General features: G+C 73.9%; 50 protein-coding genes (1 of these 50 only partly in view). 34 read left to right on the top strand and 16 right to left on the bottom strand.

The annotated features are described in order from the left end of the window. Nucleotides 1–1,224, bottom strand: partial view of an amidohydrolase gene (locus ACGFZP_RS33000; protein WP_392939976.1) — the 5' portion only. Its footprint begins 474 nt before the window's first position; the window shows 1,224 of its 1,698 coding nt (coding positions 1–1,224); its start codon is at nt 1,222–1,224; the stop codon falls past the left edge of the window. A 127-nt stretch (nt 1,225–1,351) separates the two neighbouring features. Here ACGFZP_RS33000 and ACGFZP_RS32995 point away from each other — a divergent pair, with 127 nt between their 5' ends. Together ACGFZP_RS32995 and ACGFZP_RS32990 are read left to right on the top strand one after the other, a co-directional pair. Then, nucleotides 1,352–2,047 carry a TetR/AcrR family transcriptional regulator gene (locus ACGFZP_RS32995; protein WP_392939975.1) on the top strand — a complete coding sequence of 232 codons (696 nt, stop codon included), beginning with the start codon at nt 1,352–1,354 and terminating at the stop codon, nt 2,045–2,047. 279 nt (nt 2,048–2,326) lie between these two features. After that, nucleotides 2,327–4,066 carry a flavin monoamine oxidase family protein gene (locus tag ACGFZP_RS32990; protein ID WP_392939974.1) on the top strand — a complete coding sequence of 580 codons (1,740 nt, stop codon included), beginning with the start codon at nt 2,327–2,329 and terminating at the stop codon, nt 4,064–4,066. A gap of 189 nt (nt 4,067–4,255) precedes the next feature. Here the strand turns inward: ACGFZP_RS32990 and ACGFZP_RS32985 are convergent, their stop codons facing one another. Then, complete coding sequence (locus ACGFZP_RS32985; protein WP_392939973.1) at nt 4,256–4,900, bottom strand: 4'-phosphopantetheinyl transferase family protein; 645 nt, start codon at nt 4,898–4,900, stop codon at nt 4,256–4,258. 211 nt (nt 4,901–5,111) lie between these two features. On the opposite strand from ACGFZP_RS32985, the gene ACGFZP_RS32980 reads away from it, so the two are divergent. From ACGFZP_RS32980 to ACGFZP_RS32900, 17 genes are all read left to right on the top strand, one after another. Then, nucleotides 5,112–6,917, top strand: coding sequence for an amino acid adenylation domain-containing protein (locus ACGFZP_RS32980; RefSeq protein WP_392939972.1), 1,806 nt, complete (start codon nt 5,112–5,114; stop codon nt 6,915–6,917). Between the two features lie 119 nt (nt 6,918–7,036). Then, nucleotides 7,037–7,378 (top strand): acyl carrier protein, encoded by a 342-nt coding sequence (locus tag ACGFZP_RS32975; RefSeq protein WP_392939970.1) that lies wholly within the window; start codon nt 7,037–7,039, stop codon nt 7,376–7,378. Further along, the gene (locus tag ACGFZP_RS32970; protein ID WP_392939968.1) at nt 7,375–10,911 is read left to right on the top strand and encodes a thioester reductase domain-containing protein; all 3,537 of its coding nucleotides are present in this window, start codon (nt 7,375–7,377) and stop codon (nt 10,909–10,911) included. The genes ACGFZP_RS32975 and ACGFZP_RS32970 overlap by 4 nt, the downstream gene beginning before the upstream one ends. Continuing rightward, nucleotides 10,908–11,771: a 3-hydroxyacyl-CoA dehydrogenase family protein gene (locus ACGFZP_RS32965; RefSeq protein WP_392939966.1), complete on the top strand. Its 864-nt coding sequence runs from the start codon at nt 10,908–10,910 to the stop codon at nt 11,769–11,771. The genes ACGFZP_RS32970 and ACGFZP_RS32965 overlap by 4 nt, the downstream gene beginning before the upstream one ends. Before the next feature lie 23 nt (nt 11,772–11,794). Continuing rightward, a complete protein-coding gene (locus ACGFZP_RS32960; RefSeq protein ID WP_392939964.1) occupies nt 11,795–12,052 on the top strand; it encodes an acyl carrier protein in 258 nt (85 codons plus the stop codon). After that, the gene (locus ACGFZP_RS32955; RefSeq protein WP_392939962.1) at nt 12,049–13,158 is read left to right on the top strand and encodes an acyl-CoA dehydrogenase family protein; all 1,110 of its coding nucleotides are present in this window, start codon (nt 12,049–12,051) and stop codon (nt 13,156–13,158) included. The genes ACGFZP_RS32960 and ACGFZP_RS32955 overlap by 4 nt, the downstream gene beginning before the upstream one ends. Continuing rightward, nucleotides 13,155–14,135, top strand: coding sequence for a 3-oxoacyl-ACP synthase (locus ACGFZP_RS32950; protein WP_392939960.1), 981 nt, complete (start codon nt 13,155–13,157; stop codon nt 14,133–14,135). Before ACGFZP_RS32955 ends, ACGFZP_RS32950 begins: the two co-directional genes overlap by 4 nt. Then, complete coding sequence (locus tag ACGFZP_RS32945; protein WP_392939958.1) at nt 14,123–15,202, top strand: HAD-IIIC family phosphatase; 1,080 nt, start codon at nt 14,123–14,125, stop codon at nt 15,200–15,202. Before ACGFZP_RS32950 ends, ACGFZP_RS32945 begins: the two co-directional genes overlap by 13 nt. Continuing rightward, complete coding sequence (locus ACGFZP_RS32940) at nt 15,199–16,767, top strand: amino acid adenylation domain-containing protein (protein ID WP_392939956.1); 1,569 nt, start codon at nt 15,199–15,201, stop codon at nt 16,765–16,767. Before ACGFZP_RS32945 ends, ACGFZP_RS32940 begins: the two co-directional genes overlap by 4 nt. 139 nt (nt 16,768–16,906) lie before the next feature. Further along, nucleotides 16,907–18,157, top strand: coding sequence for an MFS transporter (locus ACGFZP_RS32935; RefSeq protein WP_392939955.1), 1,251 nt, complete (start codon nt 16,907–16,909; stop codon nt 18,155–18,157). Continuing rightward, entirely contained in the window at nt 18,157–19,224 is a 1,068-nt protein-coding gene (locus ACGFZP_RS32930) for a MupA/Atu3671 family FMN-dependent luciferase-like monooxygenase (protein WP_392939953.1), read from the top strand. The genes ACGFZP_RS32935 and ACGFZP_RS32930 overlap by 1 nt, the downstream gene beginning before the upstream one ends. Next, a complete protein-coding gene (locus ACGFZP_RS32925; protein WP_392939951.1) occupies nt 19,221–20,177 on the top strand; it encodes a 3-oxoacyl-ACP synthase III family protein in 957 nt (318 codons plus the stop codon). The genes ACGFZP_RS32930 and ACGFZP_RS32925 overlap by 4 nt, the downstream gene beginning before the upstream one ends. An 82-nt stretch (nt 20,178–20,259) precedes the next feature. After that, on the top strand, nt 20,260–21,084 hold the full coding sequence (locus tag ACGFZP_RS32920; RefSeq protein ID WP_392939950.1) for a hypothetical protein: 825 nt from the start codon (nt 20,260–20,262) through the stop codon (nt 21,082–21,084). Beyond that, complete coding sequence (locus tag ACGFZP_RS32915) at nt 21,081–23,810, top strand: aldehyde dehydrogenase family protein (RefSeq protein ID WP_392939948.1); 2,730 nt, start codon at nt 21,081–21,083, stop codon at nt 23,808–23,810. The genes ACGFZP_RS32920 and ACGFZP_RS32915 overlap by 4 nt, the downstream gene beginning before the upstream one ends. After that, nucleotides 23,810–25,573: a thiamine pyrophosphate-binding protein gene (locus ACGFZP_RS32910; protein ID WP_392939946.1), complete on the top strand. Its 1,764-nt coding sequence runs from the start codon at nt 23,810–23,812 to the stop codon at nt 25,571–25,573. Before ACGFZP_RS32915 ends, ACGFZP_RS32910 begins: the two co-directional genes overlap by 1 nt. A 14-nt stretch (nt 25,574–25,587) precedes the next feature. Continuing rightward, nucleotides 25,588–30,195, top strand: coding sequence for an amino acid adenylation domain-containing protein (locus ACGFZP_RS32905; RefSeq protein WP_392939944.1), 4,608 nt, complete (start codon nt 25,588–25,590; stop codon nt 30,193–30,195). Continuing rightward, nucleotides 30,192–30,440, top strand: a complete 249-nt coding sequence (locus ACGFZP_RS32900) for an acyl carrier protein (protein ID WP_387948876.1) — start codon at nt 30,192–30,194, stop codon at nt 30,438–30,440. The genes ACGFZP_RS32905 and ACGFZP_RS32900 overlap by 4 nt, the downstream gene beginning before the upstream one ends. 75 nt (nt 30,441–30,515) lie before the next feature. Here the strand turns inward: ACGFZP_RS32900 and ACGFZP_RS32895 are convergent, their stop codons facing one another. The 8 genes from ACGFZP_RS32895 to ACGFZP_RS32860 form a co-directional block, all read right to left on the bottom strand. Beyond that, on the bottom strand, nt 30,516–30,908 hold the full coding sequence (locus ACGFZP_RS32895; protein ID WP_387948875.1) for a RidA family protein: 393 nt from the start codon (nt 30,906–30,908) through the stop codon (nt 30,516–30,518). After that, nucleotides 30,908–31,774 carry an NAD(P)-dependent oxidoreductase gene (locus tag ACGFZP_RS32890; protein WP_392939942.1) on the bottom strand — a complete coding sequence of 289 codons (867 nt, stop codon included), beginning with the start codon at nt 31,772–31,774 and terminating at the stop codon, nt 30,908–30,910. Before ACGFZP_RS32890 ends, ACGFZP_RS32895 begins: the two co-directional genes overlap by 1 nt. 195 nt (nt 31,775–31,969) lie before the next feature. After that, nucleotides 31,970–33,181, bottom strand: a complete 1,212-nt coding sequence (locus ACGFZP_RS32885; protein WP_392939940.1) for an MFS transporter — start codon at nt 33,179–33,181, stop codon at nt 31,970–31,972. Between the two features lie 109 nt (nt 33,182–33,290). Beyond that, nucleotides 33,291–34,775 (bottom strand): FAD-dependent oxidoreductase, encoded by a 1,485-nt coding sequence (locus ACGFZP_RS32880; protein WP_392939938.1) that lies wholly within the window; start codon nt 34,773–34,775, stop codon nt 33,291–33,293. Continuing rightward, nucleotides 34,772–35,176: a hypothetical protein gene (locus tag ACGFZP_RS32875; protein WP_392939936.1), complete on the bottom strand. Its 405-nt coding sequence runs from the start codon at nt 35,174–35,176 to the stop codon at nt 34,772–34,774. Before ACGFZP_RS32875 ends, ACGFZP_RS32880 begins: the two co-directional genes overlap by 4 nt. Continuing rightward, on the bottom strand, nt 35,176–36,594 hold the full coding sequence (locus tag ACGFZP_RS32870; protein WP_392939935.1) for an aspartate aminotransferase family protein: 1,419 nt from the start codon (nt 36,592–36,594) through the stop codon (nt 35,176–35,178). The genes ACGFZP_RS32875 and ACGFZP_RS32870 overlap by 1 nt, the downstream gene beginning before the upstream one ends. Then, nucleotides 36,587–37,984, bottom strand: a complete 1,398-nt coding sequence (locus tag ACGFZP_RS32865; protein WP_392939933.1) for an NAD(P)/FAD-dependent oxidoreductase — start codon at nt 37,982–37,984, stop codon at nt 36,587–36,589. Before ACGFZP_RS32865 ends, ACGFZP_RS32870 begins: the two co-directional genes overlap by 8 nt. 65 nt (nt 37,985–38,049) lie before the next feature. Further along, entirely contained in the window at nt 38,050–39,030 is a 981-nt protein-coding gene (locus ACGFZP_RS32860; protein ID WP_392939932.1) for a glycosyltransferase family 2 protein, read from the bottom strand. 645 nt (nt 39,031–39,675) lie between these two features. Between ACGFZP_RS32860 and ACGFZP_RS32855 the strand changes: the two genes are divergently transcribed. After that, complete coding sequence (locus tag ACGFZP_RS32855; RefSeq protein ID WP_392939930.1) at nt 39,676–40,113, top strand: VOC family protein; 438 nt, start codon at nt 39,676–39,678, stop codon at nt 40,111–40,113. An 85-nt stretch (nt 40,114–40,198) separates the two neighbouring features. On the opposite strand, the gene ACGFZP_RS32850 is transcribed toward ACGFZP_RS32855, so the two are convergent. Next, the gene (locus ACGFZP_RS32850) at nt 40,199–40,846 is read right to left on the bottom strand and encodes an NADPH-dependent F420 reductase (protein WP_392939928.1); all 648 of its coding nucleotides are present in this window, start codon (nt 40,844–40,846) and stop codon (nt 40,199–40,201) included. A 122-nt stretch (nt 40,847–40,968) separates the two neighbouring features. Between ACGFZP_RS32850 and ACGFZP_RS32845 the strand changes: the two genes are divergently transcribed. Both ACGFZP_RS32845 and ACGFZP_RS32840 read left to right on the top strand, forming a co-directional pair. Continuing rightward, the gene (locus tag ACGFZP_RS32845; protein WP_392939927.1) at nt 40,969–41,376 is read left to right on the top strand and encodes a winged helix-turn-helix transcriptional regulator; all 408 of its coding nucleotides are present in this window, start codon (nt 40,969–40,971) and stop codon (nt 41,374–41,376) included. A gap of 167 nt (nt 41,377–41,543) precedes the next feature. After that, nucleotides 41,544–42,245 carry a helix-turn-helix domain-containing protein gene (locus ACGFZP_RS32840; protein WP_392939926.1) on the top strand — a complete coding sequence of 234 codons (702 nt, stop codon included), beginning with the start codon at nt 41,544–41,546 and terminating at the stop codon, nt 42,243–42,245. A gap of 57 nt (nt 42,246–42,302) precedes the next feature. Here ACGFZP_RS32840 and ACGFZP_RS32835 read toward each other — a convergent pair whose 3' ends face one another. Next, nucleotides 42,303–42,491 (bottom strand): hypothetical protein, encoded by a 189-nt coding sequence (locus ACGFZP_RS32835; protein ID WP_392939924.1) that lies wholly within the window; start codon nt 42,489–42,491, stop codon nt 42,303–42,305. A 182-nt stretch (nt 42,492–42,673) separates the two neighbouring features. On the opposite strand from ACGFZP_RS32835, the gene ACGFZP_RS32830 reads away from it, so the two are divergent. Then, a complete protein-coding gene (locus tag ACGFZP_RS32830) occupies nt 42,674–42,850 on the top strand; it encodes a hypothetical protein (protein WP_392939922.1) in 177 nt (58 codons plus the stop codon). A gap of 226 nt (nt 42,851–43,076) precedes the next feature. After that, nucleotides 43,077–44,096, top strand: a complete 1,020-nt coding sequence (locus tag ACGFZP_RS32825) for an LLM class flavin-dependent oxidoreductase (RefSeq protein WP_392939920.1) — start codon at nt 43,077–43,079, stop codon at nt 44,094–44,096. 266 nt (nt 44,097–44,362) lie between these two features. Here ACGFZP_RS32825 and ACGFZP_RS32820 read toward each other — a convergent pair whose 3' ends face one another. Beyond that, the gene (locus tag ACGFZP_RS32820; protein WP_392939919.1) at nt 44,363–44,854 is read right to left on the bottom strand and encodes an FBP domain-containing protein; all 492 of its coding nucleotides are present in this window, start codon (nt 44,852–44,854) and stop codon (nt 44,363–44,365) included. A gap of 72 nt (nt 44,855–44,926) precedes the next feature. Between ACGFZP_RS32820 and ACGFZP_RS32815 the strand changes: the two genes are divergently transcribed. The 3 genes from ACGFZP_RS32815 (at nt 44,927) to ACGFZP_RS32805 (ending at nt 47,586) form a co-directional block, all read left to right on the top strand. After that, nucleotides 44,927–45,496: a TetR/AcrR family transcriptional regulator gene (locus ACGFZP_RS32815; RefSeq protein ID WP_392939917.1), complete on the top strand. Its 570-nt coding sequence runs from the start codon at nt 44,927–44,929 to the stop codon at nt 45,494–45,496. A 120-nt stretch (nt 45,497–45,616) separates the two neighbouring features. Then, the gene (locus tag ACGFZP_RS32810) at nt 45,617–46,855 is read left to right on the top strand and encodes a phosphatidylserine decarboxylase family protein (RefSeq protein ID WP_392939915.1); all 1,239 of its coding nucleotides are present in this window, start codon (nt 45,617–45,619) and stop codon (nt 46,853–46,855) included. 155 nt (nt 46,856–47,010) lie between these two features. Continuing rightward, a complete protein-coding gene (locus tag ACGFZP_RS32805) occupies nt 47,011–47,586 on the top strand; it encodes a dihydrofolate reductase family protein (RefSeq protein WP_392939914.1) in 576 nt (191 codons plus the stop codon). Between the two features lie 46 nt (nt 47,587–47,632). Here ACGFZP_RS32805 and ACGFZP_RS32800 read toward each other — a convergent pair whose 3' ends face one another. Beyond that, nucleotides 47,633–47,851 (bottom strand): hypothetical protein, encoded by a 219-nt coding sequence (locus ACGFZP_RS32800; RefSeq protein ID WP_392939912.1) that lies wholly within the window; start codon nt 47,849–47,851, stop codon nt 47,633–47,635. 72 nt (nt 47,852–47,923) lie between these two features. Beyond that, on the bottom strand, nt 47,924–48,337 hold the full coding sequence (locus tag ACGFZP_RS32795) for a Fur family transcriptional regulator (protein WP_392939910.1): 414 nt from the start codon (nt 48,335–48,337) through the stop codon (nt 47,924–47,926). A gap of 418 nt (nt 48,338–48,755) precedes the next feature. On the opposite strand from ACGFZP_RS32795, the gene katG reads away from it, so the two are divergent. The 6 genes from katG to ACGFZP_RS32765 all read left to right on the top strand — a co-directional run bounded on the left by katG (nt 48,756) and on the right by ACGFZP_RS32765 (nt 55,177). Beyond that, nucleotides 48,756–50,987 (top strand): catalase/peroxidase HPI, encoded by a 2,232-nt coding sequence (gene katG, locus ACGFZP_RS32790; RefSeq protein WP_392939908.1) that lies wholly within the window; start codon nt 48,756–48,758, stop codon nt 50,985–50,987. Nucleotides 50,988–51,380: 393 nt separating this feature from the next. Beyond that, nucleotides 51,381–51,620 carry a hypothetical protein gene (locus tag ACGFZP_RS32785; protein ID WP_392939906.1) on the top strand — a complete coding sequence of 80 codons (240 nt, stop codon included), beginning with the start codon at nt 51,381–51,383 and terminating at the stop codon, nt 51,618–51,620. 77 nt (nt 51,621–51,697) lie between these two features. Beyond that, nucleotides 51,698–52,270 carry a hypothetical protein gene (locus ACGFZP_RS32780; RefSeq protein ID WP_392939904.1) on the top strand — a complete coding sequence of 191 codons (573 nt, stop codon included), beginning with the start codon at nt 51,698–51,700 and terminating at the stop codon, nt 52,268–52,270. Beyond that, nucleotides 52,267–54,180 (top strand): ABC transporter ATP-binding protein, encoded by a 1,914-nt coding sequence (locus tag ACGFZP_RS32775; RefSeq protein WP_392939902.1) that lies wholly within the window; start codon nt 52,267–52,269, stop codon nt 54,178–54,180. Before ACGFZP_RS32780 ends, ACGFZP_RS32775 begins: the two co-directional genes overlap by 4 nt. Continuing rightward, complete coding sequence (locus ACGFZP_RS32770; protein ID WP_392939900.1) at nt 54,177–54,656, top strand: S26 family signal peptidase; 480 nt, start codon at nt 54,177–54,179, stop codon at nt 54,654–54,656. Before ACGFZP_RS32775 ends, ACGFZP_RS32770 begins: the two co-directional genes overlap by 4 nt. Continuing rightward, complete coding sequence (locus ACGFZP_RS32765) at nt 54,653–55,177, top strand: MauE/DoxX family redox-associated membrane protein (RefSeq protein ID WP_392939898.1); 525 nt, start codon at nt 54,653–54,655, stop codon at nt 55,175–55,177. Before ACGFZP_RS32770 ends, ACGFZP_RS32765 begins: the two co-directional genes overlap by 4 nt. A gap of 47 nt (nt 55,178–55,224) precedes the next feature. On the opposite strand, the gene ACGFZP_RS32760 is transcribed toward ACGFZP_RS32765, so the two are convergent. After that, on the bottom strand, nt 55,225–56,049 hold the full coding sequence (locus ACGFZP_RS32760; protein ID WP_392940167.1) for a BTAD domain-containing putative transcriptional regulator: 825 nt from the start codon (nt 56,047–56,049) through the stop codon (nt 55,225–55,227). Nucleotides 56,050–56,471: 422 nt separating this feature from the next. Here ACGFZP_RS32760 and ACGFZP_RS32755 point away from each other — a divergent pair, with 422 nt between their 5' ends. Continuing rightward, nucleotides 56,472–56,855, top strand: a complete 384-nt coding sequence (locus ACGFZP_RS32755) for a hypothetical protein (RefSeq protein WP_392939896.1) — start codon at nt 56,472–56,474, stop codon at nt 56,853–56,855. Nucleotides 56,856–56,988: the final 133 nt, after the last annotated feature.

Here is a 56,988-nt window from a genome sequence, read left to right as displayed (position 1 = left end):
GATGTTGGCGGCGGCCCCCAGCTCGGCGAAGCGGGCGACGTCGTCGGGGTGGACCACCTGGAGGTGGGCCAGGTGGTGGCGGTTGTCGCCCGGGCCGTTGGCCTCCCGGGCCGCGGCCAGCGCGTCGAGCGCCTCGCGGACGGCGCGGTCGCCGAGTGCGTGGAAGTGCACCTGGAAGCCGGCCTTGTCCAGGGCGCGGACCGCCTCGGTGAGCACCTCCGGGCCGACGAAGGTGAGTCCGGAGTTCCCGGTCGGGCAGCCGCAGCGGTCCAGGTAGGGCTCCAGCATGCTGGCGGTGAAGTTCTCCGCGATGCCGTCCTGCATGATCTTCACGGTGGTGGCGCGGAACCGGCCGAGCTGCCCGCCGCGGCGCCGCTCCTCCAGCTCGGGCAGCTGCTCCAGGCCGCGTTCGCGGTCCCACCAGAGCGCGCCCACCACCCGGGCCCGCAGTGCGCCCTCCCGGGCGGCGCGCAGGTAGACCTGGTAGTTGTCGGGGTTGCCGGGGAAGGCGCCGATCATGGCGTCCTGCCAGCTCGTCACCCCGAGCGAGAACAGGTGCTGCTGGGCGACGAGCAGGCCGGCGTGCGCCTCGTCCGCCGTCGCGACGGGGACGTGCGCGGCGACCAGGTCCATCGCCCCTTCCTGCAGGGTGCCGGCCGGGCTGCCGTCGGCCTCCCGTTCGATCCGGCCGTCCGCCGGGTCGGGGGTGTCGCGGTCGACGCCGGCCAGCCGCAGCGCCGCCGAGTTGACCCAGGCGCCGTGGCCGTCGCGGTTGGTGAGCAGCACGGGCCGGTCCGGCACCACGGCGTCGAGCATCGCGCGGGTGGGGACGCCCCCGGGGAAGACGTCCATCGACCAGCCGCCGCCGCAGATCCAGCGGGCTTCGGGGTGGGCCGCGGCGTAGCCGGCGACCGCCTCCAGGTAGCCCGCCACGGTGCGCTGCGCGGACAGGTCGCAGCGCAGCATCTGGACGCCGGCCACCGCCGGGTGCACGTGGGCGTCCTGGAAACCGGGGACGAGCAGGCCGCCCGCGAGGTCGACCACCTCGGTGTCGCGGCCCACCAGCAGCCGTACCGTCGCCTCGTCGGCGACCGCGGTGATCCGGCCGTCCCGGACGGCCACCGCGGCCTCGATCGGCTCCGCCGCGGTCGCGGTGAAGACCTTGCCCCCCACGAAGACGGTGTCGGCCCGCTGCCCGTCGTTCGCCGCTTCGGCCTGTGCCATCAATGGAACCTCCCCCTCGGCGGGCGGGCCCGCTCGGCGTGTTGTTGTGGAGGAGTGAACGGCAGCGCAACACTGTTGTCAACAGTGTTGCGCCACATCGCGCACACATCGATACACTGGGGGCACCATGCAGAAGAACCACGCAACTCCCGCCCGGACCAAGCGCGTCGGCGCCCAGCTGACGCCCGAGGCGATCATCGAGGCGAGCCTGCGGATCGCCGCCAGGGGCAGCGCCGACGCCTTCACCGTCCGCCGCCTCGGCGAGGAGCTGGGCGCCGATCCGACCGCGGTCTACCGGCACTTCCGCGACAAGGACGAGCTGCTGCTCTCCGTCGCCGACCGGACCCTGGGCGAGGTGCTGGAGAGCATCCCCGACGGCCTGGACTGGAAGGGGCGGCTGCGGGCGCTGGCCGACGGCTCGCTGGCGGTCGCCCTCAAGTACCCGGCGGTCAGCTCGGCGATGGCCAGCCGGACCACCCGGCGGGCCAACGAGTTCCGGGTCGTCGAGCTGATCCTCGGGGCCGTCATGGAGGCGGGGCTGGACGGCGCCGAGGCGGCCGTGCACTACCGGATGGTCGGAGACTCGCTGCTGGCCTACGTCGGGCAGCGGGCCGCCTACCTGCTCTTCGACCCGGAGGTCCGGGCCGCCGACGAGTCCTCGTGGAGCCGCGAGTACCGGGCGGTCGACGCCCAGGGGTTCCCGAACATCACCCGGCTGGGGCCCCAGCTGGCCGAGGTGACGCACGACCAGATCTTCCACGCCCGGGTCGAGGCGCTGATCACCGCGATCGAGCAGCGGGTCGCGGTCGTCCGCGGGGCGTGACGGGGTCGGTCCCGCGGTGACCGTCGGGTGAGCGCGGGGAGATCCGGCGGCGGGGGCCGGGCGGCCCTGGGTGATCCGGGGTGGCCGGGGTCGGCGGGCGGGGATCGGGGCGGGTTTGCGCAACACTGTTGACAACAGTGATGCGCGGGCGCTTCACTCCCCAGCAACTCGAACCACGCGTCGGGCGCCATGCCGCCGCGCGAGCCTCTCCGATCCGTCGCCACCTGCCGGCCCCCCACAGTGCCGCAGGGAAGCCGTCCCCCCGAGAAGAGGCACCACATGCACCGTGAACCCGCTGCCCCGCGCTCGACCCGCTCCCCGTCCGGTTCCGGCTCCCCGTCAGGCTCCGGCTCCCCGTCCGGTTCCGGCTCCCCGTCCGGTTCCCGTCCCCCGTCCGGCTCCCCGTCCGCCGGCGGGGACCGGGCGGGCCTGCCCGATCCGCTGCGCGCGGCCTTCTCCGCCCTCGGCGAGGCACGCCGCCGCCGGATGCCCGTCGCCGAGGTGGCCGGCGAGCGGGCCGAACGCGCCGAACGCCACCTCAGCCGCCGCCGGATCCTCGGCACCGCAGGCGCCGTCGCCGCCGCCGGCCTGTCCACCGGGCTGCTCGCCCCCGCCCGGGCCGCCGCGGCCACCGCACCCCGGGTGGTGGTCATCGGGGCCGGCCTCGCCGGGCTACGCTGCGCCCACCGGCTGTGGAACCGGGCCAAGCCGGTCGCCTCGACCGTCTACGAGGCGGACACCACCCACCTCGGCGGCCGCTGCTGGTCCCTGCGCGGCTACTTCGCCGGCGGCCAGGTCTCCGAACACGGCGGATCCTTCATCAGCTCGACCGACCACGCCGTCCTCGCCCTGGCCGACAGCCTCGGCCTGCAGCGCGAGTACGCGAACGGCGGCGCGCTCGACTCCGGCGACTACGCGGCCTGGATCAACGGCACGCTGTACAACGGCGAGCAGCAGCAGGACGACTGGATCGCCGGGGCGTTCGACGCCTTCAGCGCCTCCTACCGGGCCATCGGCACCCCGCGCCACGACCACCACACGGCCGAGGCGTACCGGCTGGACCAGCTGTCCTGCCTGGACTACCTCGACGAGATCGGCCTCCCGGCGGACTCCCGGCTCGGTCAGCTGATCCAGTCCATCCAGCTGCAGTCGGGCGGCGAGCCCGGGCAGTCCTCGGCGCTGGGCATGATCGGCTTCCTCGGGTCCTCCAGCGTCTTCGGCGGCGCCGAGGGCTTCGACGAGAAGTACCACCTGGTGGGCGGCAACGACCAGTTGGTCAGCGGCATGGTCGGACAGCTGCCCGCCGGGACGGTCCGCCAGGGCCACCAGCTGGTCGCCCTGGCGCAGAACACAGACGGCGGCTACACCTGCACCTTCGACCAGTGCGGCAGCACCGTCACCGTCCGCGCCGACCACGTGGTGCTGGCGCTGCCGTTCAGCACACTGCGCAACGTCGACCTCTCGCGGGCCAACCTGTCCGCCCTGAAGCTGACCGCGATCCGGCAGCAGGGGATGGGTCAGAACGGCAAGTTGGTCACCCAGCTCTCCCGGAAGACCTGGCCCGCCCTCGGGTACAACGGCATCTCCAACACCGGACCGCTCGGCTACCAGACCGCCTGGGACGGCTCGGTCCAGCTGGGCCCGACGGGCGGACCGGCCCTGCTGGTCAACTTCCCCGGGGGCGACGGCGCCCGCGACCGGCTCACCGGTGCGGCGCACGGCCCGGCCCCGGCCGCCGACGTGAACGCCTTCCTCGCCCAGATCGAGCACCTCCACCCCGGCACCACGGCCGCCTACAACGGCCGGGCCTACGAGGACCACTGGTCGCTCGACCCGTGGCACCTGGGCGCCTACCACTACTACCGGACCGGCCAGTACACCTCCTTCGCCGGCTACGAGGCGGTCCAGGAGGGCCGGATCCACTTCGCGGGCGAGCACACCGACGTGGACAACGCGACCCTCAACGCCGCACTGGCCTCCGGGGCCCGGGCGGCCGCCGAGATCACCGCGCAGATCTGACCCGTCCCGTCCCGCCGGCACCCGGGAGGCCGGCGGGACGGGATGCGGTGCGCGCGGGCGAAATGCCGCCGGGTGCCGGTGGCCCCGGAGTTCGTGGGAGGGCCGTGTCGTTTCCGGCGCCGCCCGCCGCCCGCCGCCCGCCGCCCGCCGCCCGCCGCCCCGCCCGCCGAGGTGCGCCCGCCGCCCCGCTCACAGATGGCGGACGGTGAGCCGGTCGGCCGCCGGGCCGGGCAGGGCGCAGGCCCCGACGAGCGGCCCCCGGCGGACCGGTACCAGTCGGAATCCACTCCAACTCTCCATCGGTTCAAGGCCATTGCCGATCAGATCGGCACGGGCGAGGGTGCCCAGGCTGAGCCGGCCGACCTTGATCAGGGCCTCCTTGCGGACCCAGAGGTCGAGGAACGCCGTACCGGGATCGGGCGCCTCGCGCATCCAGCGGTACTCGGCGGGGGCGAGCGCCCGGCGGGCCAGCGCGGTGGAGTGCCGGGTCGGGGTGGTCTCGACGTCGACGCCGAGCGGGCCCGCGCCGGCCGCCGCCGCCACCCACCCGCCCCGGGTGTGGGACCAGCCGACGGCGAGGTCCGGCGCCAGCGGGACGCTCGGCCGCCCGTGCTCCGCCGGGCAGTACTCACATTCTTGACGGATCGTCACATCCTCGGGAGCGGCGCCGAGCACCTCGGCGGCGGCGATCCGGGCGAGCAGGTGCGCCGCCGTGAAGGTGTCCCGGTCGTCCCGGTCCGGGATGGCGGCGGCCCGCCGGCGCTCCGCCGGGGTGAGGGCGGCCAGGGGGTCGCGCACCCGGGCCAGTACGGCCGCCGACCTGCTGGTCAGCACCAGGGTTCGTGCACGGTCCGATGTGTGATTTCCAGTGGTCTGAACCTTCATGAATTCCCCTCTTACAGTGAATGGAATATGGAAGATCGCGTTCCGATGGCGGCTCCAGCGACTCTCGATCAATCCTTGACGCAGAGGGTGAACGGCCAGCAAGATGACATCGATCCGTGACACGCGATGAAACCGAATTCTCAAAGGCCCGGGGGGTCTGGTGTTACGTAGGGGTCTTGGAGTGGCGGATGTTGTCAGACGGTCGGTGGACTTACGCCGACACGCTCCGGCGGTGACCGACCCCCTCCTTGGGAAGAGTCTGAGTTACCGGGAACTGTGGTCCCGGTCCGGCCGGCTGGCCGCCGCCCTGGTGCGGCGGGGCGTGGCCCCGGGTGATCTGGTGGTGGTGGATTCCGCCAGGTCGACCGATCTGGTGGTGGCGATGCTCGGCATCCTCCGGGCGGGCGCGGCCTACCTCCCGCTGGACACCCGGGCGCCGGCCGGGCGGGTGGCGGAGATCCTCGACGACGTCCGGGTGAAGGTGGCGGTCTCGGACGGCCGCCCGGACAGCGTGCTCGCCGCCGTCGCACCCCACCTCGACGTGCTGGCCGCCGAGCAGCCGCCGCCCGCCGGCAAGGTGCTCCTCCCCGACGCCGGCGGTGACGACCCCGCCTACGCCCTGTTCACCTCGGGTTCGACCGGCCGCCCCAAGGGCGTCCTGGTGCCGCACCGGGCCGTGCTGCGGCTCGCGGTGGCGGCGAGGTTCTGCACCGTGGAACCCGGCGACCGGGTGGCCCAGCTCTCCAGCCCGGCCTTCGACGCCACCACCTTCGAGGTCTGGAACACCCTGGTGAACGGCGGCGAGGTGGTGCTGTTGCCGTCCGTCGCCGAGTTGGCCATGGACGAATGGGTGGCGCTGGTGCGCCGCGAGCGGATCACCGCGATGTTCCTGACCACCTCGCTCTTCCACGCCCTCGCCCGCGAGGTGCCGGACGCCTGCTCCTCGCTCGCGACCGTGGTGGTCGGCGGCGAGCAGCTGGAGCTGCCGGCCGTGCGGCGGGTGCTCGCCGCCGGGCCGCCCGGCCGCCTGGTCAACGGCTACGGCCCCACCGAGACCACCACCTTCGCCGCCTACTTCGACTGCACCGGGGAGAGCGTCGCCGGGCTGGAGCGGGTGCCGGTCGGCTACCCGCTGCAGGAGACCGAGCTGTACGTCCTGGACGAGGGGCTGCGTCCGGTGGCGGCCGGCGAGGTCGGCGAGCTGTGCGTCGGCGGGGCCGGGGTCGCGCTCGGCTACGTGGGCCGCCCCGAGCTCACCGCGGAGCGGTTCGTCGCCGACCCGGACGGCGGGCCCGGCCTGTACCGCACCGGGGACCTCGCCCGGCAGCTGCCGTCCGGCGCCCTGGAGGTGCTGGGCCGGCGCGACCGCCAGGTCAAGCTGCGCGGGTTCCGGATCGAGCTCCCGGAGATCGAGCTGGCCGCCACGGCGACCGGCCTGGTGGACGCGGCCTTCGTGGAGAAGGAGGGCGAGGGGCCGTCGGCCGTGCTGGCCGGCTACGTCCTCCCGGCGCCCGGTACCGACGCCGCCGCCCTGCCGGGGGAGCTCGCCACCCGGCTCGCGGGCCGGCTGCCCTCGTACATGCTGCCGCCGCGCTGGCAGGTCCTGGCGCGCATCCCGTTCGGCGCCACGGGCAAGGTGGACCGCGCCGCCCTGGCCTCGGCGGTGGTGGCCGCGCCGGTCGACGCCGGCCCGGCCGGCCCCCTGGAGAGCGAGCTGCTGGAACTCTGCCGGCAGGTGCTCGGCGGTCGTGCGGCGCACGCCGGCGACAACTTCCTGGACGCGGGCGGCAACTCCCTCGGCGCCACCCAGCTGGCGTCCCGCATTTCCCGGGTGTTCGGCGTCCGGGTGCGGCCGGCCGAAATCCTGCTGGCCGCCACGATGGGCGAGCTGGCCACCAGGGTGGAAAACCTCCGGACGGAAAAGGGCGGAGCGGCACGGGAATTCCCGGCCGAAAACCGCCGGTAGCCGGTTTCAAGCCACCGGTAGCCGATTTCAAACCGTCGGACCGTAAGAAGATCTCCGCCAGTCCCCTTCCCTGAATCAACGGCAGGGCGGTACAGCCCTGCCCCGCACAAGGAGAATTCGTGGATAACGGCGTTTCCACCGGCCTGTCAACGGTCGGTGAATCCGAGCTGACCGACCAGGTGCGCAAGGCGTGGGCCGAGGTGCTCGACCTGGACGACCCCGCAGAGGTCCCGCTGGACACCAACTTCCTTGAGGCAGGCGGTAGTTCGCTGCTGCTGATCATGCTCTGGGAGGAACTGCACGGGCTGACCGAGCTGCAGCTCAAGGTGTCGGACCTCTTCGAGCACAGCACGGTGCGCGGCCAGGCCAGGCTGCTGGCCGGAACCGCCACCCGGGCGCAGGCCTCGACCGGCGCCGAACAGCGCGCGAACCTGCTCGGCCGGGTGAAGCGCGCATCATGACGAGCGACACGGACATCGCGGTCGTCGGCGTCGGGTGCCGCTATCCCGACGCCTGGACGCCCCAGCAGTTCTGGCAGAACATCGACAGCGGGCGGGTGGCGATGCGCCCGCTCGCCGAGGCCGAGCTGACGGCCGCCGGATTCACCGCCGAGCAGATGCGGGCGCCCAACTTCGTCGGCACGGCGACCTCGCTCCCGGGCGTGGACCAGTTCGCCGCCGAGTTCTTCGGCTACTCCCCGCGCGACGCCGAGCTGATGGACCCGCAGCAGCGGATCTTCCTGGAGGCCGCCTGGGAGGCCCTGGAGTCCGCCGGACACCCGCCCGACGGCGACCTGGTGCTCAGCGTCTTCGCGGGCAGCGCGGCCGGCGGCTACTCGGCCGCGCTGTTCCACGCCCACGCCAACCGGCACGGCCTGCGCTCGGCCGTCGAGGACCTCGACCTCACGGTGGGCGGGCAGCCCGACTTCCTCACCTCGCGCACCGCGTACAAGTTCGGCGCCCGCGGCCCGGCGCTGAGCCTGCAGACCGGCTGCTCCTCCTCGCTGTACGCCGTGCACTACGCGACGCTCAGCCTGCTCTCCGGCGAGTGCGACATCGCGCTGGCCGGCGGCGCCACCGTCGTCGACCCCTTCCGGGGCTATCTGCACCGGCCGGACGAGGGCGTCTCCCAGGACGGCTTCTGCCGCTCCTTCTCCGCCGACTCCACCGGCACGGCCTACAGCTCCGGCATCGGCGTGGTGGTGCTGCGCCGGCTGGCCGACGCACTGGCCGACGGCGACCCGGTGCTCGCCGTCCTGCGCGGCAGCGCCGTCGGCAACGACGGGCGCGACCGGATGGGCTACGTCGCCCCGAGCCCGACCGGCATCGCCGACGTGGTGGCGACCGCGCTGCAGGTGGCCGACGTGCCGGCCGAGCTGATCCGCTACGTCGCCGCGCACGGCACCGCCACCCCGGTCGGCGACAACATCGAGCTGCTGGCGCTCACCAAGGCGTTCCGGCGGACCACCGGCAAGAGCGGGTACTGCGGGCTCGGGTCGGTGATCACCAACATCGGGCACACCGGCGCGGCCGCCGGCATCGCCAGCTTCATCAAGGCGGTGCACGTCGCGCGGACCGGCGCGATACCGCCGCACCCGCTGTTCGACCGCCCCCGCGACCCCGAGGTACTGGCCGACAGCCCGTTCTTCGTCACCACCAGCCCGCAGAGCTGCCCGGACCAGGACCGCCACGTCCTGGTGAACTCGCTCGGCGTCGGCGGCACCAACGCGGCGGCCGTGCTCGCCCCGCCGCCCGAGCCGACCAGGCCCGTGGCGCCCGCCCGGCCGGTGGCCCGGCTGGTGCTCTCCGCCCGCACCCGGGCCGAGCTGGACGAGCAGTCACGCCGGCTGGCCGACGCCCTGGAGCGCGGCGGGACGGCCGTCCCCGACGTCGAGTACACCCTGCGCACCGGCCGCCAGGCCTTCGCCGAGCGCCGCGTGGTGACCGCGCCGCCGCAGGCGCTGAGCGCCGCGCTGCGGCTGCCCCGGCCGCCGCAGACCCGCACCGCGAAGTCCGAGCCCCGGCAGGCCCTCGTGGTGCTCCCGCCGCAGGGCGGCGCGCCCGCCGAGCTGGTGCGGCGGCTGCTGGCCGCGCTGCCCGGCCACACCACGACACCGGTCGAACCGGCCGAGGGCGACTCGCCCGACCTCTTCACCCTGCTGCCCGCCGGCGGCCGACCCGGGCCGCAGCGGCACGCCGTCGACCAGGCGGCGGAGCTGGAGGAGCAGCTGGAGGAGGCGCTGACCGCCGCCTGGCTCGCCGGGGTCACGGTCGACTGGGAGGCGCACTCCCGGGGCGCCGGACGCCGGGTGCCGCTGCCGACCTACCCGTTCACCCGCAAGCGCTACTGGGCGCTCGACCGCCTCGCCCAGGACGCCCTCGCCCCCGCCCAGCCCGCTCCGGCCCAGGCGGGCCAGGCGGGCCAGTCGGCCGGCCCGGCCGGGGACGAGCTGGAGCAGCAGCTCGCCGACCTCTGGTCGCGCACCTTCGGCGTCGAACAGGTCGGCCCCGACCAGGAGTTCGCCGCCCTCGGCGGCACCTCGCTGCTCTCCGTGCAACTCGTCCTGGACATCGAGCGCGAGCACGGCGTCCTGGTCAACTTCCAGCGCGCGGGCGGCAGTCAGGCGACCGTCCGGAAGACCGCGGCGATCATCCGCGGGCTCCGGGCGGCCGGCGGCGAGCAGGTCGACGACGGCCCGCTGGACGCCGAGGACAGCGCGTTCGTCGACGCGGACCTCCAGCTCCCGCTGGTGCCGCTGGCCGCCGGCCAGGCCGCCGGGCGCGACACCCTGCTGACCGGTGCCACCGGCTACCTGGGCGCCTTCCTGCTGCACGAGCTGCTGCGGGTCACCGAGGGCACGGTCTACTGCCTGGTGCGGGCCGCGGACGAGGAGGCCGGTGGGCGCCGACTGGCCGAGGCCGCCGCCCGGCTCGGGCTGCCCGCGCCGGACCCCGAGCGGGTGCGGGTCGTCCCGGGCGACCTGCGCCGCGTCGGCGAGGCCCTGGCCGCCTACCGGGACGGCGAGTTGGCCACCCGGGTGCGCCAGGTGTTCCACTGCGCCGCCAAGGTGGTGTTCACCGAGCCCTACAAGGTGCTGCGCCAGGACAACGTGCTGCCGACGGTGGAACTGCTCAACTGGATGCGCGGACACGCCATCCGAGACTTCAGCTTCGTCTCCTCGCTGGTGGCCACCGCCCCGCTCGACGGCGGCCGGGTCCTGGAGACCAGGGACCAGCCGCTGGATCCGGAGCTCGACGCCTACGGCATCGGCAAGTGGGTCTGCGAGCGGCTGCTGGAGCGCGCGGACGCCGACGGCATGCGGGTCCGGGTGTTCCGGCCCGGCCTGATCATGGCCGCCGCCGAGTCCGGGGCCTGCAACGACAAGGACCTGATCTGGCTGACCCTGGCCAGCGGACTCGCGGTCGGCGCACACCCGACCGACGACCGGCTGCACCCGGTGGCCCCGGTGGACCTGGTGGCCCGCGCGGTGGTCGAACTCGGCCTGGCGCAGAACTCGGTGGGCCGCGCCTACCACCTGGTGGACGACCGCTCGGTGAGCCTGCGCGGGCTGTTCGAGCAGCTCGCCGAGGCGGGCGTGCCGACCAGGCCGCTGCCCTACCCGCAGTGGCAGCAGCTGGTCGCCGACGAGGCCCGGCGCACCGGAAGCTCCGCGCTGGCCGCCACAGCCCTGCTGGAACTGGAGGGCCACGAGTACCCGGTGGACGGCATCGCCGCCCGCAACTGGACGCCCTGGCTGCGCCGGCACCGGCTGACCCCGGCCGTCAGCGGCGAGCAGCTGCGCCGCGCGCTGGCCTTCCTCGCCGAGCGCAACCCCGACCTCGGGTCGCTGCTGGCCGGCCTGTCCGCGGCGGCACCGGAGCCGGCAGGACGGACCGGGGCCGCCGTACCGGACCAGGACGCACGGGACCAGGACGCACGGGACCAGGACGCACGGGACCAGGCCGCACGAGACGAGGAGGACGAGACGCCATGACGGAAGCGAAGAGCACGGGCCCGCGGATCGCGGTGCTGGGCGCCGGCGTGATGGGCACCGGGATCGCCACGCTGGCCGTCGGCCACGGGCTGCCGGTCACCCTGGTGGACGTGGACCCGGACGTGGTGGCGCAGGCGCCCGGCAAGGTCCGCGCCCAGCTGCGGCTGGCGCAGCTGACCGGCCGGCTGGCGCGCGACCGCACCCCCGGCGAGCTGACCGCCACCACCGAGCTCGCGGCGATCGCCGAGGCCACCGTGGTCATCGAGGCGGTCACCGAACTCGCCGACCTGAAGAGCGAGGTGCTGCGCGCGGCGGCCGCCGTGGTGGCCCCGGGCACGCTGCTGGTGTCCAACACCTCCGCGGTGCCGATCGACGAGCAGGCGGCCGCGCTGGAGCGGCCGCAGGACCTGGTCGGCATCCACTTCATGAACCCGCCGTACATGATCCGCACCGTCGAGGTGATCCGCGGCCCGCGCAGCGGGGACGCGGCGGTCGCCGCCACCCTGGACCTGCTGGCGGCGCTGGACCGCGACGGCGTGGTGGTCGGCGACGGCCCGGGCTTCGTGATCAACCGGATCCTCCAGCGCATGATCAACGAGGCGGCCCGGATCGTCGAGGACGGCATCGCCACCCCCGAGCAGGTCGACGCGCTGTTCACCGGCTGCCTCGGCCACACCACCGGCCCGCTGGCGACCGGCGACCTGATCGGCCTGGACAACGTCGCGGACTCCCTGCGGGTCCTCGCCGAGCGCACCGGCGACGCCGGCTACCAGCCCTGCGACCTGCTGCTGAAGAAGGTCGCCGACGGCCACTGGGGCCGCAAGAACGGCCAGGGCTTCCACTCCTACGCAGCCAACTAGCCAGCCAGGAAAGGTCGATACCCATGACTGTCGAAGCCGATCGGAGCGTCGAGGGCGCCATCACCGCCTTCGTCCAGGACCGCACCAAGACCGAACTCGCCGCGGACGCCGACCTGTTCGCCACCGGCCTGGTCTCCTCCCTGTTCGCGATGGAGCTGCTCGTCCACCTGGAGCAGACCTTCGCCGTCACCGTGGACGGCCCGGACCTCAAGCTCGACAACTTCCGTACCGTGGACGCGATGGCGGCCCTGGTGCGCCGACTCAAGGGCGGGGACCGGTGAGAGCGGAGTCGGACGACGCCCGCGCCCTGGTCACCCGGCTGGTGGGCGACCAGGCCGACGACTGGGACCGCGCCGGGCGGATCCCGGCCGAGGTGGTCAAGGAGCTGGCCGTCGCCGGGCTGCTCGCCGCGCAGATCCCGCCCGAGTACGGCGGCCAGGGCTTCAGCAGCGCCGTGAACGGCGAGTTCACCGCGCACGTCGGCACCCACTGCTCCTCGCTGCGCTCGCTGCTGACCTCGCACGGCATGGCGGCGTGGACGGTCCAGCGGATGGGCAGCGCCGAACAGCGCGCGACCTGGCTGCCCAGGCTGGCCGGCGGCTCGCTGTGCGCGGTCGCCTTCAGCGAGCCCGGAGCCGGCAGCGACCTGTCGGCGATGACCACCACCATCCGCCCGGACGGTGACGGCGTGGTGGTGGACGGCGGCAAGACCTGGATCACCGCCGCCGCCTACGCCGACCTGGTGCTGGTGTTCGGGCGCCACGGCGACGGCGCGGCCGCGGTCCTGGTGCCCGCCGACGCACCGGGCGTGCGGATCCGCCCGGTGCCCGAGCCGATGGGCTGCCGCGCCGCCGGGCACTGCGAGGTGGCCCTGGACGGCGTCCGGGTGGACGCCGCCAACCTGCTGGGCGGGGCCGGCCTGCCGGTGGACTTCCTGGTCACCCCGGCGCTCTCGTTCGGGCGGCTGTCGGTGGCCTGGGGCTGCGTCGGGATCCTCCGCGCCTGCCTCACCGCCGCCACCCGGCACGCCCGCGGCCGCCGGCAGTTCGGCCGCCCGATCGCCGAACACCAGCTGGTGGCCCGGCACCTGGCCGAACTGGTGGTGGCGGAGCAGGCCGCCGCCCGGTACTGCGAGCACGCCTCGCGGCTGTGGGACGAGGGCTCGCCCGAGCTGGTCAACGCGACGGTGCTGGCCAAGCACCTCGCCGCGGGCGGCGCCGCGGCCGGCGCCGCCACCGCCGTCCAGGTACTGGGCTCGGCCGGGGCCCGGGACGGCTCCGTGGTGGCGCGGGCGTACCGCGACGCGAAACTCATGCAGATCATCGAGGGCAGCGACGAGATCTGTCAGCTGCTGCTCGCCAAGCACGCGGAAGCGGTGTGGTCATGACGCAGGCCCAGGACGACGGCATCGGCATCGGCGCGGTGCACTGCGTCCTGCCCGAGACCCTGGTGCCGGTCGGCGAGCTGCCGGAGTCCGCGGCGCTGGACCACGACCAGGCCGAGTTCGCGGCCGGCAGCGGGGTGCGCACCGTCGGAGTGATCGAGACGAGCGCCGCGGAGCTCGCGGCCCGCGCCTGCCGCGAGCTGCTCGCCGAGGGGTCCGGCGCGGTGCCGGACACCTTCGTCCTGGTGGCCCCGCGCGCGCCGGAGGTGCTGCTGAGCTCGGACGCGGCCCGGGTGCAGGCCGAGGCCAAGCTGGAGGGCGCCTTCGCCTTCACCCTGGACGGTCTGGGCTGCACCGGCTCCAGCTCGGCCTGGGCGCTCGCCCGGGACCTCCTGGTCGCCGACCCGGCCCGGGAGAGCGTGCTGATCGCGCACGCCAGCCGCCCCGCGGCGCTGGACCGGGTGCGCTACCCGGTCACCGTGATCGGCGACGGCGCCTACGCGATGACGATGGTGCGCGGCGGCCGGCCGAGGCTGCGGGCCCACCGGCAGGCCACCGACGGCACCTTCCACGACCTGTTCGAGATCGACTACCGCAGCGTGCCCTGGTACGAGTGGCGCGAGGTCTGCACGTCCCCGGACCGGTACCGCTTCGAGCTGGCGCTGCACAGCCGCAACCGGCTCGCCTCGCTGGTCGAGCAGGTCCTGGCGGACGCCGGGATCGGCAAGGAGCGGATCGCCGCCACGCTGATGCAGAACGTCGCGGCGAGCGCCTACCGGTTCTACGAGACGCTGCTCGGCCTGCCCGTCCACCCGGTCTGCGGGGAGCACCTGGCGGCGTACGGACACCTGGGTGCGATGGATGTGGTGCTCAACCTTCAGGCGCTGCTGGCGCGCCGTGAGCTGACCGAGGGGGATCTGGTGCTCGTCCTGAACAACAGTCCGGTGGCGGCCTGGGCGGTGACCCTGTGGGAGGTGTGAAGTGCCTGGTCTGGGACCTGGACAACACGCTCTGGCAGGGCACCCTGCTGGAGGACGGCGAGGTGCGGTTCGCCGAGGAGCTGCGCGCCGTCGTCCTTGAGCTGGACGCCCGGGGCATCCTGCAGTCCGTCGCCAGCAAGAACGACCACGACCTGGCCTGGGCGCAGTTGGAGAAGCTCGGCCTCGCCGAGTACCTGGTGGTGCCGCAGATCGGCTGGGGGCCGAAGTCGGACTCGATCCGGCGGATCGCCGAGGAGCTGAACTTCGCCGTCTCCACCATCGCCTTCATCGACGACCAGCCGGCCGAGCGCGCCGAGGTGGCCTTCCACCTGCCGCAGGTGCGCTGCTACGAGGCCGAACAGGCCCTGGAGCTCACGGGGCTGGCGGAGTTCACGCCCGCGCAGGTGACCGCGGACTCGGCCCGGCGCCGGCCGATGTACCAGGAGAACGCCCGCCGGGAGGCGGCCCGCGGAGAGTACACCGGGCCCGACGAGGAGTTCCTGCGCTCGCTCGCGATCGAGATGACGATCGTGCGGGCCACCGGGGAGCAGCTCGCCCGGGTGGAGGAACTCACCCTGCGCACCAGCCAGATGAACGCCACCGGGGTGCACTACGGACAGGACGCGCTGGCCGCGCTGCTGGCCGACCCGGGGCACGAGGTGCTGGTGGTCACCATGGCGGACCGCTTCGGCGAGCACGGAGCGGTGGGCATCGTGCTGCTGGAGAAGCACCCGGGGGTGTGGCGGCTGAAGCTGCTGGCCACCTCGTGCCGGGTGGTGTCGTTCGGCGCCGGGGCGGTGCTGCTGCGCTGGTTGACCGACCAGGCCGCGGCCGCCTCGGTCCACCTGGCGGCGGACTTCCGGCGCACCGACCGCAACCGGATCATGGAGGTGGCGTACCGCTTCGCCGGCTTCGAGGACGTGGCCTGCGACTGCCTGGCCGCACTGCCGGAACCGGACGCCGAGGGCGTCCAGCGGCTGCACATCGAGCCGGCGGCGCAACCGGAGCCGACCACCATGCGGCTGCACGCCCCGCAGCTGTCCCGGGCCGGACGGGAGGCGTCGTGACGGCACTGCCGGCGGAGCGCGGGCGCACGCTGTACGAGTGGTTCGAGCGGTCCGCGCAGCGCACCCCCGACGCGGTCGCGGTGCACCTCGGCGGCGTGGACGTGTCCTACGGGGAGCTTCACGGGTACGCCGAGGCGCTGGCCGGGCGGATCCTGCGGGAGTGCGACGGCCCGCCGCGCCGGGTGGCCCTGCTGGCCAACCGCAGCCTGGTGGCCTTCGCCGGCTACCTGGCGGTGCTGCGGCTCGGCGCGGCCGTCGTCCCGCTCAACCCGTCGTTCCCGCAGGTCCGCAACCAGCGGGTCTGTGAACTGGCCCAGGTGGACCTGGTGCTGGCCGACGAGACCGGCCTCGGCGGCCGGCCCTGGCCGACCGGGCTGCCGGTCCCGCTGCTGAACCTGTTCGACAGTGAACTCGACACCAAGACCGACGAGTTGCCGCCGTACCGGGGCCGCCCGGAGGACGTCGCCTACATCCTGTTCACCTCGGGCTCCACCGGTACCCCCAAGGGGGTGCCGGTGCGGCACCGGAACGCCTCGCCCTACGTGGCGTACAACGTGGACCGCTACCGGGTCGGTCCGGGCTGCCGGACGTCGCACACCTTCGACCTCACCTTCGACCCCTCGGTGTTCGACCTGTTCGTCACCTGGGGCGGCGGCGCGACCCTGGTCGTCCCCGGCCCGACCGACCTGCTGACGCCGGTGGACTACCTGGTCGCCAACCGGATCACGCACTGGTTCTCGGTGCCGTCCGTGGTGTCGGTCAGCGCGGAGCTGGGCAACCTGCCGGCCGGCGCCGTCGAGGGGCTGCGCTACAGCGTCTTCATCGGTGAGCCGCTCTCCTACCGGCAGGCCCTGCGCTGGAAGCAGGCGGCGCCGGACACCGTGATCGAGAACGTCTACGGGCCGACCGAACTCGCCGTCGCCTGCACCTCCCACCGGCTGCCGGCCGACCCCGCCGACTGGCCCGACACCTCCAACGACTCGGTGCCGATCGGCCCGCTATACGGGTTCCTGGAGTACCTGCTGCTGGACGAGCAGGGCCGGCCGGGCGACGAGGGCGAGCTGTGCGTCCGCGGCGCACAGCGCTTCGACGGCTACCTGGACCAGGCCGACAACGCCGGCCGCTTCCTCTCCCACGAGCAGGGCCGCACCACCGGGTACGACGGCACCGGCCCGCTGACCGAGGCGCACTACTACCGCACCGGCGACCGGGTGCGCTTCGAGCCGGCCGGCCTGGTGCACCTCGGCCGGCTGGACAACCAGCTGAAGATCCGCGGCTACCGGGTCGAACTCGGGGAGATCGAGGCGGTCCTGTGCCGCCACCCCGAGGTGCTCCAGGCGGTCGTGGTGCCGGTACGGCCGGGCGAGGACTCCGGCGCGGGCCGGCAGATCGAGCTGGTCGGCTACTACACCGGCGCCGAGCAGGAGCCGCGCGAGCTGGTGCGGTGGCTGCGCAAACGGCTGCCCATGCACATGGTGCCGCGGCGCTTCCACCGGCTCGACGCCCTGCCGCTGAACCCGAACGGCAAGACCGACCGCGGCGCGCTGCGCGACCTCACCACCTAGGGCCTGTCTTCGAACCCCCGCCTGCGGGGCGACGCCGGGGGCTTGAAGACAGGCCCCAGGGCTGAGACGGCTCGACCCGCCCCGGCCCGCCCGCTTCCCCCCGCACCCGCACCCGTAGAGAACTGAGAGCTGAGAACGAATGGCCTCCCTGAAAGAGCTGATCCCCCCGGCGGGCCCGATCCGGGTGCTCTGCCTGAGCCATGTGTCGAAGACGGCGGCGCACGGCATCCTGATGTCCGTCGCGGTCCTCTACTTCACCCGCACCGTGCACATCGAGGCCGACCGGGTGGGCCTGGCGCTGAGCGTCGGCGCGGTGGTCGGCATGCTGGCCGCCGTCCCGGCGGGGCGGCTGGCGGACGCGGTGGGGCCGCGCAACACCACGGTGGTGCTGCTCTGCCTGATGGGCGTGTTCGTCTGCGGCTACCCGCTGGTCGGGGACTTCACCGGGCTGCTGGCGATCAGCGCGCTGGTGCTGGCCGTCGAGTCGTCGGTGGACGCCTCGGTCGGCGCGCTGATCGCCGGGCTGATCCCGGCCGACGAGCGGGTGACCGCCGTCTCGTACATGCGGGCGGCGGCCAACCTCAGCGTGGCGATCGGTGCCGCGGCCGGCGCGATCGGCCTCTACCTGGACACCCACACCGCCTACCTGACCCTGCTGTTCGGCGCCGGCGCGCTGTTCGTGGCCGCCGGGGTCGCGTACCTGTCGGTGCCGCGGGTCGAGCCGGCCCCGGCCGAGGAGGCCGAGGGCCCGATCTGGCCGGTGCTGCGGGACGCGCCGTTCGCGGCGGTGGCACTCACCAACAGCGTCCTGATCATGAACTCCGGGGTGCTGATCGTCGCACTGCCGATCTGGATCTCGGAGCACACCGACGCGCCGGCCTGGCTCTTCCCGCTGGTCGTGATCATCAACGCCGCCTCGGTGGTCTTCTTCCAGGTCCGGGTCAGCAAGGGCACCGAGGACGTGCCGGGCGGCGCCCGGGCGATGCGGATCTCGGGCTTCCTGCTGGCCGGCTGCTGCGCCCTGTTCGCCCTGGCCAGCGGCCGCTCGGCCTGGCTGGCGGTGCTGGTGCTGGTGCTCGGCGCGATGGTCCACGTGGTCGGCGAGATGCTGCACGCGGCCGGCTCCTGGTCGCTCAGCTTCGGCCTGGCCCCCGACCACGCCCAGGGCCAGTACCAGGGCATGTTCGCCATGTCGACGCAGCTCGGCTCGATGATCACCCCGGTGCTGGCCACCGTCCTGCTCACCCGCTTCGGCGCCTCCGGGTGGCTGGTGTTCGCCGTGCTGTTCGCGGTGACCGGCGCCCTGGTGCCGAGCGCCGCCCGCTGGGCCCAGCGCACCCGCAAGCCGGCCGCCGTCGCGGTCGCCGAAGGCCAGGGAGGAATCGCCTGATGGACCTGAGTCTGTTCTACTTCGCCGACGACAGCCGCGAGAACGGCACCGACCGCTACCAACTCCTGCTGGACGGTGCCCGGTTCGCGGACGAGAACGGCTTCACCGCGGTCTGGACGCCCGAACGGCACTTCCACCCGTTCGGCGGCCTGTACCCGAACCCGGCGGTCACCGGCGCCGCACTGGCGGCCGTCACCCGCACCATCGGGATCCGGGCCGGCAGCGTGGTCGCCCCGCTGCACCACCCGGTGCGGATCGCCGAGGAGTGGTCGGTGGTCGACAACATCTCCGGCGGCCGGGTGGGCCTGTCCTTCGCCTCCGGCTGGCACGCGACGGACTTCGCGCTGCGCCCGGAGAACTACGCGGACCGCCGCCGGGTGACGGTGGAGTACATCGAGCAGGTCCGCGCCCTGTGGCGGGGCGAGCCGATGCGCACCCTGGACGGCGTCGGCAACGACTGCGAACTGACCGTCCACCCGCGGCCCGTCCAGCCGGAGCTGCCGGTCTGGCTGACCAGCGCTGGCGGGGTGGAGACCTTCCGCAACGCCGGGCGGGCCGGAGCCGGCGTGCTGACCCACCTGCTCGGCCAGGAGCCCGCCCAGCTCGCCGAGCGGATCGCCGCCTACCGGGAGGCCTACGCCGAGCGGCCCGGCGCCGACGGCGGCCGCGGCCACGTGGTGCTGATGGTGCACGCCTTCGTCGGCGAGGACGAGGACGAGGTGCGCGAGCTGGTGCGCGAACCGCTCAACCGGTACCTGCGCAGCTCGCTCGGGCTGCTGCTGGGCGCCCAGGTGGACGGCAAGCGGAAGATCGACCCGGCGAAACTCTCCGAGCAGGACACCGAGTTCATCGTCAACCGCTCCTTCGAGCGCTACTACGAGCACGGCGGACTGCTCGGCACCGTCGGCAAACTCCGCTCCGTCGCCGCCGAGTTCGCGGACCTGGGAGTCGACGAGATGGCCTGCCTGATCGACTTCGGCCTGCCGGGCGCCACCGTGCTCGGCGCCCTGCCGCACCTCGCCAAGCTGCGCCAGGAGATCCAGGACATCCAGGGGGTGGCCCGGTGACCGGGATCCTCGCCTTCGAGACCGGCCTGCCGGCCGGGCGGATGGACGTCAAGCGGATGCACGCCGAGTCCGGGCTGCCGCTGGAGGACATCCTCGGCTGGACGCACTGCAGCGAGATCCCGGTGTTCGGCGAGGACGAGACGGCCTGGGAGCTGCTGAGCACCGCCGCGCGCCGGGTGCTGGAGCGCACCGGCGTGGCACCCGAGCGGATCGGCCAGGTCATCGTGGCCGGATCCGGCGAGTGGGACCACCCGGCCTGGTCGCCCTCCGCGACGATCGCCCACGAGCTGGGCATCACCGGGGCGCAGTGCTTCGAGGTGGTCAACTTCTGCAACTCCCCGGCGACCGCCCTGCAGATCGCCGCGGACACCGTCGCCGCCGGACGGGTCACCCACTCGCTGGTGCTGCTCGGTGAGCGGCTGAGCCGAAGCGTCGACTACGCCGACCCGGAGTCGGTCGCACTGTTCAACACCGGGGACTCCGTGGTGGCCGTCCTGGTCGGCACCGAGGACCCGCAGTTCGAGCTGGTGCACTCGCGGATCCGCACCGACCCGAGCTGGCACGGCCACTACGTCGGCGAGTACGAGTACGACCGGGTGGTGGTCCGCCGCCGCGCGCGCCGGCTCAACCTGCCGCAGACCTACGTGAAGAACTACCGGGCGCTCGCCGAACAGACCCTCACCGCGCTCGGCCGCGGCGTCGAGGACGTCGGCTGGTTCCTGATGAACCACATGGACAAGCGGGTGCACGAGCGGGTGCTGACCTCGCTCGGCATCCCCGCCGAGCGCAGCGTCTTCAACTACCACCGGCTGGGCCACATGGGCGGCGGCGACACCTTCCTCGCCCTGGCCGACCTCCAGGCCGAACAGCGGCTGCGCAGCGGCGACCTGGTGCTGCTGGCGACCAGCGGCACCGGCTTCAGCTGGGGCGTCACCGCCCTGGTCCACCGGTGAACCGCCCCGACCAGACCTCCCGACGAATCACCGACGACCCACCGACGATGCATCGACCCGGCATCAGATCCGAGGAGCAACAGTGGTCCTGAACGGGATCTTCGACGACAAGTTCCACGCGGCCGTCGAGCCGCTGCGGGTGGCGGGAGCGGGCACCGAGGCCGCCGGCCCGTGGCTGGCCGCGCTGGTCGGCCTGGTCCGGCCGCGCAACGTGCTGGAGGTCGGCATGGGCTACACCACGCCGTACCTGGCCGCCGCGCTGGCCTCCGCCGCCGAGCAGACCCGCCTGGAGTCCGCCGCACTGGCCGCCAAGAGCCGCCGGGCGCTGGCCGGCGACGGCCTCGGCGACGACTGGCTGTTCGCCGAACCGCCACTCGCCGCACCCGACTTCCACCTGGCCGGCTACCAGCCCCGGATGGTCGCCGTCGACAACCTCTCCATCGAGGGCTCGTCGGCGGGCCGGGTCACCGAGGTGCTCCGCCAACTCGGCCTCGACCACCTGGTGTCGGTCGCCAACTGCGACCTCACCGAGGCCGACGACCACCTGCCCGCGGACTTCACCCCGATCGACCTGGCCTGGGTGGACGCCTACGAGTGCCTGTACTTCTTCGACCACTACTGGGAGCGGATCAACCCCGACGGCGGCCTGCTCGCCATGCACTACCTGATGACCTACCCCGAGGGGGAGGCGGTGCTGCGCTACTTCCGCGGCTACCAGCAGGCCCACCCGGGCGAGTTGGAGATCGTCAACCTGCTCGAACCGCACAAGCTCATGCAGAACAGCGTGACCCTGCTGCGCCGCACCAGCGGCGCCGGCGGCCGCGAGCGGCTGGGCAAGGCAGGCCACGTCCGGTACTCCGATGCGCTCACCGACGACGCACGCACCCACGCAGGGACAGGCGAATGACGGCGACACAGGACGGCGGCTCCGGCCGGCTGATCGGCACGACCTTCTCGCACGGGCGCGACGAGGTGGAGCGGCTGGCGCTGCGCACCGCCGCCCGCCTGCGGGACCGGGGCGTGCGCTCCGGCGACCGGGTGATGCTCAAGGCGGAGAACAGCGTCGAGACGGTGGCCGCGTTCCTCGCGCTGCTGCACCTGGACACCTCCGTCAGCCTGCTGGACAACCAGCTCACCGCCGCCGACGTCGAACGCGGCGCCCGGCTGACCGGCGCCCGCTGGCTGCTCGGCCAGCGCGAGGAGACGGCCGGCGAGGAGGTGGTCTGCCTGCGGCTGGCGGACCTCGTCCAGGGCGCGCCCGACGCTGCCCGGGCCGAGGACGTCCAGACCGGCGAGCGGCTGGACTTCGAGGCCTGGTCACGCCGGGCCGACGCGCTGATCACCTGGTCCTCCGGCTCCACCGGCGACCCCAAGGCGGTGGTGCGCCGCGGCCGGGCCCTGTTCGACAACCTGTCGGCCACCGCCGACCGGATGGGCTACCGCAGCGACGACGTCCTGCTGCCGCTGCTGCCGTTCACCCACTTCTACGGCCTCACCCTGCTGATGCTCTGGTGGCGCCTCGGCTGCTCGCTGGCGCTCACCACGGCCGGGCGGCTGGACCGCGCGCTGCACGTGGCCCGCGAGGCCGGCGTGACCGTCGTCGACGCCACACCCGCCACCTACCACAGCATCCTGCGGGTCACCGGGCGCCACCCGGAGCTGCGCGAGGGCCTCGCCGGGGTCCGGATGTGGTGCGTCGGCGGCGCACCGCTGTCCGAGACGCTCGCCGACGACTTCCGCGCCGCCTTCGGGCTGCCCCTGCTGGACGGCTACGGGAGCAGCGAGGCCGGCAACATCGCGCTGGCCCCGTCCGACGGCGCGGTCGGCTGCGGCCGCCCGCTGGACGGCGTGCAGGTCAGCGTGGTCGACCCGGACGGCGCCGCCGTCCCGGCCGGCGGGATCGGGCGCATCCTGGTGCGCACCCCCGCCCTGATGGAGGGCTACCTGCTCGCCGACGGCACCGTCGCCGGCGCCGAGGAGCCGTTCTACGCCACCGGCGACCTCGGCTACCTCGACGCCGCCGGACACCTCTTCGTGGTGGGCCGGGCCAACGCCGTGCACCGCTTCGGACACACCCTCTACCCGAGCGCCATCGAGGCCCGCGCGCAGGCCTGCGGCGCCCCGGTGAAGGTGCTCGCCTTCGACGACGCCCGGCGCGGAGCCCAGCTGGTCTTCGTGGTGGCCGACCCGGACGGCGGCACGCCCCGCAGGTGGCAGGAGGCGATCAACGCCCTGCTGCCCGGGTACGAGCAGCCCAACCGGGTGCTGGTGGTCGACGAGTTCCCGCTGAAGTCCACCGGCAAGCCCGACCTCGCGGGGCTGCGCCAGTTCGCCCTGGCGCGGCTGGCCGAGGAGCCCGCCGGGCCCGCCGCCGACCCGGCCGCGCACCCCGTCTCCGACCCGGCCGAGCCGCAGGCCACCGCGCTGGACGGCGACGGCGACGGCATACCGTTCCCCGAGCGGGTGGCGGCGCTGCGGCGCACGCTGGACTTCCTGCGCGAGCAGCCGGACGCCGTCCTCCAGGTCCTCACCTCGATGGCCACCCACCGCTCGGTGGAGCTCGAACTGGAGGCGGCGCTCGCCACCCTGGACGGCGCCCTGGCCGAGGTCACCGGCAACCGGCCGCAGGCGGTCGAGCGGATGGCCGTCTTCATGCCGTCCAACGTGCTGCTCTACTCCTACGTGATGTACGCCCTGGTGCCCTCGCTGTACGTCCGCGACGTCACCCTGCGCCCGTCCAGCAAGGTCGCCGCGCAGACCCGCCGGCTGCACGAGCTGCTGGCCCCCGTGCACGGCCTGCCGATCGAGCTGAGCGACCTCTCCCAGCGCAAGTTCGTCGAGGGGCCGTGCGCCCTCGCCGGGCTGCTGGTCTTCACCGGCACGTACGCCAACGCCGAGCGGGTCCGGGCCGCCCTGGGCCGGGAGCAGGTGTTCGTCTTCTTCGGCCAGGGGGTCAACCCCTTCGTGCTCGGCCCGGACGCCGACGTCGAGCTGGCCGTCGAGGACGCGATCCGGATCCGGCTGCACAACTCCGGCCAGGACTGCTTCGCCCCCGACGTGCTGCTGGTGCCCCGCGAACTGCGGGACTCCTTCGTCGCGGGCCTGTGCAAGCGCCTGTCGGAACTGCGGTTCGGCGAGAACGCCGACCCGGACGCCGACTACGGCCCGCTGTACTACCAGGACGCCCTGGCCGACTCGGTCGAGTACCTCCAGCGCAACCGGCACGCCATCGTCCACGGCGGCACCGCCGACTTCCGCACCGGCCGGCTCGACCCGACGGTCTTCGTCCGCGACCTGGCGGACGGCCCCGCGATCAGCGAGTTCTTCTCCCCGATGTTCAACGTCGTCGGCTACCCGGACCGCGAGACGCTGCGCCGCGAGCTCGGCTCGCCGTTCATGAGCGAGCGCGCGATGGGGGCGATGGCCTACGGCCTGGACGAGGAGCTGCGGGAGCTGCTGGCCGGCAAGCACTCGGTGGCGGTCGACCGCACCCTGCTGGACATCGACGACGGGAACCGGCCGTTCGGCGGCCGCGGCATGATGGCGAACTACGTCAGCTTCAACGGGACTCGCACCGCCGAGCCGCTGCTGCTGTCGAAGGTCGTCTCCGACTACTTCGGGCGAGGCGAGTGATGACAGAGCAGCACCTGACCCAGGAGCCGGCCCAGACCGGACCGTCCGACCAGGCCTCCGAGCAGGCCTCCCACCGGACGCCCTGGCACGCGGTCGCCGACTGGCTGCGCTTCCACGAGCGGCGGACCGTCTTCGGACTGCCGGGCGACGACCTCGGCCTGCTGGAGGCACTGGAGGACGCGGACACCCGACTGGTGCTCTGCCGCGACCAGCGCAACGCGGTGTTCATGACCACCGGGTACGCGCTGGCCTCCGGCGGCTTCGGGGTCTGCGTCGTCGGCAAGGGCCCGGCGCTCACCAACACCCTCACCGGCCTGCTGGAGGCCCGCACCGGCGGCGTGCCGCTGGTCCTGATCGCCGGCGGCACCGGCGCCGACCGGCGCGGCTCCGGGGCCTTCCAGGAGCTCGACCAACTCGCCCTGGTCCAGCCGCTGGTGAGCTGGGCGCACCGGGTGGACGACCCGGCCCGGCTGCCGGCCGCGCTCGACAAGGCCGCCGCGCTCGCCGCGGCCGGCGTGCCCGGGCCGGTCTACCTGGAGATCCCGGACCACCTGCTGGAGCAGGCGGTGCCGCACGACCGCCCGTGGGCCGCGGTCCCGGTCCGGCTGCCGAGCGCGGCCCCGGCCGACGACGCCGGGTACGCCGTCCTGGCGGCCGCCCGGCGGCCCGTCCTGCTGGTCGGCGGCGGCATGCGCGGCCGCAACGAGGACCGCGTCCTGGAACGGCTGGCCGAGCGCACCGGCGCCGCGGTCTTCGCCACCGCCTCGGGGCGCGGCGCCTTCGACGAGCACCACCCCGCCTTCGCCGGCCTGGCCGGCCTCTACACCCCGCAGGCCGCCCGCGAGCTGTGGCAGAGCGCCGACGCGGTGGTCGCCCTCGGCTCCCGGCTGGAGGAGACCGCCACCTACCCGCTCGGCTTCGCCCCGGCCGGCGTCCCCGTCGTCCAGGTCAACACCGACCCGGCCGGCCTCTCCCACGAGTTCGCCGGGCCCCGGCTGGTCGGCGACGCGCCCAGTACGGCGGCCGGCTGGCTGGCACAGCTGGAGCAGGCCGGCGCGGCCCCCGACGACGGCCGGCAGGCCGCGATCGCCGCGGTCCGCGAGCGGGTCAGGGAGGCCGCCGGAGCCAGGCTCGCCGCCGCGGCCGCCGCCGGCCGGCTCACCGTGGCGCAGGTCCTCGCCGAGCTGGACGAGGCCGTCGGCCCGGACCGCATCCTCGTCCAGGAGAACGGCCTGCAGGACATGTGGTCCTACTTCCACCCGTACTGGGTGTGCGGCCCCACCGCCGGCTCCATCGTGCCCTCCGAGCAGACCAGCCTCGGCTTCGGCGCCTCGGCCGCGGGCGGCGCCGCCCTCGCCGCACCCGGCCGCACGGTGGTCGCGCTGGTCGGCGACGGCGCGTTCGCCATGGTGGCCAACGACCTGCGCACCCTCGCCCGGGAGGGCGCCCCGGTGCTCTACGTGGTGCTGCGCAACGGCGGGTACGGCTGGCTCCAGCGCCAGCTCGACGAACGCGGCACCCCCAGCCGGTTCCGCTTCACGCACGACGCCGAGCGCCTGCACGTCCCCGACCTCGACGGGGTCCACCACCTGCCGGTCGAGCCGGGCGCCCCGGTCGCCGAGCTGCGCGAGGCGCTGCGGCAGGCGGTGGCGGTGCACGGCAAGGGCGGGATCGCGGTACTGGAGGTCGCCGTGGAGCTCGGCGACGTCTCGGACGAGATCGTCGAGCTGTCCCACGAGTCGGCCCCGGCCATCTCCTACTAGGCCGGAGGACCACCGTGAGCCTGTCCCACGACCACAGCCCGCCGGACCATCCGGGGGCCGACCCCTTCGGGCCGGTCCGCCACGGCCTGCGCAGCGCACCGCTCTCCGCCGCCCAGGAGCGGCTCTGGTTCATCGACGCCGCCGCCCACGGCTCGGTGACCTACAACGTGCCGCTGCTGATGCGCTGGCACGAGCCGGTGGACGTCCCGGCGCTGCGCACCGCGCTGGCCGCCGTCGTCACCCGGCACGAGGTGCTGCGGACCACCTACCGGGTGGCCGACGGCCGCCCCGTCCAGGAGGTGCGCGACCCCGGGCCGGTCGAGCTCGCCGTCGTCGACCTGTCCGGCGAGCCGGAGCCGCTGCGCCGACTCGACGAGCAGGCCGCCGCGGCGGCCCGGCAGCCCCTCGACCTGGCCGAGCGGCCACCGCTCGCCTGCACCGTCTGGCAGGGCCTGCCCGGCGGTGACGCGGTGCTGCTCACCATCCACCACATCGCCGTCGACGGCTGGTCGCTCGGCGTGCTCTTCGAGGACCTCGCCGCCGGCTACGAGGCCGCGCTCGCCGGGCGGGATCCAGAGCTCCCCGAACTCCCCATCCAGTACACGGACTTCGCGATCTGGGACGGCCAGGAGCTGGCCGGCGAGGAGGCCCGCGAACTGCTGGCCGAACGGGCCGGGCAGCTGTCCGCCGTCCCCTCCGGACTCGCCCTGGCCGGCCGGGCCCCGGCCACCCCGAGGGAGGGCGACCGCCCGGGCGCCGAGCACGTCTTCGAGCTGCCCGCCGAGCTCTGGGCGGCCGTCGGCGGCCTCGCCCACGACCTGCGGGTCACCCCGTTCGTGGTGGTGTTCGCCGCGTTCCAGGCGGTCGTCCAGCGCTGGTCCGGCCGGGACGCCTTCCTGCTCGGCGTGGTCGCCGCCGACCGGCCCGAACAGTCCCTCGAGGACCTGGTCGGCTTCTTCGTCAACACCGTCCCGCAGCGCTGCACGGTGAACCCCGAGGAGTCCTTCGCCGACCTCTGCTCGGCGGTGCGCACCGAGGCCTTCGACAGCCTCGGCTACCAGCGCATCCCGTTCGACCGGCTCACCGCGGCCCTGCCCGACACCCCGCGCGGCGCCCTGGTGAACATCGGCTTCGCCCTGCAGAACTACCCCGTGCCCCGCTACTCCCGGCCGCCGCGCTGGGAGCGGGCGCAGCTCCTGCCCACCGGCGCCGCCAAGTTCGACCTGCTGTTCATCCTCGACGAGACCCCGGCCGGGGTCACCGGCACCATCGAGTACGACACCGACTGCTACCCGCCCGCGCTGGCCGCCCGGCTGGCCGAGGGGTTCCGGGCGCTGCTCTCGGCCGCCGTCGAGGCGCCGCAGCAGACCCTCGCCCGGCTGCCCGTCACCGAGCGGGCGCCCGGCGCGCTGCCGGCCTGCGTCGTCCCCGGCGAGCGGCGCGACCTGGTGGGCCGCCACCTCGGCGGCGTCGACCCGGAGCACGCGACGGTGCTGGACGCCATCGCGGCGCGGATCGCCGCCGCGGACCAAGCCGCCCCGGCGGTCACCTGCGACGGGGCGGACCTCGGCTGGGGCGAGCTGGACGCCTGGTCCTGGGCCGTCGCGGCCGCCCTGCGCGAGCTCGGCATCGGCCCCGGCGACCACGTGCCCGTCGTCGCCACCCGCGGCGGCGCCCTGGTGGCCGGCTGGCTCGGCGTCCTGCGCAGCGGCGCCGCCTACGCCCCGATCGGGCTGGACACCCCGCCCGACCGCCTGGCGCACATCATCGGCCGGCTCGACGCCAAGGCCGTCGTGGTGGACGACGCCGGCGCCGACCTGACCGGCTCGCCCGGCCCCGCGCTGCTCCGCCTGGAGCCGCTGCGCGGCACGAGCGCGCCGGCCGTCCCACCGCGGCTGACCGGGCGGGACACCGCGATGGTCATCCACACCTCCGGCAGCACCGGCCGGCCCAAGGGCGTCCTGGTCTCCCACCAGGGCCTGCTGAACACCGTCCTGTGGTGGATCGAGGACGAGGGCCTGGGCCCGGACGGCCGGCTGCTCTGCACCTGCGCCACCTCCTTCGACGTCGCCAACTTCGACGTGATCCGCTCGCTGGCGGCCGGCGCGCTGCTGGTCCTCGCCGACGACCGGCAGCGGCGCGACCCGGGCGCCCTCGCCGAGCTGGTCCGCGGACCGCTCGGGATCACCTCCACGTCCATGACGCCGAGCATGGCGCGGGCCGCCCTCGACACCGACGCCGGCGGGCCGACCACGCTGCGGACCGCCTACTTCGCCGGGGAGGCCGTCACCCGGCAGCTCGCCGCGGCCTGCACGGAGAAGTGGGGGGCCGAGGTCCGCAACGCCTACGGGCCCACCGAGGCGTCCTGCCTGAGCACCTGCGGCACGGTGGACCTCGCCGACGAGCGGCCGCCGATCGGCGTCCCGCTGCCCAACACCCGCGCCTACCTCCTCGGCCCGCACCGCGAGGAGCTGCCCGTCGGCGTTCCCGGCGAGCTGTACGTGGCCGGCGTCGGCCTCGCCCTCGGCTACCTGGGCCGGCCCGACCTCACCGAACAGGCCTTCCTGCCGGACCCGTTCGGCACCGGTCCGGACGACCGGATGTACCGCACCGGCGACCGGGTGGCACTGCGGCCGGACGGCCGGCTCGACTACATCGGCCGGGTCGACGACCAGGTGAAGATCCTCGGCAACCGGATCGAGCCGGGGGAGGTCCGCCGCCTGCTGGAGGAGCACCCCCGGGTGCGGGCGGCCGCGGTCCTGGCGGTCGGCGAGCCCAAGCGGCTGGTCGGCTACCTGGAGCTGCACGACGGCGGTGAACCGCCCACCCGGGACGAGGTGGTGGCCCCGCTGCGGCGCTGGCTGCCCGCGGCGGTGCTGCCCGCCGAGGTGTACGCGGTGGCCAAACTGCCGTTCACCCAGAACGACAAGCTGAACACCGCGGCGCTCGCCACGCTGCCCGCCGTGCTGCTGCCGGAGGGGCGGGCCGTCCGGGCGGAGCTCGGCCCGGACGAGCGGCGCGCCGCCCGGCTGATCGCCGGGATCCTCTCCGAGGCGACCGGCCGGGTGTTCGCGCCCGACACCGGGTTCGCGCCGGACACCGACTTCTTCGGCCTCGGAGGGCACTCGCTGCTGGCGGTCCGGCTGCTCGCGGCGGCCGAGGCGGAGGCGGGGGCGCCGGTCGCGCTGCGCGACTTCCTGGCCGAGCCGACGGTCGCCGGACTGGGCCGGCTGCTGGCGGTCGCCGGCCGGTCGGCTGCTTCCGAAGGGTCCGACGGGTCCGCCGGGTCCGCCGGGTCCGCCGCCGAGCCGGGCCGGTCCGCTCCCGTGCCGAGCGCCGCGGAGGGGGGTGTGGCGACCTCCGTCCAGCAGCGGCTCTGGTTCATCGACCGGCTGCCGGGCGTCCGCAGCGCCTATCTGCTGCCCACCGTGATGGAGTTGACCGGACCGGTGGACCGGGTGGCGCTGGCCGGGGCGCTGGCGGCGGTGCTCGGCCGACACCCGGCCCTGCGCGCCCGGTTCATCCTCGACCGGAAGCTGCGGAAGGTGGTCTACTCCACGGCGGGCTCCCCGCCGGAGGTCACCGTCACCGACGCGGGCGACTGGCCGCCCGAGGCCCTGGCCGAGCACATCGGCGAGGTCTGCTGGACGCCCTTCGACCTGGCCGTCGAGGCACCCGCCCGGGCCGAGGTGATCGCGGTCGGCGAGCGGACGGTCGTGGTGTTCGCGGCCCACCACATCGTCCTGGACGGCTGGTCGCTGGGCCTGCTGCTGGAACAGCTCGGGCAGGAGTACCGGGGGCCGGGGGCCGCGGCCGTGGCCGCCGCCGGGGCGACCGGCTCCGACCGGTCCGGCGCGGCCGAGGCGTCCCCCGACTCGCTCGCCGCGGTGGTCGCCCGGCTGACGGGCGCGCCGACCGACGCGGTCCTGCCGCACGACCGGCCGCGCGGGGCCGCCCAGGGCTCCCTCGCGGGCCTGCGCAGCGCCCGGCTCCCGGCGGAGACGACCGCACGGCTGCGGGCCCTCGCCGCCGAGACGGGCGCGACCACGTTCATGCTCACCGCCGCGGTGCTCGCCACCGCACTGGCTCGCGGCGGCGGACAGCGGGACTTCCTGTTCGCCTTCCCCTGGGCGGGCCGTGAGGCCGGAGACGCCGAAACCGTCGGGATGTTCGTCAACACCCTCGTCCTGCGGGTGGACCTGCGCGACGAGCCCGACCGGCGGGAGCTGCTCGCTCGGATCAAGGCCGAGGCGACGGTCTGCTACCGCAACGCCGACGTGCCCTTCGACGAGCTGGTCGCGGCCCTGCACCCGGACCGCGACCTCAGCCGCCCGGCGCTGACCCCCGTCTACCTGGCGGCCACCGACGCCCCCACCCGGCCGGGGGACTTCGGCCCGGGGGTGGCGGCCCGGCTGCTGCCGCTGGAGCCCCTGCACAGCAAGTACGAGCTCGAACTCACCGCCACCGACCACGCGTCGGACCTCGAGTTCACGCTCACCTATCTGGAGAACCTGTTCGACGCCGCCACCGCCGAGCGCCTGCTGGACGCGGTGGTGGCCGCCGCCACCGACCTGGCGGCCGGCCCGGACGCCGACCGCCCGCACCGAGGGGATTCACGATGACCAAGAACGACGTGCTCACGGCCCTGGCCGAGGCCTTCCACGAGGTCGGCAACGTCGACGCCGCCGCCGTCCGGCCGGAGGCGTCCCTCTTCACCGACCTCAACATCGACTCGATGGTGATCGCCGAGGCGCTGATCCTGCTGGAGCAGCGGTTCGGCCTGGAGGTGGGCGACGAGTTCGCCGACGGCCTCTCCACCGTGGACGACCTGGCCGAGCACGTGCTGGCCAACAGCGCCCGCGTCTGAGGCCGCGCGCCCGAACGGCCCCGGGCCTCCCGCCCTTCCGGTGGGAGGTCCGGGGCCGTTGCGTGCCCGTGCCTTCTAGACGATCGCCAGGGCCTCGACCTCGATCAGGAAGTCCTCCCGGACCAGGGCGGACACCTGGACGGTCGCGCTGGCCGGCGGCCGGCTCAGGTCGAGGAACTCGTCACTGCCGGCGTAGACCTCGGGAAGCCGGCTGAGGTCGGTGACATAACAGGTGATCTTGAGGACGTTGTCGAAGGTCGCGCCCTCCGCCGCCAGCGCCGAGCGGAGGTTGGTGAAGACCTGCCGGGTCTGCGCCTCCATGTCGCCGGGGCCGACCAGTTCGCCCTTCTCGTCCAGCGCGACCTGGCCCGCCGTCACCACGATCCGGCCGGTGCCGGAGACGACGTGGCTGTACCCGTTCGCGGTCTTGAGGCCGGGGACCTCCTGGTGGTGGCGCAGCTCGGTCATCAGATCCCCCTGCTCTGCAGAATGTGGGTGACCGCCGCGGACATGTTGAGCGCGCCGTGGCCGGCCCGCTCCGCCTCGGCGAACCAGTCGGACACCGCGGCGAGCACCGGCAGCGGCGCGCCCGAGGTTCGGGCGGCGGCGTCGACCAGGGCCGCGTCCTTGGCCGCCAGCGTGAGCGAGAAGGACGGCCGGTGCTCGCCCGCCTCGATCACCGGCCGCCAGCCGTCGGACAGTTCACCGAGGTAGGTCCGCGAGAGCACGTCGAAGGTGGTGTCCCGGGACAGGCCCAGGCCGCCGCCCAGCGCCAGCGACTCGCCGAGCAGCGTGGCCATCGCGATCAGCGCGGAGTTCGCGACCAGCTTGGCCGCCGTCCCGGCGCCGACCCCGCCGACCCGGTGGACCTCGCCGAACACCGACAGCAGCGCCGACAGGCGCTCCACCGCCTCGTCGTCACCGCCGGTCAGCACGGTCAGCGTGCCGCTCTCGACCTGCGGGATGCTGCCCATGACCGGCGCGTCGAGCAGCGCCACCCCCGCCGGGACCTGCGCCGCCAGCCGGGCGGTGGCCTCGGGCGACACGGTGGACATCTGCACGACCGTCCGGCCGGGCACGCAGCCGCTCAGCACGCCGTCGGGCCCCTCGGTGGCCTCGGCCAGCGCGTCCGGGTCGGAGACCATCACGATGGTGACGTCGGCCTCCTGAGCCGCCTGCGCCGGGGTGGCCACGGCCTTCGCCCCGGCCTCGACCAGCGGCGCGGCGCGGTCGGCGGAGCGGTTCCAGACGAAGGTCTGGTAGCCGGCGTCCACTAATCGGCGCGCCATCCGGCTTCCCATGACTCCCAGGCCGACAACTGAAACGGTGAGCATCCTGCGATGCCTCCTCGCGGTTCTTGGGGACTCGGGGCCGCCGTTCGGTCCGTTACGGAGAGTCCGTTCCTCACGCTAGCAGAGTCAACTTGACCAGGTGGCACGGCAGATGATTGCCCGAAAAGCGGCCCTGCCGGGGCAGGCGCCCCTCCGGACCGGGACCGGGCAGGGACCGGGCCGGAGGGGCCCCGCGGGTCAGTCGGCGGGCCGCGCCGACCGGGTGGCGCGGGTCAGCCACCAGGTGGCCGCGAGGCAGACGGCGGCGAGCACGAAGAGCACCGCCGGGACCATCCGCACCTCGAAGAGCTCGATGGCCCGGCCCAGCACCGGCCCGGCCGCCACCCCGCCCACCATCGAGGCGGCGATGACCAGCGCGCCGGCCCGCTGCGCCGCCGGCACGGCGCGCTTGAGCCAGGGCAGCCCGGTGGGGAAGATCGGCGCGATGAACAGGCCGACGCCGGCATAGGCGTAGGGGGCCGCACCGGGCAGCACCGCCGCCAGCAGGCACACCGACATGCCCGCGCAACTGACCGCGATGATGACCGGCTCCGACCAGCGCAGCGTCAGCGGCGCCACCAGGAAGCGGCCCAGCGTGAGCATCAGCCAGTAGACCGAGGTCGCCGAGGCGGCCACTGTGGTGCCGTAGCCCACCGCCTCCAGATGGGTCGGCTCCCAGCCGCCGACGCCCGCCTCCACCCCGACGTGCAGGACGTACAGCAGCACGAACACGCCGAGCAGCGAGGCGGTCCGGCTCGACACCCCGGCGGCGGGGGCGTCGGCGCCGGGTGCGTCGGCGGGGCGGCCGCCCTGGTCCGGGGTCCGGTCGCGGACGCCGCCGAGCGGGAGCAGCAGCAGGGCGGCCAGGACGGCGAAGACGACGAAGACGGCCGGGTAGCGGTCGGCGCCCAGCGCGCCGATCAGTGCCGGGCCGATGATCGCACCGATGCCGAAGTGGGCGTTGAGGATGTTCAGCATGGCGGGGCTGCGCCGCCCGAAACCGGTGGCGAAGAGCTGGTTCAGCCCGTAGTCGATGCCGCCGAAGCCGAAGCCGGTGACCAGCGCGCCGAGGAGGGCGAGCGGCCAGTTCGGCGCCAGCGCGAAGGCCGTGCCGCCGACGGCCATGAGGGCGTAGGAGACGCCCAGCAGAGCCCGGTTGCCGATCCGCCCGTAGGCCCGGTCGAAGGCGAGGACGCCGGTGACGCCGCCGATGAAGTGGGCGCTCAGGGCGAGTCCGGCACCGGAGGGGGACAGCCCGAACTCCTCCCGCAGGGCCGGGAGGGCCGGCCCGTACAGCGACTGCAGCGCGCCGATCAGGACGAACCCGACGCAGGAGGCGACGATCGCCGGTGTGCTGAACCAGCGGTCGGCGCTCCCGGTCTTGGCCGACCGGGCGGACAGGGTGTGCATAGGTCTCTCTCCGGGTGGGTGAGGCGGGTGAGGCGGGTGAGGCGGGTAAGGCGGGTAAGGCGGGTGAGGTGGGCGGGGAAGGGGAACGGACGGGGGCCCCGGCGGGCCGTCAGGGGTTCAGGAACCGGGAGGCGATCTCGTGGGCGAAGGCCATGATCGTGCCCTGCGGACTGATCCCGGTGACGCCGGGGAGCACGCTGGCATCGCTGACGTGGAGGTTGCGGAAGCCGTGCGGCCGCCCGTGCTCGTCGCACACGCCGCCGCGGTCCGGCCGGCCCATCCGGCAGGACGCCATCCCGTGGACGGAGACCAGCTCCCAGTCCGCGGGGCGGACGCCGGCGCAGAAGGACTCGACGTCGGCCGCCGTGCGCAGCGGGCCCGCCGCGGCGACCGGCGGGACGAGTTCGACGGCGCCGGCGGCCAGCAGCAGCCGTGCGGTGTCCCCGAACGCCGTGCGGAGCGCGGTGTGGTCCTCCGCGGTCATGCCGTGCCGCAGCAGGGTGCCGCCGAGCGGCAGCGCGGTGACCCGGGCCCTGCCGCGCAGCCGCACCTGGGTGGTGTAGACGGCCGACCGGTCGAGCTGGTCGAGGATCCCCTCGACCAGCTGCGGGGGGTGTCCGGCGAGCGCCGCGGCGAGGCTTCCGGGGGTCAGGTTGGACGGCATGACGAGGACGCCGCGATCGGTGAACTCGTGGACCTGGGCGGTGAAGATCGTCCCGTTGGTCGCCGCGACGGGGTCGGCGAAGCGGGCGACGGTCCGCAGGTTGACGTGCAGGCCGAGCTCGCGGCCGGAGCGGTCCGGGTGGATCCCGCTGCGCTGCAGCAGGGCCGGGGTGCCGATGGGGCCGGCCGCGACGAACACCGCCCGGGCCCGGTGGAACGCGCGCCGGCCCTGCTCGTCCACGGTCAGGACGCCCTGGACGTCCCGTCCGTCGTGCCGGATCCGCAGCGCCCGCGTCCCCGGGAGGATCCGCGCACCGAGGCCTTCGGCCTGCGGGAGGTAGGTCAGGGCCGTGCTCTGCTTGGCCCCGCTGGTGCAGCCCGTGGTGCAGCGGTTGCGCCGCAGGCAGCCGTGCAGCGCCCGCTCGGGGTACTGCCAGCGCCACCCGAGGCGGTCGGCTCCGGCGGCGAGGAGGACGGAGTCGCGGTCCCCTCCGTCAGGGGTCTGCGGTCCGACCCGGAGGCGTTCGACGATCCGGCGCAGGTGCGGGGCGAGGTCCGCGGCCCGGTAGCCGTCGACGCCGTGGACGGCGGCCCAGCGGCTCAGCAGGGCGGCGGAGGGCTGCCACAGGAGCCCGCCGTTGACGACGGTCGTCCCGCCGACGCAGCGGCCCTCGCCGTAGGCGATGGTGGGCCGCCCGAAGATCGGGGTCAGGCCGCCCTGGCGGTAGAGCCGGCGCATGTTCTCGGCGGGTGCCGCGGCGCCGAGCTCCTCGGTGGCGACGCGCGGGCCCTCCTCGATCACGTGCACCTGGTGTCCGGCCGTCGCGAGGTCCAGGGCGACGGCGCTGCCGCCGGCGCCGGAGCCGATGACCAGGACGTCGCAGTCGCGGGTCGGCGTGCCGCGGCGGGCGCGCGGCCAGGGCGCCGTCACCGGGCCGCCGCCTGGGGGGCCGGGCCGTCCAGCGCGCCGTACAGGGCGAGCGCGGTGCTCGCCCGCAGCACCTGGGCCACTCCGGGGAGCCGGCCGAGGCGGGCCATCGCCACCCGGTCGGCCGCGGCGGGGGCCCGGTGCACGCTGTGTCCGCCCGCGCAGCGGAACAGCGCGGGAATCGCGCGCAGCACCGCGCAGTAGCCGAGCCGGTACGGCAGCGGGAGGGTGGCGATGGTGCCCTGGACGTGGCGCTCGGCGGCGCCGGCCGCACCGGTGGCGCGCAGGCAGGCGTAGTGGCGCTGCCAGTAGGCCGGCAGGCCGCTGGCGCGCACGGCGCCGGATCGGGTGCGGTCGGTCGGGTGGATCGGTCGCAGCAGCCGGAGGAGTCTCAGCAGTCGCATCAGCTGCTCACCTTCTCCTTGACGAAGCCCGCCAGCAGCCGGCCGGCGCCCTGGTCGAGGACCTCGCCCAGGGCGGACAGGAAGACGTCGACGTCCTTGGGCTCGGCCACCAGGGGCGGCGAGGCGATCAGGGCGATCTCCCGGTTGGACCCGAAGAAGGTCAGCACGCCGTGGTCCCGGTAGAGGGCGGCGACCACCGCGGCGGTGAGCAGCTTGGGCACCGCCTGCGGGTCCTTCGCGAAGCCGCCGGGCAGGGCCGCCCGGATCCGGTCCGGGATCCTCGGCCCGCTGCGCAGGAAGAGTCCGTGCAGGGCGCCGCGGCCCCGGGTGCCGGTCACCAGGCGGGGGTGGCGCGCGGCCAGGTCGGCCAGTCCGGCGCCCAGTCTGGCCCCGAGCTCCCGGGCCCGGCCGGGGAAGTCCTCGTCCACGGCGACGGCCACGGCCTCCAGGGCGGTGGCGGTCTCCTCGCCGAAGCCGTAGTAGGTGGTGCTGTGCAGGGTGGCGTCGGCGAGGTTGTCGTACGCCCGCCGGAAGACCGCCTCGCGGGCGGTGTACGCGGAGATCGAGGCCTTGCCGCCGCCGAAGGACTTGGACATGGCGAGGACGTCGGGGACGAGGTCCGGGTGGCGCATGAAGTGGAACAGCTCCCCGGTCTTGCCCCAGCCGGTGTAGACCTCGTCGAAGATCAGCACGATGTCCAGCTCGGTGCAGATCCGGCGGAGCTCGTACAGGAACCGCGCCGAGCACTCGCGCAGGCTGGAGGCGCTGAAGGGCTCCAGGACCACCGCGTAGACGTCGCTGGTGCCGTCGGATCCGCGGTGGCGCTCCAGCGCGGCGGTGAGGGAGTCCAGGTCGTCGTAGGCGAAGGAGTCGGTGCCGGGGATCTCCGGAAAGGGGAAGTGGATCTCGGGGGAGGCGGTCAGGCTGCCGGCCCCGAGGAGCTTCCCGTGGAAGGCGATGTCGCTGTGGAGGATCGTCCCGCGGTGCCCGGCGTGGTACTTGTAGGCGAGCTTGACCGCGCCTTCCACCGCCTCCGCACCGGAGTTGGGGAAGTAGCTCACGTTCAGGTCGCCCGGGAGCAGGGCGGCGAGGTTGTGGCTGAGGGCCGCGACGTACGGGGAGAAGAAGTTCTTGTGCACCTCCATCCGCTGCTCGCGCTGGAAGCGTTCGCGGACGGCGAGGATCCGCGGGTGGTTGTGGCCGTGGTTCAGCACCCCGACGCCGCCGGTGAAGTCCAGGATCCTTCGGCCGTCGCGGAGTTGGATCCAGGCGCCCTCGGCGTGGTCCACCGTGTCCCGTCCGAAGCCGAAGGACCCGATCAGGTCCACCTGGCTGCGGCTGACGTGGGCGCGGTAGAGCTGGTGGATCCGGTCGATCTCCAGGTTGTGGCAGTCGTCGAAGGTGATCAGCTCACTCATGGTCCGCCCCGTTCTCGCCGTCCCGGGTGGGGGAAATCCCGCGGTTCAGCTGCTCGGCCATCAGCAGGGCCGCCTGGCGGCCGCCGCGCACCGCGTAGTTGGTGCCCCGGTCCTCGGGGAACACCTGGGCCATCCCGGCGAGGTAGACGCCGGGGATCCGGCTCTGCAGCGGCGGCATGGTGCGGGTGTAGCCGGGGGTGACGACCGGCTGGGCGTACTCGGCGCGCCAGACGTGGTAGCGGTCGACCCAGCCGCGGTCGAAGCCGGGGAACATCCGCCGCAGGTGCGGCAGGCTGAACTCGAAGACCTGCTCGTCCGTCATCCGGTACAGCTCGGCGTCCGCCGGCAGGTACTTGGAGAGGTAGACGATGTGGCGTCCGCCGTAGCGGGCCGGGTCGTCGAGGTTGGTGTGCTCGATGACGCCGACGTAGGGGAAGGACGGGTCGTTGACGTTCAGCCAGTAGGTGTCGGAGAGCTTGCGGTTGTTCTCCAGCACCAGGCAGACGTTGGCGAGGTAGCCGACCTGGCGGAGCTGCCGGGACAGCGCCGGGACGGCGGGGTGGGCGGCCTCGGGGTGGTCGAGGAGGCGCGCGGCCTGCTCGGGGGCGGTGGTCACCAGTACCTGGCGGGCCGGGTGCAGCCGCCCGCCGGCCGCCACCGCGGTGAGGCCGTACCCGTCGGCGTGGAGCGCCTCGGCGGTGGTGCCCGTGCGGACGTCCACCCCGAGCTCGGCCAGCCGGCGCCCGAGCGCCGTCAGCAGGGTCCTGCTGCCGCCGCGCAGGTAGTACAGCGTCTCGCTGCCGGACTTGGTGCGGCTGCCGCCGCGCAGGTGCAGCTTGGTCCACATCCAGGTCGCGCCGACCTGCCCGGCGTAGTCGCCGAACTTGCCCTCCAGCAGCGGCCGCCAGACGACGTCGTAGACGCGGCGGCCGCCGAGCGAGACGAGCCACTCCTCGGCCGTGCGGTGCTCCAGCTCCCGCCAGTTGCGCACCCGTCCGGCGCGCACGGCCAGCAGGCCGAGGCGGAGGCGGTCGGTGAACGCCAGCGGGGCGAAGCGCAGGACGTCGATCGGCTTGGAGAGCTTGAAGATCGTGTTGGCGTAGTACATGCCGGTCCGGGTGAGGTGCGGCTCCACCGCGTCGGCGATGCCCAACTCCTCGCACAGCCGCAGGATTTCGGTGTCGGAGGAGAACCAGTGGTGGTAGAAGCGCTCCAGCTCCCGGTCGCCCACGGTGAAGGAGGCGGCGAGGCCGCCGATCTCGTCCTCGGCCTCCAGGACGCGCACGCTCACCCCCTTCGCGGCGAGCTCCAGGGCGGCGGTCAGACCGGTGAAGCCGCCGCCCACCACCACCACGTCGACCGGTTTCTCCACGGCGGCCGCTTCGGGCACCTGGGTTGCCTCCGTTTCTTCCACAGACTGGTCTTGACGCTTCGTCAGGTACTCGGGTGCGGCGGTCACCGGGCCACCCCCGAGGCGATCGACGGCTGCAGCGCGGAGGCCGGGCGGGACCGCTGGATCCGCTCCCCGACGACGAAGGGCGGTCGGCCCTGTGCGTGGCGCAGGGTGGCGTTGACGTACTCCCCGAGCACCCCGATCGCGAGCGTCTGGACCCCGAGGGAGTAGGCCCAGCGGGCGGTCCGGAGGTCCCGCCGGGCCAGTGCGACCACCGTGGTGACGGCCGCCGGGAGCAGGCCGGCGGCGGCCGTCGCCCGGATCGGCAGAGCCGACCCGGAGATGATTCCGCGGCGGGAGAGTTCGAGCATCTTGCGGAGCGTGTACTTCGACGTGCCGGCGGCGCGCGGGTCGCGGCGGTACGGCACCGAGGTCTCCGGGAGGCCGGCCCAGCTGATCGTGCCGCGGAGGAAGAGCTCCTGGCCGCCGAGGCCGCCGAGCAGGTCGACCACCGACCGGTCCAGCAGCCGGAAGTCGCCCGTGTCCAGGGCCACCGGGTGGTCGGACACGCCGTTCAGCAGCCGGTAGTAGGCGAAGGCGCTGGCCCGCTTGAGGACGCCCTCCCCCTTGCGCTCGATCCGGCGAGCCGAGACCACCGACCAGCCGTCCCGCCAGCGGGCGACCAGGTCCGGGATGAGCTCGGGCGGATCCTGCAGGTCGGCGTCGATGATCACGACGGCGTCGCCGGTCGCGTCCCGGAGTCCGGCGAGGCAGGCGGCCTGGTGGCCGAAGTTGCGGCTCAGCCTGGCGGCCCGGACGTGCTCCGACCCGGCCGCGAACTCCCTGATGAGGGACCACGTGTCGTCGGTGCTGCCGTCGTCCACGTAGAGGACCTCGTACGTCACCCCGCGGCCGGGCCGCAGGGCGTGGACGAGCCGCGCGTGGGTCGCGGGCAGGACCGACTCCTCGTTGAAGCACGGCACGACGACGGTCACGAGCGATGACGCCGCGGTCCGTGGGGCCGGTTGGATGGTGGTGGGCATGCGACATCCCCCTGTGTGAACCTGTTGGAATGTGTTCGTAGCCGGGTGGCGCCACTCGGGTTGGAGGGCGGCCAGTGTGCGCGCGAACCAGCGCTGGGGCGACAACAGTTGAGGTCATGCCGGGGTGTGGAGCGGGTCTGGACTCCGTGCCGGCAGGGTTGGGGAAGTGGAGGCGATCACTCGACCACCGCAAGATTAAACAGAAAACGACGGGACCGTACAGGGCGTTTTTTTCGATCACCCGGAGCTGTCCGACGGGGGATCGACGGGAACCGGCCACCGCCGGTCGAGGCGCCCAACCGCAGGGCACGGTCGCGTGACCGCCGGCCCGCACCCCGTCCGATCCGACGTCAGGTCCGCTGGCGGTCAACGGCTCAGACCCGTCGTCGGCCGGTCGGAGAGGGCCGCCGCCGCACCCTGAACTCTTTGCAAGCAGGCTGAAAGCGGTCCTGGCCCGGAATCGTTACCGGCCGAACCAGGTCGTGTACTGGCCGAAAACCTCACCCGGATAACGGCGGTGGCGTGCTGGTAGGTGTCGGGGGGGGCTTGCGTACTCGACTGCCGCCATGGGGCAGGAGCGGGTGCCCGGCAGGGCCCACTGGGACCTGCCGGGACGGGGAGCGGCCCGGCCTCTACGATGGGCCGATGAAGTCGATCAAGCAGGTCCAAATCACCTTCGACTGCGCGGTACCGCTGCGCGTCGCCCGCTTCTGGTCCGAGGTGCTGGGGTACGTCACGCCGCCGCCTCCGGAGGGGTTTGCCACCTGGGACGACTTCGACCGCGAGCCGCCGCCCGGGTACGAGGGGCCGGCGTTCGCGGCGTGCGCCGATCCCTCGGGTGTCGGCCCGCGGCTGTTCTTCCAACGCGTTCCCGAAGGCAAGGTCGTCAAGAACCGGGTGCACCTGGACGTGCGGGTCGGCACCGGACTCGTCGGTGAGGAGCGCCTGGCCGCAATCGAGGCCGAGTGCGCACGACTGCTCCCGCTCGGCGCGGTCCGCGGGAAGCTGCTGGTCGCCGACGGCGTCAACGAGTCGTGCCTCCTGATGCAGGACGTCGAGGGCAACGAGTTCTGTCTCGACTGAGCGGGCGCTGACGCGGTACCTCCGCCGGTCGGCCGCCCACGGCACGACGCGTTCCCGGCGGCGGTCGTTTCGCCGGCCGGGACGCTCAGGCCTGCCCGCCCGCGTACGCCAGCGGCGGGAGGACGGCCTGGGCGTCCCGGCCGGCGAACCAGAGGCCGATGACCAGGGCGGTCGCCGCCTCCAGCAGTCCCGCGCGGACCAGGCCGCCGGCCGGCACCGGCTCGGCGCCGAGATCGGTGGCCAGCCGGCCGACCAGGGCGAGCGCCTCCGGGTCGTCGCCGCAGAGGGGGACGGCGAGCGGGCGGCCGTCGAAGACCGGCGGGGTGCGCCGCCAGACGCTCTCATGGCAGACGTTGAAGGCCTTCACCACGTGCGTGCCGGGTGCGGCGGCGGCGATCCGCTCGGCCATCGACGGCCCGCCGGCCGTGGTGAGGGTGAGGGTGCCGGACGCGATCGGGTTGGTGCAGTCGATCAGCACCCGCCCGGCCGGCGGGGCCGCCGCCACGACCACCCGCTCCACCTGGTCGGCCGGGACGGCGAGCAGCACCGCGTCGCCGAACCCGGCGGCCGCGGCCGGGTGTTCCACGGCCCGCGCACCCGCGCCCAGCTGCCGGGCCACGGCGGCGGCGCGGGAGGCGTCCCGGGCGCCGAACGCCACCTCGTGCCCGGCCCGGGCCCACTGCCCGCCGAGCGCCTGCGCCATGTTGCCCACTCCGATGATGCCGATCCGCACGGGAGACCTCCTACGCCGAGTCCGAGCCGACCCCGGTCGGGGCCACCTCGGGATGACTCTAGGAACGGCGATGGTTACCGATTGGTGCGTGGTGGACGGGCGAGGATGAGGGGGGACGGACCATGGCGACGGACGGTGTGGCGCAGGACGTGACGGGCGGCGGGGCGGACGGGGCCTTCCTGGCGGACTGCCGGGCCCGGATCGCCTTCGATCTGCTGGGCAACACCTGGAGCTCGGTGGTGCTCTGGGCGCTGCGCGAGGCGCCCGCGCGCCCCGGCGCCCTGCGGGTGCGGATCGGCGGCATCAGCGCCAAGGTCCTCACCGAGACGCTGCGCCGCCTGGAGTTCAACGGCCTGGTGGAGCGCCGTAGCTATCCGCAGACCCCGCCCCGGGTCGAGTACGCCCTCACGCCGCTCGGCCGCACCCTGCTGCCCACTCTGGAGGCCCTGGGGGAGTGGGGCTTCCGACACGGCGACGCGGTCCTGGAGGCCCAGGACCGGGCCCAGGGCCAGACGCAGGACCGGGGTTGACACCCCGCCACCCGGCACCGGTGATGGACCGTGTTCGTCCGTTGACTCTGCGTCATGGAATGATCGGCGGGCGGGCGGCGCCGGGCCGACCGCTGAGGACACGGTGCCCTGCCCGGGATCGACGCCTACGGCGATGACCGGGCGGAGCCCGCGAGCAAGGAGTGCAGGTGAACCGGGACCACGGCCTCGAAGCGGCCCGCCGCGCCGACCCCGCCGACGTCGCGCGCAGGATCGCCGACCGGCGCTCCCAGCTCGGCCTGACCGAGGAGGTGCTGGCGAACCAGGCGGCGATGTCCCCGAGCTACCTCCGGCACCTGCTGGAGGCCGGTCCGGCCTTCGACCCGGGCGGGTTCGTGCGGATCGCCGCCGCGCTACGGCTCGGCTACCAGGAGCTGCTCGAAGGACGCCCCGACGCCCCGCCCGGGCAGCCGGACGCCGCGCCGCGCCCGCAGCTGTTCCACCTCACCGAGGCCGAGTGCTGGGACCGGATCGGCACCCACGGCGTCGGCCGGATCGCCCTGCCCGTCGACCCGGGTCCGGCCGTCTTCCCGGTCAACTACACCGTGGACGACGGGACGATCGTCCTGCGCACAGCCGCGCAGGGCGCCGCCACGCCGGACGACGGATCGCCGGTGTCGTTCCAGGTCGACCGGATCGACGACCACCTGAGCCAGGGGTGGAGCGTCCTCGTCCTCGGCCGGGCGCGGCACGTCGGGGATCCGGACACCGTCGAGCACCTGCGGCAGCTGCCGGGTACGACGCCCTGGGCCGGCGGCAGCCACCCGCTCTGGGTGCGCATCCAGCCGGACGAGATCACCGGCCGCCGCATCGCAAGCTCCGGCACGCCGGCCGCGGCGGCCGATTCCTAGAAGGCCCTCGGCCTGGGGGTGCCGCTCAGGACACCAGCGGCTGCTCCTCCAGTTCCGTCAGCTGCACGGTGCACAGCGTGAGGCGTTCAGCAGCAGGACGCCCTGGGTGAGCATCGCCTGGAACCACTCGGGCGGCTGGACGGTGCCCTGCTTCTCCAGGAGCGCGCGGATGTCGGAGATCGGGGTCTTCTGGGGGATGCCGTACTTCCACATCGCCGCGGCCTTGATGATGCGGCGTATGCTCACGACCCGGCCTCACCGGCTGTCCTTCCAGTGGTGGAAGGTGTTGTCGAACATGGCGATGCCGGTGGCGCTCTCCGGCCGGGGTAGGGGTTCTGGCCGAAGACCACGACCTTCCACCTGTGCGGTGCGTGGGGCTTCAGGCCTGGAAGGTCAGTTCACGGACGGGGACGACCTCCGGGGCGCGGGTGTGCGCCAACCTGATGTGGACGGGCTTCACCCTGTTCAACGACCACCGGTTCGAGGACGACGGCGACCTGCGCGGCACGATCACCGCGCAGCTCGCCGACCTTGAGAGCGCACCCGCCGAGAAGCGGATACGCATCGCGCCGCCCGTGCGCCCCGCCGCCCGCTCCCGGCGCTGACCCGGCCTTCTCCCCGCGTCGTCGGGAGAGCCGGGGGGTCGGCGGCGGCCGGTCTGCTGCGGGGGTGTCACGGGGGTGTTGCCCCGGATTGCGGTTCCGATGTGCCACTTGATCGCCACCCGGCCGCGTGTGAGTGTGGGCCGGACGCCCGGTGATCGGCATCCGGGCGGTGACAGTCGATCCGCGTCACCCGGTGGCGAGTCGGTCGCGGAGAAAGGAGGACCCGGTGCCGTCGCCCTCGCAGCCCCTTCGCAAGCTGGGCTTCCTGACCATCGGACAGTTCGACCCGGCCGACCCCGCCCGGGGGCACGAGTCGACGCTGCGGCTCATCGAGCTGGGCGAGCAGCTGGGGTTCGACAGCGCCTGGGTGCGCCACCGGCACCTGCAGTACGGGATCTCCTCGCCCGTCGCCGTGCTGGCGGCGGCCTCGCAGCGCACCCGCCGCATCCAACTGGGCACCGCGGTCATCCCGTTGGGTTGGGAGAACCCACTGCGGCTGGCCGAGGACCTGGCGACCACCGACCTCCTCTCCGGTGGCCGGCTCAACCCCGGCATCAGCGTCGGACGGCCGGGGCACTACGACCGGATCGCCTCCGCGCTGTACCCCGACACCGCCGAAGCCGAGGAGTTCGGCTACCAGCGGGTGCGCCGGCTGCTGGACTTCGTCAGGGGCGAGCCGGCCACCGACTTCAGCGGCGTCGAGGGCATCGAGGTCTACTCGGACCGCGTCCAGCCCGTCGCACCCGGTCTGGCGGACCGCATCTGGTACGGCGGCGGGAGCCTGCGCTCGGCCCGGTGGGCGGGTGAGCAGGGCCTGAGCCTGCTCACCAGCAACGTGGTGCGGGCGGAGGAGTCGGAGGACTTCGCCGAGATCCAGCGCTCGCAGATCACCGCCTTCCGCGACCACCACCCCCGGGGCGGGCGGGCCCGGGTCTCCCAGGGGCTGGTGGTCATCCCCACCGACAGCGCCTCGGCGGACCAGCGGGCGAGGTACCGGGAGTACGCCCGGAGCCGGCTCCCGCGCACCGCCGCCCCGCAGGGCCCGGCGCGGATGATGTTCGCGCCGGACCTGGTCGGGACGTCCGCCGAGATCGCCGAACGGCTCTACGCCCACGCCGCGTTCCGGGAGGTCGACGAGGTGGTCTTCGCGCTGCCGTTCACCTTCGGCGAGGAGGACTACGTGCAGATCCTCACCGACATCGCCACCCGCCTCGCCCCCGTGCTCGGCTGGCGCCCGGCCGTCTGACCCACCGCTGCCGGTCCGGCGGCCGGACAGGGCCCAGGGCCTACGCCTCGTCGACCTCCAGGCCGTAGGCGACGACGGCCTGGTGCAGCCCGCCCGGGTACCCGGCGAGGGCGGGGGTGAGTCCCAGTCCCCGGCGGCGTCGCGGTCGAACCTGCCCAGACGCATCGCGGTGTTGGTCGCGGCACCGTCGGCCATGTTTCACAATCGACAACTTCGGGATTCCCGGCGTGTCCGGACGGCCGCGCAGCCGACCCGGCCAGGGCGTCTCAGTCGAGGACCTTGGCGATGAACGCGGCGACGTTCGCCCTGGTGCGCTGGATCTTCTCCTCCAGGGTGAGTGACTCGTGCAGCCGCCCCCCGGCGCCCGCGTCCTTCCTGCCCCGCACGTAGAGCGAGCAGGCCAGGTCGCTGCACATGTAGGCGCCCACGGTGTTGCCCTGCCGCCCGGCCGGTCCGGCCTTGGGCGCGACCATGAGGGAGACCCCGCCGGTGTGGCTGGTCACGCACAGCGAGCAGATGCTGCGCCGGGCCTGCCAGGCGGCGGCGCCCGGGCTGCGCAGCACGAGGCCCTGCGGGCGGCCGTCGAGCTCGACGACGAGGTAGGCCCGCTCCGGGGCCTGCGGGTCCCGCCAGCCGAGGAAGTCCAGCTCGTCCCAGGGCTGTTCGGCCAGGTCGCGGGGGATGTTCAGGCGCTTCGCCTCGCCCTTGGTGCAGTTCAGGAAGGCGGTGCGGATGTCGTGTTCGGTCAGCTGCTCCATGACACCGCAGACTAATTTGCCTAAGACCTTTAGGCAAACGCATAATGGGTGATGCCGAGCAGGAGGAGAACCATGGTTCGCGTAGGACTCACCGCGGAACGGCTGACCCGCGCCGGGGCGGAGCTGGCCGACGAGGTCGGGTTCCAGCAGGTGACCGTCTCCGAGCTGGCCCGCCGCTTCGACGTCAAGGTCGCAAGCCTCTACTCGCACGTCAGGAACTCCCAGGACCTCAAGACCCGGATCGCCCTGCTCGCGCTGGAGGAGCTCGCCGACCGCGCCGCCGAGGCGCTGGCCGGACGCGCCGGCAAGGACGCGCTGGCCGCCTTCGCCGACACCTACCGCGACTACGCCCGACAGCACCCCGGCCGCTACGCCGCCGCGCAGTTCAGGCTCGACCCCGAGACGGCGGCCGCGAGCGCCGGCGTCCGGCAGGCACAGATGACACGGGCGATCCTGCGCGGCTACGACCTCGCCGAACCGGACCAGACGCACGCCGTCCGGATGCTGGGCGGCATGGTCCACGGCTACATCGGCCTGGAGCTGGCCGGAGGCTTCGCCCACACCGCCGTCGACCCGCAGCAGTCCTGGGACTGGATCGTGGACTCCCTGGACACCCTGCTGCGCACCCGCGCCACGCACTGAACCGTCGCCCCGGTGCCGGGGGAGGGCGGTCGTCCCGCATGTCTTCGTGCACGATTGACATTTCACGTGGTACCACTGGCCGGGGATGTGTGAGTCGGACACTTCAGGATGGAGAGATCCATGAGTGACCTAGAGGCCGCCCTCGACGGCCGGTATGACAACCTGTTTGCCCGCGCGGCCGGTTACCTGCCGGAGAGCCGGCAGGCCGTCGACGAGTGGCAGGCGGACTTCCTGCTTCAACTGGCCGACGGTGAGCAGGAGTTCAGCCCAGGGGTGCGGGACCTGGAGCGGCTGATCAAGCGCGACGGGATCATCCGGATGTATGTGTGCCAGATGATCGAGGAGGTGCTGCCACCGCACCGGTACATCACGAGCGTCTCCGAGCTGCTCGCGGCCCTCAACCGGATCAGGACGACCGCGCCGCGCTACAGCCCGAACCGTGAGAAGCGGGTGTTCTTCCCGATGTCGGCGCTCTTCGTCTACATGATGATGACGCCGGCCGGTGAAGCCCTGTTCCGCATCGAGAAGTTCAACCGGGCGATCCAGAAGATCCTCAAGGAGTGGTGCGTGCACCTGGACGGCGCCGAGAGCCGCAGCGTCCTGACCGAGCAGGAGGACGGCTGGTTGTCGGCGCCCGCCGTCAAGGAGTTCGGCCTCGGGGACTACGTCACCGAGGCGGACCGGAAGAAGCCGTACTGGGGGTTCAGCTCCTTCAACGGGTTCTTCCACCGGCAGATCCTCCCGGGGAAGCGGCCTGTCGACGCCGACCCCGCCGCCATCGTGTCGGCCAACGACGGTGCCGTGTACCGGATCGCGCGGAACGTCCAGGAGACCGACGAGTTCTGGCTCAAGGGACAGCCCTACTCGCTGGCCGACATGCTGAACGGCAGCACGTACACCGCCAGGTTCCTCAACGGCGACGTCTTCCAGTCGTTCCTCGCGGGTTCGGACTACCACCGCTGGCGCTCGCCGATCGACGGCGTCGTCAGGAGTGCCGAGGTCGTCAACGGCCTGATGTTCAGCAACGCGGAGTCCGCGGGCGAGGACCCGACCGCCGGGACGTACTCGCAGGGCTACCAGGCGTCCGTCAACACCCGCGGACTGGTGTTCATCGAGAGCCCGGACACCAGGATCGGCATGGTCTGCGTCATTCCCATCGGCATCACCGAGATCTCGTCGGTGACCATCGCGGTCCAGCCCGGCAAGGCGGTCAAGAAGGGCGACGAGCTGGGCTGGTTCAGCTACGGCGGTTCCAGCATGTGTCTGGTCTTCGAGCCCGGCAAGGTCCGCTTCGCCGACGCCCTGAAGCCGGACACGAAGATCCGGGTCGGCGCGAGGATCGCGACCGTCGCCCCGTGACCACCGGCACCTGAGCTCCCGGGAACCGCCGACGTCGCGGTGCGGGCCTTCGTGCCCCCCGCGTACGTCGAGCGGCGCCACAACCGGCTTCCTGTGGCGGGCGGGCGGCGGCGGGCGGTCGTAGGGTCGAAGCCTGTTCCCGAGGAGGGCTTCCGATGCGCAGCGTGACCTACTCGATGGGCGTTTCCCTGGACGGCTACATCGTCGGGCCGAACGGCGACTTCGACTGGACGGCGCCCGACGAGGACGTCTTCCGCTTCTGGATCGACGAGATCCGGGAGGTCGGCGTCCACCTGTTGGGGCGGCGGCTGTACGAGACGATGCTGTACTGGGAGACCGCCGACCAGGACCCGTCGCTCGACGACTCGATGCGGGAGTGGGCCGCGCTCTGGAACCCGCTCCCGAAGGTGGTGTTCTCCACCACGCTGTCGACGGTGCAGGGCACTGCCCGGCTGGCCTCCGGCGGCCTGGCGGAGGAGATCGGGCGGTTGCGGGCCGAGCCGGGGGAGGGCGACATCGCGATCGGCGGCGCGACGCTCGCCGCCGAGGCGGCCGCGTCGGATCTGATCGACGAGTACCGTGCCATGGTCTACCCGGTGCTGGTCGGCGGCGGCGTTCCGTTCTTTCCCCGGCGCGAGCGCCGGGTGGATCTCGAACTCGTCGAGACCCGCGTCTTCGGCTCGGGAGTCGTCTACCTCCGCCACCGCGTGGCGCGGCACGAGGAGGGATAGGACTCCGGCAGGCCACCCGTCGGAGTCCTGCCGGAGTCCGCGGACGTCAGCCGGCTGCCTGGTACTCGCCGTTCTCGGCGCGGAAGATCTGCCTGGCCTTGCAGAGCAGCTGGAGGTCGCGGCGTACGGTGCGCGGGTCCGGGCGGGGCAGGTAGGTCTCGCGGGCCCGCTTCCAGTCCCAGGTGCCGCCCTCCCTCATCATGATGTTCAGGAGCCGCTGCCGGCGTTCGATCGCCGAGGCGGGTGGGGTTTGGTCGTCGTTCATGGGCTCATTCTCCCGCATCGCGGTGGGCCGACTCGACGCGAGGGCGGCGGGCACCGCTCGGCCGGACAGGCCCTAAGCCGTGCAGGACGGGCAGAGGCCCCGGTAGGTGACCGCGACGCCGGCGACGGTGAAGCCGAAGCGCTCCGAGGCGGGGAGGTCGGCGAGCGGGTCGCCGGTGGGGTGGACGTCGCGGATGGCGCCGCAGCCGGTGCACACCAGGTGGTGGTGGGGGTGGTGGGCGTTGGGGTCGAAGCGCCTGGCCCGCCCGTCGGTGGAGACCTCGGTGACCTCGCCGAGGGCGACCAGCTCGCCCAGCGTGTTGTAGACGGTCGCGCGCGAGATCTCGGGCAGCCGCTCCGCCGCCCGGGCGTGCACCTCGTCGGCGGTGAGGTGGACGTGCTCGCCGTCGAGGACCTCCGCGACGACCCGCCGCTGGGAGGTCATCCGCCAGTTGCGCCCGCGCAGCCGCTCCAGCAGGTCACTCATATCGGCTCACCTCACCGGGGTCATCGGGAAGACGGGGTCATCGGGAAAACGGATCGTATCAACGCACATCCGCTTCCGACCGGCGGCGGGCTTGGCGTGGTTCTTGACTTGGATTTTGTCCATCGTAGGATCGGCTCCGGCGTTAGCCTAGGGACAGGACGACTCCAGTACGGCAGGAGAGGAACAGCGTGACTGGACCACCGCCGTGCGGCCCCCGGTGCCGGGTAGGCCGGCACCGGGGTGTGCGACCGGCGGGGCTGCCGCACCGGACGCGTCCGAGGAGCACGGCTTCCCTGCCGACGAGGCCCACCAGGCCGACGCGGCCGACGATGCCGTGACCCGCCGGGGCCCCGGCCCCGGCTCTTTCACCGCCCGCAGTTCCTGAACACAGTGATCCGCCCGGCCCGGAGGGATTCCCATGTCTGAGAACCATGATGCGATCGTCACCGATGCGAAGCCGGAGGGCGGCGGTGGCTGCCCCGTCGCGCACGACCGTGCGTCGCACCCGACGCAGGGCGGCGGAAACCGCCAGTGGTGGCCGGACCGGCTCAACCTGAAGATCCTTGCCAAGAACCCCGCCGTGGCCAACCCGCTCGGCGAGGACTTCGACTACGCCGAGGGGTTCCGGAGCCTCGACCTCGCGGCCGTGAAGCGGGACCTCGCGGAGGTGCTCACCACCTCCCAGGACTGGTGGCCGGCCGACTACGGCCACTACGGCCCGTTCATGATCCGGATGGCCTGGCACAGCGCCGGCACCTACCGGATCAGCGACGGCCGCGGCGGCGCCGGGGCAGGCCAGCAGCGCTTCGCCCCGCTGGACAGCTGGCCGGACAACGCCAACCTCGACAAGGCCCGCCGCCTGCTGTGGCCGGTGAAGAAGAAGTACGGCCGCAACCTCTCCTGGGCCGACCTGATGATCCTGGCCGGCAACGTCGCCCTGGAGACGATGGGCTTCGAGACCTTCGGTTTCGGCGGCGGCCGCGCCGACGTCTGGGAGCCGGAGGAGGACGTCTACTGGGGTCCGGAGACCACCTGGCTCGACGACCAGCGCTACACCGGCGACCGCGAGCTGGAGAGCCCGCTCGGCGCCGTCCAGATGGGCCTCATCTACGTCAACCCGGAGGGCCCCAACGGCAACCCGGACCCGATCGCGGCGGCCCGCGACATCCGTGAGACGTTCCGCCGGATGGCGATGAACGACGAGGAGACGGTCGCCCTGATCGCGGGCGGCCACACCTTCGGCAAGACCCACGGCGCCGGCCCGGCGGACAGCGTCGGCCTGGACCCGGAGGCCGCCCCGATCGAGCAGCAGGGCCTGGGCTGGAAGAGCACCTTCGGCACCGGCAAGGGCGGCGACGCCATCACCAGCGGCCTCGAGGGCGCCTGGACGGCCACCCCGGTGGCCTGGGACAACACCTTCTTCGAGACCCTCTTCGGCTTCGAGTGGGAGCTGGCCAAGAGCCCCGCAGGCGCCCACCAGTGGAAGCCGAAGGAGGGCGCCGGCGCGGGCACCGTCCCGGACGCGCACGACCCGGCGAAGACCCACGCCCCGACGATGCTGACCACCGACCTCTCGCTGCGCTTCGACCCGGTCTACGAGCGGATCTCGCGGCGCTTCCTGGAGAACCCCGCGGAGTTCGCGGACGCCTTCGCCCGGGCGTGGTTCAAGCTGACCCACCGCGACATGGGCCCGGTCGTGCGCTACCTCGGCCCGGAGGTCCCGACCGAGACCCTGCTGTGGCAGGACCCGCTGCCGGCCGTCACCCACGAGCTCGTCGACGCCGCCGACATCGCCGCGCTCAAGGAGCAGATCCTCGCCTCGGGCCTGACCGTGGCCCAGCTGGCCTCCACCGCCTGGGCCTCGGCCTCGTCCTTCCGCGGCAGCGACATGCGCGGCGGCGCCAACGGCGCGCGGGTGCGCCTTGAGCCGCAGAGCGGCTGGGAGGTCAACGAGCCGGAGCAGCTGGCGACGGTGCTGAGCACCCTGGAGAGCGTCCGGAAGGCGTTCAACGGGGCGCAGTCCGGGGGCCGGCAGGTCTCGCTCGCGGACCTGATCGTGCTCGCCGGCGGCGTGGGCGTCGAGCGGGCCGCCAAGGAGGCGGGCTTCGCGGTCGAGGTCCCGTTCACGCCGGGCCGGGTGGACGCGGCGCAGGACCAGACCGACGTGGAGTCGTTCTCCGCGCTGGAGCCGGCCGCCGACGGGTTCCGCAACTACCTCGGCAAGGGCAACCGCCTGCCGGCCGAGTACCTGCTGGTCGACCGGGCCAACCTGCTGAACCTGAGCGCCCCGGAGCTGACCGTCCTCGTCGGTGGCCTGCGGGTGCTCGGCGCCAACCACCAGGGGTCGTCGCTCGGCGTCCTCACCACGGCGCCCGGCACGCTGACCAACGACTTCTTCGTCAACCTGCTCGACCTGGGCACGGTCTGGAAGGCGACCTCCGCGGACGCGAACACCTTCGAGGGCCGTGACGCGGCCACCGGCGAGGTCAAGTGGACCGGCAGCCGCGCCGACCTGGTGTTCGGCTCCAACTCCGAGCTGCGCGCCGTCGCCGAGGTCTACGCGAGCGACGACGCCAAGGAGAAGTTCGTCCGGGACTTCGTCGCCGCGTGGGTCAAGGTGATGGAGCTCGACCGCTTCGACCTGGTCTGACCGCAGCGCCGAGAGCCACGGCGCCGAGAGCCACGGCGCCGAGAGCCACGGCGCCGAGAAGCACGGCGCCGAGAAGCACGGCGCCGAGAAGCACGGCGCCGAGAAGCACGGCGCCGAGAAGCACGGCGCCGAGAAGCACGGCGCCAGAGGCATGACGCGGTGACGCCGCCGCCCACCGTGTGACGGCCCGCCCGCCATCGCCCCCGGGGACTCCCCGGAGCGGTGGCGGGCGGGCCGTTCGCATGTCCGGGAGCCGCCTGCGGGCCGTCCCGGGCGGGCACGGCCGTGCCCGGTGAGGGGCCCGCAGAGCCGATGAGGAGCCGATGGGGAGAGCCCCCGGACAGCATGGTGGAGCGACTCGATCGGACGGGTCGAACCCCACAAGGAGGTCACATGACCAGGACCCTCACGTCGTTCGGCGACCGGATGCTGGGCGCCCTGCTGAAGCAGAAGAAGGCCGGCGCCTGCGTGCCGCCGGACTACTGCGGTGTCGTCGCCTGTAACTCGCAGGGCGGCTTCTGCTCGGGCGGCTGGTGGTGGCAGCCGATGTGCAACGGCTACTACAACTGCACCGGCACCTGCAAGGGCACCGGCGGCCTCCAGTACAACAAGAAGGTCGCGTACGGCTGCTGACGACCGCAAGGGCGGGGGCCCCGGCTCGGCGGCCCCCGCCCTCCGCCGCCCTTCGAACGGCCCAGAGAGGAACCGACATGCTCACCGCCCTCATCGTCTCCACCGTCGCGCTCGGCCTTGCCATCGCGGCCAACCTCGTCCTCACCTTCGCCGTGATCCGCAGGCTGCGGACGCTGGAGGAGGGTGGTACGGGCGCCCCCGACGCCCTGCCGGCGGTCGGCACCGCCGTCGCCGGGTTCAGCGCCGTCACGACCTACGGCGAGGAGCTGACCGTGGCCGACGTGGCCGAGGGGGACGCCTTCGCCGGCTTCGTCATGGTCGGCTGCACGCCCTGCGGCACGCTGATCGAGTCCCTGGCCGGCGGCGCCGCCACCGGGGCCGCCGACCCGCTGTTCTTCGTCGTCGGCGACCCGGAGAACCCGGAGACCCGCAGGATGACCGCCGCCCTGGACGCCGTCGGCCGGGTGGCCGTCGTCGCCGAGAAGTCCTCGGCCACCGCGGCCTTCGGCCAGGTCGGCGCCTTCCCGACGCTGCTCCGGCTCAAGGACGGCGTGATCACCGCGGCCGGCCACGACCTGGCCGACGTCGTGCCCGCGACGGCGCACCGCACGGGGGCCGACCGCCCGGCTCAGGTCCGGGAAACGGTGTGACCACGACGGTCGCCGGGCGGGTGCGGACCGCGGCCGCAGCACTGCGGCTGGGCTGGCGGGCCTCGCCCCGGGGGATCCTGCTCCAGCTGCTGCTCGCCCTGCTCACCGGCGCCCTCCCCGCCGTGCTGGCCTACACCACCAAGCTGCTCGTCGACGCCCTCGCCGGCGCGGGCGGCCCCGGCGCGGCCGACGGCACCCGGGTGGCGTGGCTCGCGGCCGGGGGAGCCGTCCTCGCCGGGGCGACCGCCGTGCTCAACCACGTCACGGCGCTGATCGGCGCCATGGTCGGCCGGGCCGTGAACCTGGAGGTGCAGGACCGGCTCTACGAACGGGTCAACGCCTACCGAGGGCTGCGCCCGTTCGAGGACCCGGCGACCCAGGACCGAATCCGGCTCGCCGAGACCGCGGCCCAGGGCGCACCGCACGACGTCCTCGACTTCCTGCTCGACTCGGTCCGCAGCACGGCGACGATCGCCGGGTTCCTCGGCACGGTGCTGGTGTTCTGGCCGCCGATGGGCGCGCTCCTCGTGCTCTGCGTCGCCGTCTCCGTCGCCGGCCACCTGCGCACCTCCCGGGGCATGGCCGACACCGCCGCCGCGATCGTCCCCGCCACCCGGCGCTACTACTTCTACCGGACGCTGCTCATCGACCCCCGGGCCGCCAAGGAGATCAGGCTCTTCGGCACCGGGCCGCTCTTCCGCCGCCGTGCGGTCGAGGGGCTCCGCGAGACGACCGGCGCCGGCCTGGCGGCCCTGCGCCGCGGCGTCCTCGTCCAGTCGGGGCTCGCCCTGCTCACCGCGGCGGTCGCCGGCACCGCGGCCGTCGTCGTGGCACGGCAGGTGCTCGGCGGCCGGATCACCCTCGGCGACATGACGCTGTTCACCGCCGCGGTGGCCGCCGTCCAGGGCGCGCTGTCGGCCATCGTGATGCAACTCGGGCGCGCAGAGGAGGCGTTGCGGCTCTTCGGGCACTACCTCGCGCTGCTCGGCTCGCCCGCGGACCTGGCGGACGGCACGGTCGTACCGCCGCCGCTGCGGGACGGCATCACCTTCGAGGACGTGTGGTTCCGCTACACCCCGGACGCCCCCTGGGCGCTGCGCGGTGTCGAGCTGCACCTTCCGCACGGCAGCGCCGTCGGCCTGGTCGGCGTGAACGGCGCGGGCAAGAGCACGCTGGTCAAGCTGCTCTGCCGGTTCTACGACCCCGACCGCGGGCGGATCCTGTGGGACGGCGTCGACATCCGCACGATGCCGGTCGACGAACTGCGGCGCAGGATCGGCGCCACGTTCCAGGACTTCATGACCTACGACCTGACCGCCGCCGAGAACATCGGCCTGGGCGCCGTCGAGCACCGGGAGGACCTCGACCGGATCCGGGCCGCCGCCGCCCGCGCCGGCATCGACCGGAGCCTGGAGCGGCTGCCGCGCGGCTACCGGACCATGCTCAGCCGGACGTTCACCGACGAGGACGAGCAGGACGGCGTGCTGCTCTCCGGCGGCCAGTGGCAGCGCGTCGCCCTCGCCCGGTCGCTCATGCGCGAGGACGGCGAGCTGCTCATCCTGGACGAGCCCAGCTCCGGACTCGACGCGCTCGCCGAGCGGGAGGTCCACCAGGCCCTGCGCCGCCACCGGGCCGGGCGTACCAGTCTGCTGATCTCGCACCGGCTCGCCGCCCTGCGGGAGGCCGACCTGATCGTGGTGCTCTTCGAAGGGCGGGTCGTGGAACGCGGACGCCATGACGAGCTGGTGGCCCTCGACGGCCGGTACGCGGAGATGTTCGCCGCGCAGGCCGAGGGCTACCGGACGGCGGCCGGGCACGGCGAGCCGCCGCACGGTGCGGTGCCGCACGCCGGGGTGTCGCGCGCCGGGGTGCCGCACGTCGGGGCGGAACGGCCCGGAGCAGTGCGGTGAACGCCCTTCCGCTGACCGCGGCGGCCGCCGGGGCGCTGGCCGGCCTCGCGGCGACGGCGCTGCTGCTCCGCCGCTCCTTCGAGCTGGTCGTCGTGGAGGGCGGCAGCATGGAGCCCACCCTGCGGGACGGCGACCGGGTGCTGGTGCGCCGCACCACGGTGTTCCGCCGCGGCGACGTGGTGGTCATCCCCGTGCCGGAGGGGCCGCGCGACCCGGGGGACACGCCCTGGCTGGTGAAGCGGGTCAGCGGCGTGGCGGGCGACCCGGCCGCGGACGGCTGCCCCGCGGTGCCGTCCGGACACCTCGCCGTCCTCGGGGACAGCCCGCGCAGCCTGGACTCGCGGACCTTCGGCACCGTCCCGAGCCGTACCGCCCTGGGCGTCGCCGTCCGCCGGATGTCCCGCGACGGGCGACCCGCGCAGTCCCTGATCCGCGCGGGGCACCGGACGACCCACGGTTCGAGGAGGACCGCATGACCATGCTGCAACTGGCCGCCCGCGCCCTGCTGGTGGTGGTGTTCGGCACCGCCCTGGTCGGCAAGGCGCGCAGCCGCGCGGCCCTGGCCGCGTTCGCCGCCGACCTGGCCGGCTTCCGCTGGCTGCCGGCCGGCCTGCGGCGGTCGACCGCCGTCGGTGTGATCGCCGCCGAACTGGTGACCGTGGCACTGCTCGCGACCGTGCGACAGGCCGGCGCGGCGGCCGCACTCGTGCTGCTGGCCGGGTTCACCGCCGCGACCCTGCGGGCCGGGCGGGCGGCGGACTGCCGGTGCTTCGGCCGGGCGAAGCCCGCCGCGCGGGGCGGTGCCGGGGGCTTCGTCCTGCGCAACGCCCTGCTCGCCGCCGGCGCGCTCGCCGCGGGCCTGGCTCCCGGGGGCGCCGTGGCCCCCGCGCTGGCGGCCGTCGCCCTTGTGGCGGGCGCGGCGGCGGGCGCCCTGGTCGTCCGGTGGGACGACATCGCCTACCTGTTCCAGGGGCCCGCCGCGCCCCGACGCTCCTGAGGGTCCCGGCGGGTGTGCCCGCCGGGGCCGTCAGGCCGGCGGACCGGTCAGGGACCCGTGCGCCGATGGTGCGGAAGGGCGCGCGCCGGGTGGCAGCAGAGCCGGCGGAGCCGGGGGAGACAGGTACGGGCGTGCCGGCGCGGGCTCTGCAGATCCGGGTCACCGCGCAGGACGGCGCTCTCCAGCTCCACCAGGGCGGGCCCCGGATCCAGCCCGAACTCGTCCGCGAGCAGCGCCCGCAGCCGACGGGCCACGGCCAGCGCGTCGGTCTGCCGCCCGCTGCGGTACAGGGCGAGGACCAGCCGCTCCACGAGGCGCTCGCGGTCGGGGTAGCGGTCCACCAGGGCCGTCAGTTCGGGGACCAGCTCCTGATGGCGTCCCGCGCCGAGTTCGATGTCCGCCAGCAGCTCGTAGGCGGCGAAACGTTCCTCCTCCAGGTGTGCCCGGACCGGCTCCGCGAACGGCGCGTCGATCCCGGTGAGCGCGCCGCCGCGCCACAGGCCGAGCCCGTTCCGCAGGTGCCGGACGGCCTGCGCGTGCTCGCCCAGCCCGGTGAGCCGCCGTGCCTCCGCGACCTCCCGGCAGAAGTCCACGGTGTCGAGGTCGTGCCGGCCGACCGACAGGCGGTATCCGCCCGCCAGCGAGGTGATCGCCCCCGTTCCGGCCGGAGCGACGGCCCCCGGAAGCAGCTTGCGCAGGGCCGAGACGGCGGTGTGCACCTGGCCGCGGGCGCTGCGCGGCGGGCGCTCGCCCCAGAGCGCGTCCACCAGCTGCTCGATGCAGACCTGGTGGTTCGCGTTCAGCAGAAGGAACGTCAACACCGCCCGCCGGCGCGGCCGTTCGATGGGCACCACGGTGTCCCGGTCGAACACTTCCAACGGTCCAAGAACTGTGTAGCGCATGTTCCCCCCGAGCTACGGACCTTGTGGGCAGCTCAAGCGAACTCCCCTTGGTCGAAGGGGAGTCCGCGGCTCGCGATTTCGCGTGATCATAAGCCGTCGTTTCGGCTATGGGAACCGTGCCGGCGAAACCCGGGTGCACGGGTGGGACGGGTGCGATCGAGGCCGGGCTCCGACGGGCCGGGCCGCGCCGCAGCCCGCGGCGGGGGTGACCTGCGGCTCCCGTTCGGCGGGGCCGGTCTGTGAGCCCTGGTGCCCAGGATGCCCCTGGGACCGCCGGCCCGGCGCGGAACCGGGGCATTCGGCGAGGCGTCTTCCCGTCCGACGAAGAACGGTCGGGACGCGGGGGCCGGCTGACCGGGGTCCCGGATCCGTCGCTCCCCGCCAGTGGGGGGATGCCAATGATCGAGTACTTCCGTGGGCGCGGCCGGGCCGCCAGGATCGGCTGGGCGGCGGCCGTCCTGGCCGTCCTGCCCGTGATCGCCGACGTGCACCTCTCGAACACGGTTCGGCAGAACGGCGAGATCACCGCCTACAGCTACTTCAGCGTCTCCGCGGTGGTCGCCGCGCTGGCCGGGATCGTCTACGCGGTCAGGCGGTTCTCGGCGGCCAGGTTCGACGGGGCGCTGACCGGGGCCGTCAAGGTGGCGCTGGCCGCCGTGGTGCTGGTCAGCCTGTTCCAGGGAGTCCGCGGTTCGGGCGTCGTGCCCGCGCAGACCGGGTGCCGCGCCGCCTACAGTCTCGACCTCTGCGGCCCGGCGGACGCCACCACCGGCTGACCGCCGGGCGCTGCGCGGGCGGCTCAATCGGTCCTGACATGCCGCGACGCCGCTGCTCCCTGCCCGGGTGTTCGGGTGGGTGCAGCGGCGTTGTCGTGTGGCGTGGGGTGGTGCGGGGTGTTACTTGGTGAGG

It is taken from the genome of Kitasatospora sp. NPDC048239 (genome assembly GCF_043202015.1).
Taxonomy (GTDB): Bacteria; Actinomycetota; Actinomycetes; order Streptomycetales; family Streptomycetaceae; genus Kitasatospora.
This window is presented reverse-complemented; position numbering and strand designations above follow the sequence as displayed.

Bases quoted from the DNA above. Each gene is read 5' to 3' on its own strand.
- ACGFZP_RS32855 (WP_392939930.1), top strand. From the start codon at position 39,676: ATGAAGTCGATCAAGCAGGTCCAAATCACCTTCGACTGCGCGGTACCG.
- ACGFZP_RS32765 (WP_392939898.1), top strand. From the start codon at position 54,653: ATGACCATGCTGCAACTGGCCGCCCGCGCCCTGCTGGTGGTGGTGTTC.
- ACGFZP_RS32795 (WP_392939910.1), bottom strand. From the start codon at position 48,337: ATGAGTGACCTGCTGGAGCGGCTGCGCGGGCGCAACTGGCGGATGACC.
- ACGFZP_RS32900 (WP_387948876.1), top strand. From the start codon at position 30,192: ATGACCAAGAACGACGTGCTCACGGCCCTGGCCGAGGCCTTCCACGAG.
- ACGFZP_RS32960 (WP_392939964.1), top strand. From the start codon at position 11,795: ATGACTGTCGAAGCCGATCGGAGCGTCGAGGGCGCCATCACCGCCTTC.
- ACGFZP_RS32800 (WP_392939912.1), bottom strand. From the start codon at position 47,851: ATGAACGACGACCAAACCCCACCCGCCTCGGCGATCGAACGCCGGCAG.
- ACGFZP_RS32930 (WP_392939953.1), top strand. From the start codon at position 18,157: ATGGACCTGAGTCTGTTCTACTTCGCCGACGACAGCCGCGAGAACGGC.
- ACGFZP_RS32915 (WP_392939948.1), top strand. From the start codon at position 21,081: ATGACGGCGACACAGGACGGCGGCTCCGGCCGGCTGATCGGCACGACC.
- ACGFZP_RS32965 (WP_392939966.1), top strand. From the start codon at position 10,908: ATGACGGAAGCGAAGAGCACGGGCCCGCGGATCGCGGTGCTGGGCGCC.
- ACGFZP_RS32995 (WP_392939975.1), top strand. From the start codon at position 1,352: ATGCAGAAGAACCACGCAACTCCCGCCCGGACCAAGCGCGTCGGCGCC.
- ACGFZP_RS32820 (WP_392939919.1), bottom strand. From the start codon at position 44,854: ATGGAGCAGCTGACCGAACACGACATCCGCACCGCCTTCCTGAACTGC.
- ACGFZP_RS32805 (WP_392939914.1), top strand. From the start codon at position 47,011: ATGCGCAGCGTGACCTACTCGATGGGCGTTTCCCTGGACGGCTACATC.
- ACGFZP_RS32780 (WP_392939904.1), top strand. From the start codon at position 51,698: ATGCTCACCGCCCTCATCGTCTCCACCGTCGCGCTCGGCCTTGCCATC.
- katG (WP_392939908.1), top strand. From the start codon at position 48,756: ATGTCTGAGAACCATGATGCGATCGTCACCGATGCGAAGCCGGAGGGC.
- ACGFZP_RS32935 (WP_392939955.1), top strand. From the start codon at position 16,907: ATGGCCTCCCTGAAAGAGCTGATCCCCCCGGCGGGCCCGATCCGGGTG.
- ACGFZP_RS32970 (WP_392939968.1), top strand. From the start codon at position 7,375: ATGACGAGCGACACGGACATCGCGGTCGTCGGCGTCGGGTGCCGCTAT.
- ACGFZP_RS32845 (WP_392939927.1), top strand. From the start codon at position 40,969: ATGGCGACGGACGGTGTGGCGCAGGACGTGACGGGCGGCGGGGCGGAC.
- ACGFZP_RS32875 (WP_392939936.1), bottom strand. From the start codon at position 35,176: ATGCGACTGCTGAGACTCCTCCGGCTGCTGCGACCGATCCACCCGACC.
- ACGFZP_RS32755 (WP_392939896.1), top strand. From the start codon at position 56,472: ATGCCAATGATCGAGTACTTCCGTGGGCGCGGCCGGGCCGCCAGGATC.
- ACGFZP_RS32860 (WP_392939932.1), bottom strand. From the start codon at position 39,030: ATGCCCACCACCATCCAACCGGCCCCACGGACCGCGGCGTCATCGCTC.
- ACGFZP_RS32870 (WP_392939935.1), bottom strand. From the start codon at position 36,594: ATGAGTGAGCTGATCACCTTCGACGACTGCCACAACCTGGAGATCGAC.
- ACGFZP_RS32895 (WP_387948875.1), bottom strand. From the start codon at position 30,908: ATGACCGAGCTGCGCCACCACCAGGAGGTCCCCGGCCTCAAGACCGCG.
- ACGFZP_RS32785 (WP_392939906.1), top strand. From the start codon at position 51,381: ATGACCAGGACCCTCACGTCGTTCGGCGACCGGATGCTGGGCGCCCTG.
- ACGFZP_RS32815 (WP_392939917.1), top strand. From the start codon at position 44,927: ATGGTTCGCGTAGGACTCACCGCGGAACGGCTGACCCGCGCCGGGGCG.
- ACGFZP_RS32885 (WP_392939940.1), bottom strand. From the start codon at position 33,181: ATGCACACCCTGTCCGCCCGGTCGGCCAAGACCGGGAGCGCCGACCGC.
- ACGFZP_RS32810 (WP_392939915.1), top strand. From the start codon at position 45,617: ATGAGTGACCTAGAGGCCGCCCTCGACGGCCGGTATGACAACCTGTTT.
- ACGFZP_RS32890 (WP_392939942.1), bottom strand. From the start codon at position 31,774: ATGCTCACCGTTTCAGTTGTCGGCCTGGGAGTCATGGGAAGCCGGATG.
- ACGFZP_RS32950 (WP_392939960.1), top strand. From the start codon at position 13,155: ATGACGCAGGCCCAGGACGACGGCATCGGCATCGGCGCGGTGCACTGC.
- ACGFZP_RS32990 (WP_392939974.1), top strand. From the start codon at position 2,327: ATGCACCGTGAACCCGCTGCCCCGCGCTCGACCCGCTCCCCGTCCGGT.
- ACGFZP_RS32910 (WP_392939946.1), top strand. From the start codon at position 23,810: ATGACAGAGCAGCACCTGACCCAGGAGCCGGCCCAGACCGGACCGTCC.